We start from the raw sequence: 57453 nt of genomic DNA on the forward strand, positions 1-57453 counted from the left end.
CGCGCTTGAGGCCTTTCTGGCGCAGGGCCGAGAGCAGCGTCACGAGGATCCGCGCGCCGGATGCGCCGATCGGGTGGCCCAGGGCACAGGCGCCGCCGTGGACGTTGACCTTGTCGTGGGGAATTTCCAGCTTGTCCATGGTCACCAGGCCGACCACGGCGAAAGCTTCGTTGACTTCGAACAGATCGACGTCGCCCAGCGACCAGCCGGTCTTGCTCATCAGTTTTTTCATTGCACCAATCGGTGCCGTGGGAAACAGGCCGGGGGCGTCGGCGAACGCGGCGTGGCCGTGAATCACCGCCAGCGGTTTCAGACCGCGCTGCTGCGCCTGGCTCTGGCGCATCAACACCAGGGCGGCGGCGCCATCGGAAATCGAGCTGGCGTTGGCCGCCGTCACCGTACCACCGTCGCGGAACGCCGGCTTGAGCGTGGCGATCTTGTCGATCCGCGCCTTGGGCGGCTGCTCGTCGTGACGGATGGTGACCTGTTCCTTGCCGACCATGACCTGCACCGGCACGATCTCGGCGTCAAAGCTGCCATCCTTGATCGCCTGCTGGGCACGGGTGGTGGACGCGATGGCGAAGGCATCCTGGGCCTCACGGCTATAGCCGTTGGTCTCGGCGCAGTCTTCGGCGAAAGTGCCCATCAGGCGGCCCTTGTCGTAGGCGTCTTCGAGGCCGTCGAGGAACATATGGTCGAGCACCTTGCCATGGCCCATGCGCAAGCCGCTGCGAGCACGATCGAGCAGGTACGGCGCGTTGGACATGCTTTCCATACCGCCAGCCACCACCACTTCAGCGCTGCCGGCGACGAGCATGTCGTGGGCGAGGATCGCCGCTTCCATGCCCGAACCGCACATCTTGTTGAGCGTGGTGCAGCGGGTCGATTTATCGAGCCCGGCGCCCAGCGCCGCTTGGCGTGCCGGCGCCTGGCCCTGCCCTGCGGCGAGCACGCAACCGAACAGCACTTCTTCAACCGCCTGCGGCGAAATGCCGGCGCGCTCCACGGCGGCCTTGATGGCGGCGGAACCCAGCTGCGGCGCGCTGAGGCTTTTCAGCTCGCCCTGGAAGCCGCCCATCGGGGTGCGGACGGCGCTGACAATGACAATCGGATCGTTGGACATGACAAATCCTCCTATTTGGCGGCCATGCGCAAGGCGCCGTCGAGACGGATCACCTCGCCGTTGAGCATGCTGTTTTCAATGATATGCCGGACCAGCGCGGCGTACTCGGCGGGTTTGCCCAGGCGCGGCGGGAACGGCACGCCGGCGGCCAGGGAGTCACGTACTTGCGGCGTCATGCCGGCCATCATCGGGGTTTCGAAGATCCCTGGAGCGATGGTCATCACGCGGATACCGAAGCGTGCCAGTTCACGGGCGGCTGGCAGCGTCAGGCTGGCAATCGCGCCCTTGGACGCCGCGTAGGCGGCCTGGCCGATCTGACCGTCGAAAGCGGCTACCGAGGCGGTATTGATGATCACGCCGCGTTCGCCGTCGGCGTTGGCCTCGGTTTCGGCGATGGCCGCTGCAGCCAGGCGCAGCAGGTTGAAGCTGCCGATCAGGTTGACGTTGATCACCTGGCTGAAGCTTTCGAGTGCGTGCGGGCCGTTCTTGCCGAGGATTTTCTCGCCGCGCACGATGCCTGCGCAATTGACCAGACCGTTCAAGCCGCCGAACGCATCCACCGTGGCCTTGACTGCCGCTTCTACGGCCGCTTCGTTACTGATGTCGGCGACCACGCTCCGGCAACCGAGCTTTTGCGCCTGGCCGGCCACCGCATCGGCGTTGAGGTCGACCAGCATCACCTTGGCGCCGGCCTTGACGAGCATTTCGCCAGTGGCCGCGCCGAGGCCGGAAGCACCGCCGCTGACGAGAAAAATCTTGTTATCGATCTGCATCATGGTTTCCTTGGATTCAAGCTGAAACGTTCTGCGCCACGGCCTCTTGAGCCTTGGCGATCTCCTGGTTGCGCAAGATAAAGCGCTGCAACTTGCCGCTGGGGGTCTTCGGCAAGTCGCTGACAAATTCGATTTCACGGGGGTATGCATGGGCCGCGAGGCGCTTGCGCACATGCTGGCGCAATTCTTCGGCCAGCTCCGGCGCTGCGCGGTACTGAGCGCTGAGCACCACAAAAGCTTTCACCAGCTCGGTGCGCTCAGGGTCGGGTTTGCCAATGACCGCGGCTTCTACCACGGCCGGATGCTCGATCAGCGCGCTTTCCACGTCGAACGGGCCAACGCGATAGCCGGACGTGGTGATCACGTCGTCGCTGCGGCCGACGAAGCTGATGCTGCCGTCGGGGTTGGATTCGACGGTATCGCCACTCAGGTAATAATCGCCGACGAACGCCTTGGTCGGCCCGCCTTCGTAACCGGCGAACCAGCACATCGGCGACTGGCTGCGATCGACGGCAAGAATGCCTGGCTGCCCTACCCCCAACTCCCGTTGATTTTCATCCAGCACCACGATGCGGTGGCCCGGCGAGGCAAAACCGGCCGCGCCCAAATGCACCGGGTGGTCGAGACCGTGGTGGTTGCACAGCACCATGCCCAGCTCGGTCTGGCCGTAATGGTCATGGATCACCACGTTCAGGTTGTCGGCAAACCAGCGAATCACTTCCGGATTCAGCGGCTCGCCGGCGCTGCTGACGATGCGCAGCTTGCCCTTGATCGACCGAGCGAACTGCTCACCGCCAGCGATCAGCAAACGGTAGGCCGTTGGTGAGCCCGCCAGGTTGCTGATGGCGTATTTGTTGATCACCCGGCAGGTGCTTTCCAAGGTGAAGGGCCCATCGTAGAAGGTGATCGGATGCCCAAGCGCCAGAGGCCCGGTCACGCCGAAATAGATGCCGTAGGCCCAGCCTGGGTCGGCGACGTTCCAGAACGCGTCTTCGGGACGCAGATCCACGGCGTCACGCATGTAGCTCTGGAATGCGACGATGGCCTTGAGCTGAACCGACAGCGCCTTGGCCGGCCCGGTGGTGCCGGAGGTGAACATCAGCAGGAACGGATCTTCGCCGGTCAGCATCAGCGGTTCGCACTGGTCGGAATGGTTGGCCAGTTCGGCCCAGAAACTGTAATCGCCGCGGACGATGCCCTGGCCCTTCGCCCCGCCGACCGTAACGATGGTGGGGCCCCCGAGCACTTCGTTGAGCTTGGGCCGGTTGCTGGCGTCAGTGACCACCACGCGCGCGCCGGAACTGCCGAGGCGGTGCTCGATGGCCTTGGGTCCGAATGCGGTGAACAGGGGCTGGTAGACCGCGCCGATACGCCAGGTGGCGAGCACCACGATCAGAAGTTCGGCATTGCGCGGCAGCAGGCCGGCGACCTTGTCGCCCTTGCCGACACCTTGGGCGCGCAGGAAGTTGGCGAAACGCGCGGCGTTGTCCTGCAGGTCACGGTAAGTCCACGTCGCATCGCTGCCGTCACGCCCCTCCCAGAACAAAGCGATGCGCCCCGGCAAGGCATGCCGGTCGCAACATTCCACGCAGGCGTTGAGCGCCTCGAGCGAACCGTGCAAAGCGGCATTGGCGGTGTGCAGGTAATCGAACTGCGACGTGGCGGACGAATAATCGCGCATGACCAGAATCCCTCTGTACTTTTTATTGGTGGGGGAACCGTGAATAGCAGGGAAATACTCGCGCCGAAGGGGCTGCGGGGCAATGGTCAAAGCTTTCAAGTTGCTTGACTGGTTTGGCCATGGTTCGGGGGATGTGTTGTCAGTGAGGTCCTCTTCGCGAGCAGGCTCGCTCCCACATGGGACAGCCAATATTCCAATGTGGGAGCGAGCCTGCTCGCGAAGACGGCAGCCCAGTCAACCAGGAACTCGGATCAGTCAGCCTCGTTGAGAATCAGGCTGCGATAGTGCCCGGGATTGGACCCGGACCACTTGCGAAACGCCTTGTAGAACGAGCTGGCATCGGCAAAACCCAGCCGCGCGGCGATTTCGACGAAGCTGATGGAGGGCTCGGCCAGCCAGGCGATCGCCAGTTCCTTGCGCACACTGTCTTTCAGGCCCTGGTAAGTCTGGCCCTCATCCGCCAGGCGGCGGCGCAAGGTCGATGCGGAAACGCAGAGTTGTTGAGCCAGGGCCTCGGTTTCCGGCCACTGCTCGGCGGGCAGCTGGCGCAGATCATGGCGGATACGGCTGGCGAGGCTTTGCGGGTCGCGGTATTTCACCAGGATGTTCGCCGGGGCCTGGGCCAGGAAGCGCTTGAGCTCCTCCGGACTGCGACGGATGGGCAGGTCCAGGCAGTCGGCGGAGAAGATCATCCGCGTACGGGGCCGGTCGAAGCGCAGGTTCTGCGAGAACATCACGCGGTAGTCATCGCAGAAATCCGGCGCCGGGCAACGCAACTCGACGGACAGGATTGGAATGCGCCGCCCGGCGAGCCAGCAGGCCACGCCATGGACGATCATCCAATAGGTGAAATAGGTAAAGGCCCGGCGCGGGTCCTGGTCGTCTTCGAGCAGGACGATTTCCGCCAGGCTTTGCTGGCGAACCCACTGCGCCGGCAGGTGTTCAAGCATCAAGGAGAGGAAACCCAGCCCCGCCGTCAACCCGGTCGCCAACGTCGGCTGGGCCATGGCGCACTGGCACAGGAAGGCCAGGCTGCCGGACTTGAGCTTGCGCGGGTCCATGCCGAAGAACTCGTCATCCAGCCGCCTTGCCAGCAGGCGCCAGAGTCGCGCATAGGCATGGGCCGGCACGCGCGCCTGAGGCTCGTTGAGCCATGCGGGGTCGATACCGACCTTGCTCAGGACTTCTTCGGTAGCGGCTCCAGGGGCGCAGCTTTGCAGCAGCGCCTCGCGCACCAGCTGGATGGAGATGGTGTCTTTATCCGACATGGCGCGGCGGTTCACAGGATCCGGTAAAGCAGTCGCTCTATTCGCACCCGGCTGACCCGTTTCAGGAACTTGCTCACCGCGGCGGGATAGTCCGGCAGGGTCTCCAGGTCCAGGTAGCGTTCGATCCGCCGGGTGTGTTGATAGATCCGCTCCAGCTCAGCCTGCCGCGGCCCCAGCAACTCCCCTTTGGGATCGTCGAGCAACAGGGCGTTTTCCAGATCCAGGCGAAACGCCCGCGGGTTGAGGTTGTTGCCGGTGAGCAAGGTGTAGCGCTCGTCGACCCACATGCCTTTGAGGTGGTAGGTGTTATCGCCGTCGCGCCACAAACGCAGGTTCAACTGGCCGCTGTCGATGTAGCGCTGATGCCGCTTGGCGAAGCGGCGCAGGCTGATCTCGTACAGATAGGGCAACGCCGCAATGATCTTGAACGGCTCGCTGGGCGGGATATAAAAATCGTTGGCGGTCTTGTCGCCGACGATGATGTCGATCCGTACCCCGCGCGCCAGGGCACGGTTGATGTCCCGGGTCACGGCCAGCGGCAGGTTGAAATAGGGCGTGCAGATGGTCAGTTGCTGACGGCTGCTGGCGATCAGCTCGCTGATCGCCTTGCTCAGCGGATTATTCTTGCCGACGCCCAGCAGCGGGCTCACCGACAGGCCGTCTTTATCGAGGCTGCCGGCCGTGGTGTCATAGGTTGCATATTTGAGACGGCTGCGCAGGTCGCCGATGTCCTTGCGCAAGCTGCGAGTGCTGGGCAGGTTCGGCAGGTCAAGGCGATGCACCGCCCTGGATGCGATCAGGCCATGTTGCACCAGATGATGCATCGAATCGGCCAGCGCGCTGTTCTGCAGCAGGTGGTATCGGTCGTAGCGGTATTTGTCGAACTTGTGCAGGTAGACGTTGTTCAGGCTCGCGCCGCTGTAGAGCACACAATCATCGATCACAAAGCCTTTCAAGTGCAGCACGCCGAACAGCTCGCGAGTCTGCACCGGCACGCCGTAGATCGGCACTTCGCTGTCATGGACGCGGGTCTGCTGCTGGTACCACGCCGAGTTGCCCGGCTGCTTCTTGGCGCCGATCAGGCCGCGCTGGGCCCGTAGCCAGTCCACCACCACGGCGATGTCCAGCTCGGGGCGCGCGGCTTTGGCGGCATGCAAGGCGTCAAGGATTTCCTGGCCGGCCTCGTCCTCTTGCAAGTAGAGCGCGACGATGTAGATGCGCTGGGTCGCCTGGGCAATTTTCTCCAGCAGGCAACGGCGAAACTCGGCGGCGCCGTCGAGGATGGTCACAGCCTCGGCGGTGAGTGGAAAGCTGCGCAGCTTGGGCAGCAGGGAGCGTTTGAAAAGCGACGGCATAGGGCTCGCAAAAGGTCGAATCCGAAGAACGGATGAGCTTACACCATGACGCGCGGGTTTGGGCCTCCCCTTCGCGACGAAAAAACATTTGACCAAGGAGAACGATCGTTCTACTGTTCGATCCATGAACGAAATCACTAGCAATGAAACACGCGACATCATCCTCGATGTCGCCGAAAAGTTGATCTACAAAAGTGGCATCGCCGCCACCGGCATGGACCTTTTGGTGAAAACCGCCGGCGTCTCGAGGAAAAGCATCTATCGCTACTTCGCCAACAAGGAGGACCTGGTTGTCGCCGCCCTCAAGCGCCGCGATGAACGCTGGATGCACTGGTTCAGCAGCGAAGTGGACAAGGCGCCGACGCCGCTCGCGCGGTTGCTGAACCTGTTTCCGGTGCTCAAGGGCTGGTTCGACAGCGAAGGTTTTCGCGGTTGCGCCTTCATCAATACCAGCGGCGAAACCGGCGACCCGCAGGACCCGGTCCGCCAGGTGGCAAAGATGCATAAACAGAAGCTGCTCGACTATGTAACCCGCCTGTGCAGCGATCAAGGCATCGAGCAACCGCAAGTGCTGGCGGGGAAGCTGCTTATCCTGATCGATGGGGCCATCACCGTTGCACTGGTCATGGGCGATCACAATGCAGCCGATCAGGCACAGCACGTTCTGAAAACCCTGCTGGCTATCGAATAAGCAACACGCGTATCGCAAGACCGTCGTTGAGACAGACTGCCGTTGAGACAGGCAATAGTGCAATTCATCATTCATTTATCGGGAGATTAACCATGTCGTCCTCTGCTGAAGTTCGCCCGCCGCTGCCGCCGTTCAGCCGTGAAACAGCGATCGAGAAAGTTCGCCTGGCCGAAGACGGCTGGAACTCTCGCGATCCGCAGAAGGTATCGTTGGCCTACACCCTCGACACCCAGTGGCGTAATCGCGCCGAGTTCGTCCATAGCCGGGAAGAAGCCAAGGCCTTCCTGGCCCGCAAATGGGCCAAGGAGCTGGATTACCGGCTGATCAAGGAACTCTGGGCGTTCACCGACAACCGCATCGCCGTGCGTTATGCCTATGAATGGCACGACGACTCAGGCAACTGGTTCCGCTCCTACGGCAACGAAAACTGGGAGTTCGACGAAAACGGCTTGATGTCCAATCGCTACGCCTGCATCAACGACCTGCCGATCAAGGAAAGCGAGCGTAAATTCCATTGGCCGCTGGGTCGTCGTCCGGATGATCATCCGGGGCTGTCCGAATTGGGGCTGTAATTGTCCCTCTTGTGGGAGCGAGCCTGCTCGCGAAGGGGCCATCACAGTCGATATTTTCATCGGCTGTGAAACCGCTTTCGCGAGCAGGCTCGCTCCCACAGGGATCTTTGGCGTGTCAGTCGTGGCCGCGATCCAGCAGGAATTCCAGCAACGTTACCGCGCAGGCTTCGATACTTCCTTCCAGAATCAGCTCGTAACCGTGGGTGTTTTCAGTCGGAATGGCGATGCAGCCACCCTGGGCCGACACGCCGCTGCTCATGATTGCGCTGGCGTCACTGGCAAAATCCACCAGCAGCGCGAACTGAGGCGTCAACCCGCGACGTTTGCCGGCCTGGTACAGCTGGTCGACGATCTCGCGGTTGTAGCAACCGTTTTTATCGCCAGTGTTGATGATCGGATCGACGCTCAGTCGGGTAGCGTACTCGGAAATGATCGGGCCCACCTCAACCGCTACCGTGGCATCCCCCGGCAGATGGCTGGCGGCATAAAGCGCTCCGGCATTGGACTCTTCCTCTTGTGTGGTGAAGACGAAATAGACGTCGTTTGCCAGTTCTTCGCGGCGCTCAGCCAATAACCTTGCGGCTTGCAGTGTCGCGACCATCGGCGCGCGGTCGTCGAGGAAATGCGCCGCGATGGCATCGCCGACCCGGAACGGACGTCGCCAATGCTGGCTCAGCACTACCCGGGTACCGGGCCGCACTCCGTGCGTTTGCAGCTGCTCACCGGAGCACCGGGTGATCACATGGACATCGCCCCAATTGACGTTCCCCGACAGCACATCGGCGCCCTGATGGGTTTCACCGGTGCTGTGCATCGATCCGAACGACAGTACGCCGGGAATGAAATCCCGGTCGCCGAGAATGTCCACCGGGCACACCCCGAAATTGATCGGATTGGCGCCGCCCAGGGCCACCACGCGCAATGTGCCGTCCGGCTCGATGCGTTTGACCAGCATGGCGATTTCGTCCAGGTGCGCCATGATCCGGATGGGCTGGTTCGCCTCGCCGCTCGGGTGTGTGCCCTTGATCAGGCCGATGACATTACCGGCCGGGTCGACCCGGGTCTCGTCGCAATGCGGCCGCAGTTCCCGCAGGCAGATGTCGCGCACTTCATGCTCCTGCCCGCCGGGCCCACGGGCCATCAGCAATTCTTCCAGCAGCGGTAAGGTGGACGGATCGGGTTGCATACGATGGGTTCTCCTTTTTCCGGAAGCGGCCCAGCTATCGGAGCGAGCCGCGACGTGTTTGTCTTCTTGAGCCCGCGCGGTGCTGAAAAATTTGATCGGATTGCGGCAAAACAGACGAGCGGCCCCTATCCGGACGCGGACAAGCGGCCCCTGTGGAGGGTTGACCAGCGCGCCGCGAGGCATCACATTGCCGGGGTCGTCCCTACGCCCAAAGGCGGTTTTGTTGTGTCGCAGAACTTGTGGAGCCCATGACCGCGTCGATGCCGATCCGTCCCCCCTGCCCGCCCGGCGTCTGTGATTGCGGGCGTGATGCGTTGCTGCAAACGCCAGGCAGCGATTTGCGCATCCTTTGCCTGAATCGCCAGGAAGAAAAACGCCTGCTTGAGCGACTGGAAAACATCCAGAGCCTGGACGAGCTTGAACGCTTGCAGCAGCGGCTGTATGAGAACCTCGGCGTACGGGTGACCATCGAGCCGGGTTACAACGAAGTGCGGACCATGCGCGGCATTGCTATCGAGTTCCAGGAACAGCCAGGCCTGTGCCGCAAGATCCGCCAGTCGATTCCGGCGGCGATCCGTCGGGGGTTGGACAAACGGCCTGAAATCGCCTGGCGGCTGCTGGATGCCCACGACCTGTTTCGCGACGGCTGACATTGTTTTTTAAAATGCCAATGCATCCCCTGTGGGAGCGAGCCTGCTCGCGAAAGCGGTATCACATTCAACGAAGATGTTGAAAGTTCCGGCCTTTTCGCGAGCAGGCTCGCTCCCACAGTTGGATTGGGCGACCAGAATTTCATGGCTGCTCGCTCCCACAGGACAAACAGCAACTGCGATCAGAAATCGACAGTCGCCGACACCAGGTAAGTGCGCGGCGTCGCCAGGGTCAGCCCCGGCTCGCTGTCGTCCGAAGCCCCGGCCGAGCTCCAATAGCGCTTGTCCGCCACGTTCTCGATATTGGCGCGCAAGGTGATGTGCTTGTCATCGACCTTGAAGGCATACCGCGCACCGACGTCGAACCGCTCCCAGGAATCGATTTCCTTGGTATTGGACGGGTCCAGGTACTGCGAGCTGGAATAGATGCCGCGGCTGGTCAGGGTCAACCCCTGCACAGTCGGCACATCCCATTCGGCGCCCAGGTTGACGTTGTACTCCGGTGTCGCCGGCGCGCGGTTGCCGTCAAACGCCGGGTTGGTGGTGTCGGTCAGTTCGCTGTCGATGTACATCACGCCGCCGAGCAGGCGCAATCCCTTGACCGGTTCACCGAATACGCTGACTTCCGCGCCGGTGTTCTCGCGCTTGCCGTTCGGGCCGAAGACGTTGGTCGTGGCGTCGGTGGCATAGGCCGGTTGCTTGATCCGGAACACGGCGGCGGTAACGGCCAGCGCGCCGGCATCGTACTTGGCGCCAACCTCGACCTGGCGGCTGATGAACGGCGGGAAAATTTCATCGCTGTTGTCCGAGGACGTCGGCGCGATCTTGCCCTGGCTCAAGCCTTCCATGTAGTTGGCATAGAGGGACAGTTTGTCAGTGGCCTTGAACAGGATGCCGCCCGACGGCGAGACTTTTTCCTCGTCATAGGCGGTGGGACCCTTGACCCCATCGGACCAGTCGTCAACTTCCACCCGCTGCCAGCGGGCGCCAAGGGTCAGCAGCAGGCGGTCATCAAAGAAACCCAGGGTGTCGGACAGCGCCACGCCGCTGAAGTGGTTCTCGGTGTAGACCTTCGGGTCCGGCCGTGTGGGGGTGTTCGGCGTCGGTGTCGGCACCGGGTCATACAGGTTGCTGCGCCCGTTGGCATAACGGGCGCCGCCGTTCTCGAAATCCATGTAGAAATAACTGGCCGCCAGGTTCAGCTCATGGCTCACCGGGCCGGTTTGGAACCAGTTGCGCACCCCGGCATTGGCCGTGCGGACATTCTCGTCCCGGGTAAAGTCGCGGGGCGACACGGTGAAATCCCCGGCCGCATTAGTGACCGACACGTTGTGCCGCAGAAAGTCGTGGTTGCTTTTACGCGCCCCGACACCGCCGTAAAGCATGACCGAATCGCTGACGTCGAATTCGCCGTTCACAGCGCCGAAGGTGTCCTCGGTACGCGCCTTGCTCCAATGCTGCGCGTAATTGCGTCGCACATCGCTGGCATGCGGTACCGGCGCGGCGGCGCCGACCTGGACGCGCTCCTGCGGTGCGTCGGTGTCACGCTCGGTGTGGCCTATGTCGGTAGAAAGACGCAGGCGCTCGCCACGAAAGTCCAGGCCCAGCACGGCCATCTGGCGATCCACGCGCTGATGATCCCAGTCGGTATCGCCGGCCTGCTTGACGCCGTTGAAGCGCACGCCAAACTGGTTGTCCTCGCCAAAACGGCGGCCGACATCCACGGCAGCGCCGGGCTGGCTGTCGGAGGCATAGCTGCCGGTCAGAGACGTGATCGGCTTGTCGGTGGCCCGCTTGGGCACTACGTTGATCCCGCCGCCGACGCTGCCTCGCGGCGAGATCCCGTTGATCAGTTGGGTCGGGCCCTTGAGGATGTCGACGCGATCGGCCATCTCCATGTCGATTGTATAAGTCGGCAGCACGCCATAAAGGCCGTTGTAGGCCACGTCACTGTTGAACAGGCTCAAGCCACGAATGGTGAATTGCTCATAACGCCCGCCCGCCGGGTTGGTGGCGCGCACCGAGGGGTCGCTGGCGACCAGGTCACCTAGGGTCCGGGCTTGCAGATTCTTGACCGTCTCCCCCGTGTAGGTGGTCATGCTGAACGGCGTTTCCATGAAGTCACGGGAGCCAAGCAAGCCCTGGGATCCACGCCGTGCCACCTGCCCCCCTGCGTAGGGATCGCCTTGCGTCGCGCCGTTGGCGCCGAAAATCGAAGTCGGCGCCAGCTGCAGGCTGCTGCCTTGCGCCGTCGGAGTGAGCATGTAGGCCTGCTCTCCCACCGGTTGCAACTGCAGGCCGGAACCCTGCAGCAGCCGGGCAAAGCCCTCCTCCACACCAAACTCGCCGGCGAGCCCGGCACTGTTGCGACCGCTCACCAAGGCCGGGTCCACCGAGAGGTTGACGCCAGCCTGCCCGGCGAACCGGGTCAGCGCGGCGCCGAGGCTGCCGGCGGGAACCTGATAGCTGCGCCGGGCGCTTTCCTCGGCCTGGCTGGGCGAGATGAAAAACGCACTGGAGCTCAGGCTCAGTATGAGGCTCAGGTTCAGCAACGGGCGCCAGCCAGCGAGGGCCGGACGAAAACGTAAAGATACTGCTGCGGGCATTGGAGCAACTCTCGTTTTTTGTTCAGTTGCCTTGAATGACAAGCGAGACAAAAAAAGGGGACAGGCTTCAGGCGATATTTTTTCGCGGCGTCAAGGTGACCCAGTAGCGGGTACGCATGTGCACCTCAAGCGGCAGGCTGGCCGAGAGCAGCGCGAGGATCCGGTCGGTGTTTTCCAGACGGAAGCTGCCGGTGACGCGGAGCGCTTCCAGCCCTTCGTCCCAGCGCAACACGCCGGGGCGATAGCGGTCCAGTTCCCGAAGGAAATCCCCCAGCGGCTGGTTCTGCGCCACGAGCACGCCTTCACGCCAGCCCATCTGCCCGGCGTCGAACGTGCTGGTCGCAGCCGCGCCAGTGGCACTCAGGTCGACCTGTTGGCCTTCTTCGAGCCTCAGCGCCGGCCCTTGCGCAGGCTGCAGTTGCACCGCGCCGCTGAGTACCGAAACCCGGCAGTTGCGTTGATCCAGCCGAATACAGACTTCGCCTCGGCCGACGCTCACCGCACCGTAGGGCAGCTGGACCGCCAAGGGGACATCGACGACTTTCAGCGCGATCTCGCCGCGCAGCAGCATCAGGCGGCGCGCCTCAAGGTCAAGATCGACAGCGCTGTCGGTGTTCAACTGCAAAACGTTGCCACCGGCCAGCGTCCACCGACGGCGTTCCCCGGTGGCGGTGTGCAGGTCGGCGCGCCAGGCGTCCAGCGGCAGTTCACGTCCCAGCAACCACGCGGTCGGTACCAGCGCGGCGACACCCAACGCGCGCTTGAGTACGCTGCGACGGGCCAGTGCGGGACGATCCAGGGTGGCCAGGCCCAACGATGACGGCACCTCGGCAAACCGCTGGCGCAGGCGCTGGGCTTTCTGCCAGGCCGCTTCATGCTCGGCCTTGCTTTCGCGCCAGCGCTGCAACGCGCCATGATCGAATTCATCGACGCCTGACTCGATCAGCGCCAGCCAGCGGGCCGCCGCCCGGGCAACTTCACGGGCTTCGGCCGACGGAGCCTGGCGCATCAGAAGTCCACCAACAGGCAATGTTCGTAGGCCTGGGCCATATAACGCTTCACGGTGCGTTCGGAGACTTGCAGGCGCTCGGCGATCTCGCGATAACCGAGGCCTTCGAGCTGGCTCCACAGGAACGCCCGACGCACCATCGGCGCCAAGCCATCGAGCAACTCGTCCAGGGCCTGCAGGGTTTCCAGCAGCAGCCACCGCTGCTCTGGAGACGGCACGCATTCGGCGGGCAGGCTGGCCAACGCGTCGAGATAAGCCTGTTCCAGATGGCGGCGCGTGTAGAAATTGCTCAACAAGCGCTTGCCCACCGTCAACAGGTAGGCGCGCGGTTCATGCAGGTCGGCCAGCGACTGGGCGCTGGACAGTACGCGCAGGAACGTATCCTGGCGCAGGTCGGCGGCATCCCAGGCATTGCCCATGCGCCGTCGCAGCCAGCCTTCCAGCCAACCGCCATGGTCACGGTATAAGGCGTCGAGGGCGTGCTCCGCCGGCTTAGCTGCATCAAGCATGTGAAGTCGCCCTGGGCAAGAATGTCTTAAATGAGACTGATTCTAATTAATGTTCCCAGGTGAATCCAAGGCTTTAATTCATCGACGGTCAAAACGTCTGGCGAAGCAGGCGCCCTTGAACACCAAGGGCGCGCCGTTTATTGCCTGCGGTCAGTGGCTGGCCTGCAGGGTCTTCGGTACTTCCGGCATGGCCGACGAGTGATGGTTGATGATTTTCCACTGACCGTCGAGTCGCTCGTAAAGGAAGGTATAGCGCGCCTGCACTTCCCGCTTGGAACCGTCGGCCTGGGTCAGCGTAAAGGTATAGACTCCGCTGTCCATCGCCGCGTCAGGCCCCAGGTGACGGATTTCCCGGTAGTTGATCACCCCGACCGGCTTGGCCGCCAGGAAGTGCACGAAATAGTCCTGGATTTGCGCCGGGGTACTGCGCACCTTGTTGGAGACGGTCGGTTGCAGAATCGCATCCGGGGCGTACAGGCTGGTGACCGCGACGGCGCTGCCGGTCTTCAACGCAGCGTTCCAGCGGTCGAACAGCCCGGCGATTTCACGGTCGTTGACGTTCTGCGGCTGCTCGGCCACGGTGCTGTAGACAAACGGCGTGGTCTCCAGCGCTTGGGCAAGGGGTGCGCCCAGCAGGAGAAAAGCGGCAATGGCACAGGTTTTCATTTTCATCGTAGCGTTCCTTTGGGTTTCAATGAGCCCACTGTGCCGGCCTTCGCAAGCGTCGCCATCGGCCAACCGGTGCCGATCGCCTATGCCATTCGGCAGATAGGCCGGGTGTCGATCACAGGGTTTAATGAAACCATCACCAACCGCGCCGGTTTCCCCTTCCACGCTGGAGTTCCCCATGCAAAGCCCACCCCATGACCCTGGCAGCGCCTTGGCGATCCGCACCCAGTACCGCCAGTCGCAAAGCCGGGCGGCGCGCCTGGGCCTGTTGTTGGGCACCGGACACGAACTGACTCGCCTGCCGTTGGCGCAGATGCGCCAACGCGCGGTGGAACGTGCGTGCGCGTTCGTCGCCATGGATCACGGTCTGTTGCTGGAATGGAACGCCGAAAGCCAGTTGCAGACCGTCGCCAGCCACGGCAGCGGCGAGCGCCTCGAGCTGCTCGCCGAGCTGGCCCAACCGCCCTCGCCTGCTTCGCAGTGGATGGATCGCCCCGGCACGCCGTTGCCGCAGATCCTGCGGATCCCTCTGCGCGGGTCCGACGGCGTTGCGTTCGGCGCGCTGCTATTAGGCAACAGCGTGCCCTTGGGCGCCCCTGACAATGAAGACATCGAATCGCTGCAACTGCTGGCCACGCTGTTGGCGGCGCACCTGGAGAACAGCCGCCTGCTGCAAACGCTCCAGGCCCGCGAGCGGACCATGTCCGAGCTGGTCCATCGGTTGTTCAGCGCCCAGGAGGACGAGCGCAAGCGCGTCGCCTATGACCTGCACGATGGCCTCGCGCAGAACCTCGCTGGATTGCATCAGCGCCTCCAGGGCTTCGCCGGTCGCTGCCCGCCTTTGCCGGCGGCGCTGGCCGATGAACTACGGGGCATTCTCGAACTGGCCCAGGGCTGCGTCGGCGAAGGTCGGCAACTGATCGGCGGCCTGCGTCCGCATGTGCTCGATGATTTCGGCTTGTACAAAGCCGTCGACAAGGAGGCGGATCGTCTGCGTGACGCCGGGCTCCGGGTCGATTGGGTCGAGCACAGCATTGCGCGCCTGCCGGGTAATACCGAGATTGCGTTGTTTCGCATCGCCCAGGAAGGCATCAACAACATTCTCAAGCACGCCCAGGCCAATCAGGTTTCCCTCGGGCTGGCGGTGCGAGACGGCCAGGCTTGGCTGCGGGTCGAGGACGATGGCTGCGGCTTCGCCCTGGAACAACCCATCGAGACCAATGGCACCCGCCACCTCGGCCTGGCCGCCATGCAGGAGCGCGCGAGCCTGCTGGGTGGCCAGTTGAACTGTCGTAGTGCACCCGACCGCGGCACTCGACTGCTGGCCAGCGTGCCGTTGCCAGCCCACGGAGCACAGCCATGAGTCGTCCCTTGCGCCTGCTGTTGGCCGATGATCACGAAGTGACCCGCACCGGGTTCATTTCCATGCTCGCCGGTACCGAAGGGTTCGAAGTCGTCGGCCAGGCCTGCGACGGCCAGGAAGCGCTCGACCTGTGCGAGCGGCTACAGCCGGACATCGCCATCCTCGATATCCGCATGCCCGTGCTCAATGGCCTCGGCGCGGCGCGCATCCTGCAACAACGCCAGCCGCAGATCAAAGTGATGATCTTCACCATGGACGACAGCCCCGACCACCTCGAAGCGGCCATCGGTGCGGGCGCCGTCGGCTATCTGCTCAAGGATGCCAGCCGCGAGGAAATGCTCCAGGCCCTCAGGCGGGTCGCCCAGGGAGAAGAGGCACTGAACAGTTCGGTCAGCGCCCGTCTGTTGCGCCGCATGGCCGAACGCGGCGCCAGCGGTGCAACGCCGGTCCAGGCCCTGACCGCGCGCGAACGCCAGGTACTCGGGCTGGTGGCCGGTGGGTTCAGTAATCGCGAGATCGGCGAAAAGCTCGGCATCGCCCCCGGCACGGCCAAAGCGCATGTGGAGCGGGTCATCGGCAAGCTCGGCGCCGCCGACCGGACCCAGGCGGCGGTGCGCGGCGTTGCCCTGGGCCTGGTGGCGCAACCCAGCGGACAATGGCCATGAGGTTTCTGGCCGCCCGGAGATGGGCCGACTTGCCGTTGCGGGGCAAGGCGCTGGTGGTGATCTCGCTGCCGTTGGTGGTCCTGCTGCTGTCGCTGGTGCTGATCTACATCACCGAACGCCAGACGGCCCGTGCCGAAGAGGATGTGCGCCGGGTGCTGCTGGTCCAGGGCGACATCCAGGCCGTGCACACATTGCTGGCCGAGGCCGCGGCCAGCGTGCGCGGTTACCTGCTGACCCGGCGTGAAGATTTCCTGCCCGGCTACGAACAGGCCACCCCGAGGATCCAGGCTGCATTGCAACGCCTGGATCACAATATCCGTGACGCGAGGATGCGCGAGCACCTCAAGACCATTACCCCGCTGATTACCGAAAAGCTTGCCGGGTTGCAGGCGTTGCGCACCGGCAAGGCCGACGACACCGCGGCCATCACCGCGATCCTGATCGAAAACAAACAGGTGCTCGACGTACTGCGCGAGCAGATCAGCGCCATGCGCATCCGCGAGGATGCCCTGCTCGCCGACCGCAGCGCCGCCGCGTCGGCAACGCGCATGCGGCTGCTGTTCGCGACGTTGCTGGCGGCGGTGTGCGGGCTGTTCGGGGCGATCGTCGCGGTGCTGTTCCTGTCCAAGGGCATTGTCGCCCGGGTCCAGCAGGTGCAAGGCAACGCCCAGCGCCTGGCGCTGGGCCAGCCATTGTTGCCGCAACCGCCGGAGAAGGACGAAATCGGCCAGTTGGGCACTCGCCTGGTGGAAGCCGGGCAGTTGCTCGCCGAACGCGAGCGCGCCCTGCGCGATAACGAGGAACGCCTGCGGCTGATCATCGATGGCGTCAAGGACTACGGCATTTTTGCCCTCGACGCCAAGGGCCATGTGATCACCTGGAATGCCGGGGCCGAGCGGATCAAGGGCTATACCGAACAGGAGGTACTCGGCCGGCATTTCTCGCTTTTCTATCTGGCCGAAGAGTGTCCGGCCCACCCCGAAATGGCCCTGCGCGAGGCCACCCGCGACGGCCATTACATGGAGGAAGGCTGGCGTTGTCGCAAGGACGGCAGTCGCTTCTGGGCCAGCGTGGTCATCACCACTCAATACGACAGCACCGGCGCGCTGCGTGGTTTTTCCAAGATCACCCGCGACATCACCGACCGGCGCACCGCTGAAATCGCCCTGCGTACCGCCCGTGAGGAAGCGGAAAGCGCGAGCCGGGCCAAGAGCGAATTTCTTTCGCGCATGAGTCATGAGTTGCGCACGCCGCTGAACGCCATCCTCGGCTTCGCGCAATTGCTGGACATGGACTCGGTCGCCGGCCAGCGCCCGCAGGTCAGCCACATCCTGCGCGCCGGCCAGCATTTGCTCGCGTTGATCAACGAAGTGCTCGACATCGCCCGGATCGAAGCCGGCCGGCTGCCCCTGAACATCGAGCCAATCGCCCTGCCGACCGTGCTGCACGAAGCCTTGACGCTGGTGTCGCCGATGGCCGCGGATTCGGGAATTAATCTGGCCGCCCTGCCCGCGCTGCCCGAAGGCAGTGGCGTGCTTGCCGATCGCCAGCGCCTGGTGCAGGTGTTGCTCAACCTCCTCTCCAACGCCATCAAGTACAACCGGCCCGGCGGCGAGGTGCGCATCGAAGTGAGCGTCGAGGACCAACAGGTGGGCATTGCCGTCAGCGACACCGGGCACGGCATCGCCCCCGAACAGTTGGACCAGTTGTTCAAGCCGTTCGAACGCCTGGGCGCCGACCCGCAGGTCGAAGGCACAGGCCTGGGACTCTCCCTGAGCAAAAGCCTGCTGGAGATGATGCAGGGTAGCCTTCACGTACTTAGCGAACCGGGACAAGGCTGCTGCTTCACCTTGCGCTTGCCCGCCGCCCAGGTGTCCGGCGCCCAGCTGCCGCCATTGGCGGCGTTGGAAATCACCCGCCCGCGCACCGAGTTCGACGGCAAGGTCCTGTGCATCGAAGACAACCTGTCGAGCCTCGCCTTGATCGAAACCCTGATGCAGCGTCGCCCGGGCATCCAGCTGCTATCGAGCATGCAAGGCCAGTTGGGCCTCGACCTGGCGCGCCAGCACGCGCCGCAGTTGATTCTGCTGGACGTGACATTGCCGGACCTGGAGGGGCTGGAAGTCCTGCGTCGGTTGCGCCAGTCGGCGGCGACCGCGTCCACGCCCGTGCTGATGATCACCGCGGATGCCAGCGACCTCACTCACCGCGCCCTGCGCGAGGCCGGCGCCACGGCGATCCTGACCAAGCCCATTCATATCCAGGCCTTCCTCGGCCACCTTGAACGTTATTTACCGGAGTCCGCATGAATCGCGATCTGCGCATCCTGATTATCGACGATCAGCGCCCCAACCTTGAGTTGATGGAACAACTGCTGGCCCGTGAAGGGCTGCACAACGTGCTGAGCAGTACCGAGCCGTTGCGCACACTCGACCTGTTCAACAGTTTTGAGCCGGACCTGGTCATCCTCGACCTGCACATGCCGGCCTTCGACGGGTTTGCCGTGCTGGAGCAGCTCAACCGGCGCATCCCGGCCAATGACTACCTGCCGATCCTGGTACTGACCGCCGACGCCACCCGCGACACCCGCCTGCGGGCCCTGGCATTAGGCGCCCGGGACTTCATCAGCAAGCCCCTCGACGCCCTGGAAACCATGCTGCGGGTCTGGAATCTGCTGGAAACCCGAGCCCTGTACAAATCGCTGCGTACATTGATTCCCGCCGAGCAGATCGAATTGTTGCGCCAGCATCGAGGGACGGCTGACCAGCGCATCGAGCCGTCAGCGTAGCGTGGCGTAGCGTGGCGTGGCGTGGCGTGGCGAGGGAGCTTGCTCCCGCTGGGCTGCGTAGCGGCCCCAAAAATCTTACGGTCGCTGCGCAACCGAGCGGGAGCAAGCTCCCTCGCCACAAGAGCTTCACCTCCCGACAGTGAGCGGGGTCAGTGGCCGCGGATGTAATGCTCCAGCTGGCGGATCAGGTCCGCCTGCTCGACCAGCGCTTCCTTCACCAGGTCGCCGATGGACAGCAGGCCAATCAACTGGCCGTCGTCCAGCACCGGCAGATGGCGCAAGTGGCTCTCGGTCATGACTTCCATGCAGCGTTCGATGCTCTGCTGGCTGTCGGCGGTGATGACCGGCGCGCTCATGATGGTGCGTACCGTGGTGCCCACTGAAGAACGCCCCTTGAGCACCATTTTGCGGGCATAGTCCCGTTCGCTGAACACCCCCACCACCTCGCCGGCCTCGATCACCGGCAGCGCGCCGACGTTTTTCTCGGCCATGATCTGCAGCGCTTCGAGCACGGTCTGGTCCGGCGCGATGCTGTGGACCTGCCGGTTCTGCACACTCTTGAGCTTTACCAGTTGAGCGGCGGTTTTCATTGTTAATCCTCAATCTCAAACCAAAGTGATCGCTGTCGTGGCGAGGGAGCTTGCTCCCGCTCGGCCGGGCTGGCGCTCCAGTGCGCAGCGACCGCAAGATTTTAGGACCGCTGCGCGGTCCAGCGGGAGCAAGCTCCCTCGCCACAAAAGCACCACTAAGGCGGCCTTAGCACGGATCAGTCCGCGCCAATCTCCACCACATCCCCGTTCAACCGCACCGGCCAGACCCGCAGGCGCTGTTCGGGGTATTCCAGGCAATGGCCGTCTTCCAGGCGAAAATGCTGCTTGTACATCGGCGAGGCGATCACCAGTTCGCCCTTGATGCTGCCCAGCAGACCACGACCGATGACGTTCGCGCCGGACTTGGGGTCGCGGTTGTCGACGGCGTACAGCGGTTTGTCCGTATGCTCCGGCAGGTAGAGCAGCGCCACTTGGCGGCCGTCATGCCAGGCAACCACGCCGGAATTGGGCACCAGGTCCTCGCGGCTGCACAGGGTGCGCCATTGGACGGGTTCTTGAGCGATACGAACGACGTTTGACTGGCTCATCAGAGCACCTCCTCGGTGACGGGAATCAGGTGAAGTTCGCCGGCATGCACCGGCCGGCGCTGGCCGCGTTCGCGGACAAAGTGGACGTCCGGATCGTCGCGCTTGTCGTTGACGAAGGTCCGGAAGCGCTTGAGTTTTTCCGGATCCTTCAAGGCGTTGGCCCATTCGCACTCGTAGCGGTCGACCACCAGTTGCATCTGCGCTTCGAGCTCGGCGCCCAGGCCCAGGCTGTCGTGGATGATCACGTCCTTGAGGTAGTCCAGACCGCCTTCCAGGCTCTCGCGCCAGACCGAGGTGCGCTGCAACTTGTCCGCGGTGCGGATGTAGAACATCAGGAACCGGTCGATGTAGCGGATCAGCGTGGCGTCATTCAGGTCGGTGGCGAACAGCTCGGCGTGGCGTGGACGCATGCCGCCGTTGCCGGCCACGTAGAGGTTCCAGCCCTTCTCCGTGGCGATCACACCTACGTCCTTGCTCTGCGCCTCGGCGCATTCACGGGTGCAACCGGACACCGCGAACTTGAGCTTGTGCGGCGAGCGCAGGCCCTTGTAGCGGTCCTCGATGGTCAGGGCCATCTGCACGCTGTCCTGCACGCCGTAGCGGCACCAGGTGCTGCCGACGCAGGACTTCACCGTACGCGTCGATTTGCCGTAGGCGTGGCCGGTCTCGAAACCGGCTTCGATCAGCTCGGCCCAGATGTCCGGCAACTGGTGCAACTGCGCGCCGAACAGGTCGATGCGCTGGCCGCCGGTGATCTTGGTGTAGAGGTCGTATTTCTTCGCGACCACGCCAATGGCGATCAGTTTATCCGCAGTGATCTCTCCGCCGGCGATGCGCGGCACCACCGAGTAGGTGCCGTTTTTCTGCATGTTCGCCATGAAGGTGTCGTTGGTGTCCTGCAACGGCACCAGGTGCGCGTCCATGATCGGCTGGTTCCAGCACGACGCCAGGATCGAACCCACCGCCGGCTTGCACAGATCGCAACCGGTATGGCCGCGACCGTGTTTGGCCAGCAGCTCTTCGAAACTGATAATCCCTTCCACCCGCACCAGTGCGTAGAGCTCCTGGCGGGTATAGGCGAAGTGTTCGCACAGGCTCTTGTCGACGCTGACGCCACGGGCGATCAGCTCGTGCTCGAATACCTGCTTGACCAGGGCCGCGCAGCCGCCGCAACCGGTACCGGCCTTGGTGTCGCACTTGAGCTGGCCGAGATCGCTGCAGCCGCCATCGATGGCCGCGCAGATCGAGCCCTTGGTGACGTTGTGGCACGAGCAGATGGTCGCCGCTTCGGGCAGCGCCGCCGGGCCCAGTGTCGGAGCGCCCTCGGACGATGGCAGGATCAGGCTGGCGGCGTCCTTGGGCAAGGCGATGCCGTTCTGCATGTATTGCAGCAGGGTATCGTAATAGCTGTTGTCGCCCACCAGCACCGCGCCGATCACGCGCTTGCCATCGGCGTCCACTACCAGGCGCCGATAGCTGGCGCTGGTTTCGTCGATGAATTGGAAGCTGCGCGCGCCCGGCGTGTTGCCATGGGCGTCGCCGATGGAACCGACGTCCACGCCCAACAGTTTGAGCTTGGTGGACATGTCCGCGCCGGTGAACGCCTCGCCAGCCTCGCCGCACAGGCGCGCCGCGACATTGCGGGCCATCTGGTAGCCCGGCGCGACCAGGCCGAAGATGCTGCCATTCCAGGCGGCGCATTCGCCGATGGCATAGATGTCCGGGTCGCTGCTCTGGCAATGGTCGTCAATCACTACGCCGCCGCGCGGGCCGATCTGCAGGTCGCACTGGCGAGCCAGGGCATCCTGGGCGCGGATACCGGCGGAAAACACGATCAGGTCGGTTTCCAGGAAGTCGTCGGTGGCGAAGTTCATCCGGTAACGGTATTGCTCACCGGCGCTGATGGATTGGGTGCCCTTGGACAGGTGCACGCCGACACCGAGTTTTTCGATGCGCGCCTTGAGGGCCAGGCCGCCCTGCTCGTCCAGTTGCACCGGCATCAGCCGTGGGGCGAATTCCACCACGTGAGCTTCCAGGCCAAGGGTCTTGAGGGCATTGGCCGCTTCCAGGCCCAGCAGGCCACCACCGACGACCACGCCACGCCGGGCATTGTTCGCGGCGGCGCGGATGGCGTCGAGGTCTTCAAGGGTACGGTAGACCAGGCACGAATCACCTTCGGCGCCCTGGATCGGCGGCACGAATGGGTACGAACCGGTGGCGAGCACCAGCTTGTCGTAGCTGAGGCGCTCGGTGGCGGTGACAACCTGGCGCGCCTGGCGATCGATTTCCAGCACCGGCACGCCCAAGTGCAGCGTGACGCCGGGCGTCTGGTACAACGAGGCTTCGCCCAGGGCCAGCGACTCGGCATCGCGGCCCGAGAAATACTCGGACAAATGCACACGGTCGTAGGCACGCATCGGCTCTTCGCTGAACACATGCACGCGGTAATGATTGAGGGCACCGCGCTCGATCAGTTGCTCGACGCAGTGATGGCCGACCATGCCATTGCCGATCACGATCAGCGTTTGCAGCTTGTTCAGGGAAGCAACGTTGGAATTCATAAAAAGCACCCGACAAAAGCCCATCACGGTTTTTGAAAGCAAAAAAAAGACGCCTGAAACCTTGCGGTTCCAGGCGTCTTTGCCTGTTCTGTGCGGTATCGATCCGGCGACTGCGCCCTGACCTACCGTAATATCCCCGGCCTGCTGGCGCTCGATCTTCGTTGACCGACGGGGCTGCCCACTCGATTGTGTTCGCGGTGGGCCTGCCAAGCCTCTTGCAGCGAGCGTGCCAGACTTCATTTTTGCCCGCCTCCACCCCCTCGCATGCACCCACAATCCCCTGTGTGAGCGGGCCTGCCCGCGAAGAGACCGGTCCGGTCACCGGAAGCCGACCTGCATCAGCTCCGTCCACAGCAGCACCACTCATTGCCTTGCGATGGTGCGATCCCCCGCCACGGGCTTCATAAAAGTGCAGGTCTTGATGCCCGCCGGCAAAAATCCTGAACCATCGCCGACGCGGATTTTCACAATTAATGGAAACCGGGCCAGGCGCCAGACCCTGCCTTTGGCCATCCCAGCGAAACCATAAGCGCCCCAGGCGCAGCAATTGATCGGATGAACGCAATGGATGAGCGAAACCCACCTGTCGTTGTGATCTGCGGCGCCACTGCCGGCGTCGGCCGCGCGACCGCCCAGCGGTTTGCCGCGTCCGGCTACCGCGTCGGGCTGTTGGCCCGGGGCGAACAAGCGTTGGCGGCGACGCAAGAAGAACTCAAGCAACTGGGCGCGACGAGCCTGGCGATCAGCGTCGATGTCGCGGACGCCGATGCGGTATTCGAGGCGGCGCAACGGATGGAGCGCGAGCTGGGGCCCGTCGGCGTCTGGATCAATTGCGCAATGGTCACGGTGTTGTCGCCAATCCGCCAGTTGACCGCTGAAGAAATCCACCGGGTCACCAAGGTCACGTACCTGGGCACGGTGCACGGCACGCTCGCGGCGCTGGACCTGATGGGGCGGCGCAATCGCGGGGTGATCATCCAGGTCGGCTCGGCGCTGGCCTACCGGGCCATTCCGCTGCAGGCGGCCTATTGCGCGGCCAAGTTCGCGGTGCGTGGTTTCACCGATTCCTTGCGCTGCGAACTGCTCCACGAACACAGCGACATCAAGGTCTGCATGGTGCAACTGCCGGCGATCAACACGCCACAGTTCGATTGGGCCCGCAACAAGCTCGCCAAGCGCCCGCAACCGGTGCCGCCGATCCACGACCCGGACGTTGCCGCCCGGGCGATTTTCAGCGTGGTGAAGCGTACTCCCCGGGAGTTGTGGTTGGGCGTGGCCTCGCTCAAGGCGATCGTCGGCACTTGCCTGATGCCGGGCCTGCTCGATCGTCTGTTGGCCCGCAGCGCTTACGCCGGGCAAATGACCGACGAAGACGACGACAGCCAGCGCCCGGACAATCTGTTCGAACCGCAGGAGCCCTTGCATCGTACCCGCGGGCGGTTCAATGGCCGCTCGAAGGATTCAGCGCTGGCTTTCAGCTCGACCCAGGTGTCCGCGTTGCTGCTGGCCACCGGTGGGTTGCTGGCTGTGGTGCTGCTACTGTTTTGAGCCGGTGCGCCGGAACCAGCGGTAACCGTATCCATGCAATGTCAGGCTGGCTGCGGTCGAGGCCGGATACGCGCGGTCCGAGAGGACTTCCTCGAACCCCTGCAAATCCACTTCCCGCAACTGCACAGTGACTGTCTCGGGGCTGAGGTTCGCCAGCATCACCGAGGTCGCTTCGCACTCATGGGCGATGGCGAAGACTGCACGATGGTCGACCGTCAGCAGTTGCGCCTTGCCGTCGCCAACCTCGCGCAAGCGCCTGCGCGCCAGCAGCAGCCGGCGAGTCCGAGCCAGCAGCGAATTGGGATCGTCCTGTTGGCCCTCGACGTTCAACTGCGTGTAGGCAAACGGTCCTTCATCGATCACCGGCGCGGCGAGGCGTTGAGCGGTTGAAAAGCCGGCGTTGGCTTCATCGCTCCATTGCATGGGCGTGCGCACCGACAGGCGTTCGGGACGGGACAGGTCATCGCCCATGCCGATTTCTTCGCCGTAGCGCACGATGGGTGTTCCGGGCAGTGACAGCAGCAGCGCCTGGGCCAGCGCCTGGCGATGCACATCACCGTCGAGCATCGGCGCCAGGCGCCGGCGGATACCGCGGCCATACAGGCGCATGTTCTGGTCCGGGGCGAAGGCCTGCATCACCTCCTCACGCTCCTGCTCGGTCAAGCGTTCAAGATCGAGTTCGTCATGGTTGCGCAGCCACACCGCATAGTTGGCGCCGTCAGGCGGTGCCGGGCGGCGGCCAATGGCCCGTTGCAGAGGCTCGGCTTCGCCTCGGGCCAAGGCCAGGAACAGATGATTATTGACCCAGAAATCCAGCACCAGGCCCAGGCGTTCGCCGGTGCCGAAATAATGGCTGTAGCGCTCGGGCTCGACATCCACTTCGCCCATCAGCACGCCTTCCGGGTTGATGCGGGTCATGTGCTTGAACAGCCGTTCCAATAACCACACGCCTTGCTCTTCATCGCCGCCACCGGCCTGCTCAACCAGGTGCGAAGCGGCATCGAGACGAAAACCGGCGATCCCCAGTTCGAGCCAGTGATCCATGATCCGCTCGATCTCTTCGACCACCCGCGGGTTCGCCAGATTGAGGTCCGGCTCATGGCGATAGAACAGATGTCGAAAGTACTGCCCGGCCTGTTCGTCCCGCTGCCAGATGCTGTCTTCCACCGACGGAAAGATCGGTTGGTTGCCGTCGTCCACCGGCGTGTCGGACCACAGGTAATAATCCCGATAGACACTGTCCTTGTTGCGCCGCGCCCGCAGGAACCAGGGATGCTGGTCGCTGGTGTGCTGCACCACCAGTTCGAGGATGACCCGGATGCCACACTCCCCGGCCTGGACGATCAACTGGCGCAAGTCCTCTTCGCTGCCAAAGCGCGGGTCCAGCGCCATGAAATCGCTGACGTCGTAACCGGCGTCCTTGAACGGAGACCGGTACAAAGGCATCAGCCAGAGTGCGCCGACGCCCAGCGCTTGCAAATAATCGAGCTGACGAATGATGCCCTTCAGGTCGCCACGGCCATCGCCGTTGCTGTCGTAGAACAGCGAGGGGTCGATCTGGTAGATCAAGGTATTTCGGTGCCAGTTGGCTTTCATCGGTGACTCCTTATCGACAGAGGTTATCGACACAGGATCAGGGCCTGTTCGGCAGCCAGACGCCCGCTGAACGGCTGGCCTTCATCCGCGCCATCGCTGGCGATTTCAACTCGCCAGGGGTCGGCCAGCGGAAAGGTGTGCTCGCTGTCGGCGAAATTGATGCAGACCAGGCGTTCGTCGCCTTCGCAAGAACGACGATAAGCCAGCACCTGCGGGTGCGAGGGCAGTTCCTCCCAGCCGCCCAGGCGCAGCGCCAGGCTATTGCGCCGACACGCCAGCAGCCGTCTGTAAAGCGCCAGCACGGAATCGGCGTCGCGCTCTTGGGTCTCCACCGACAACCGGCCGGCATCCGCAGCGAAAGGCAGCCATGGCGCCTGACCCGACCAACCGTGAGGCGCCTGTTCCGTCCAGGGGATCGGCGCCCGGCTGCCGTCCCGTCCGCCGGGGTCGACGCGGGTCTGGGCGGTCACTTGCGTATCCTCCAGGCCCAGCTCCTCGCCCTGATAGATGAACGGCGTGCCGCGCAGCGTCAGCAGCATCACCGCCGCGGCCCGTGCCCGGCGCAATGAGCCGCCGTAGCGACTGCGGTGGCGGCTGTTGTCATGGTTGGACAGCACCCAAGTGGGCCAGGCCTGCAACGGGCCGAGGTCGTTTTCCACCTCGCGTACGCACATACGGAACACCACCGGGTCCCACGGCGCATCCAGCGGCGGGAAGTTGAACGACATGTGCAGTTCGTCACTGGCGCCGTAATAGGCCGCCACCTGGGCCGTGGAACGGATGTTGACCTCGCCGATCAGCACCCGCTCGCCGGGGTAGCTGTCCACCAGGCGCCGCAGCCCGCGCAGCACTTCATGGCTGTAGGGCTGATCGTTGATCTTGACCATGGTTTCACCGGCCATGCAGCGCGGGTCATCGGCAAAGCTCTGGTCCTTGCCGACGCAATGCACCACGTCGACGCGAAACCCGTCCACGCCACGCTCCAGCCAGAAGTGCAGCACTTGATGCATGGCCGCGACGACTTGCGGATTATGCCAGTTCAGATCCGGTTGCTCGGGCAGGAAGAAGTGCAGGTAGTACTGCTGGCTGGTTTCGTCCCAGGTCCAGGCGCTGCCGCCGTCAATCGAGGCTCGCCAGTTGTTCGGCTGGTCACGCCAGATGTACCAGTCGCGCTTGGGGTTGTCGCGGCTGGAGCGCGACTCGATGAACCAGGGATGCTGGTCGGAAGTGTGATTCGGGACAAAGTCGAGCAAGACCTTCAAGCCCCGTTCGTGGGCCTTGGCGATCAACGCATCGAGGTCGGCCAGGCTGCCGAACAGCGGATCGACATCGGTGTAGTCGCAGATGTCGTAGCCTGCGTCGCACATGGGCGAGCGGAACACTGGCGAGAGCCACAACGCATCGATGCCAAGGCGTTGCAGATGGTCCAGGCGTGCTGTCAAACCGGGAAGATCGCCAATACCATCGCCGTTGGCATCGGCGAAGGAGCGAGGGTAAACCTGGTAGATCACGGCGTTCTTCCACCAGGGCGAAGGGAAGGAGTTGGGCATGTCGCCTCCTCTGATCGCAGTGTGTGGTGGGCAAGACCGCAGCCCCGCCTGCTGTCCTTTCATCAAGGGACATCAGTTAAGAACCGGAAAAGGGGCTTGTGGTTCGTTTTTTCTTGATCGGGAATGAGTTAGCGGAAGAGATGTTGGATGTGCCGCCGTCATCGTCGGATCGCCGCCCGGAGCAAGCTCGCTCCCACAGGGGACAGGGTTCACAAAGGTCCACTGTGGGAGCGAGCCCGCTCGCGAAAGCGTCAGCCTGACCAACTCAGAACCCGTGGCGAGGGAGCTTGCTCCCGCTCGGCTGCGCAGCAGTCGCAAACCGGCGGATACAGTCTGCCTGAGGTTGCTGGGGCCCGCTTCGCAGGCCAGCGGGAGCAAGCTCCCTCGCCACGCTAACCTGCTCCGGCGCGACAAATATCAAGTCAGACCGATGTCCCTGCCTCAGGATCGGGCCGCCCATGTGGGAGCGAGCCTGCTCGCGAATCGCCCGATCAGTTGGAGGCGATGCCAGCGGCCCGATTGACCATCGCCACGATACTGACGAACAGCTCCTGCTTGGCCTCGTCCGCGCTGATCTCACCGTTGGCCGCCGCATCGGACAACGCTTCCGCCGCCCCGAGCATCGCGCGCAGGCTCGCTTGGGACAGGCCCCGGCTATCGGCGAACGGCTCTAGCACCGCCCGGCATTTATCCAGGAACAGCCTTTCATATTCCCTTTTGATGCTCTCCAGTTCAGGTGAACTGGAGAGCGCCGCACTGACGCCCGGGATCTCACGCCCCTGAAGCAGGACGCATTCGACGAACGCTTCGGCAATCACCCGCGAACGGCTCTGCAACGTGGGTTCGCTGGCGTCGAGTGCAGCGTCCATGAGCGCCGTCTGGCGCGCATCGAAATCCTGGTAGAGCGCCGACAGCAGCCCTGACCGGGTAATGAAATGGTCGTAGACGATGGGTTTGGTGACGCCTGCCTGGTCGGCCAGCCGGGCCAGGGTCAACGCTTCGCTGCCCTCCTCCCGAACCAGGCGCCAGGCGACATCCAGCAATTGCCGTTGCCGATCGGCGCGGGAAAGTCGGCGACGAGGCGCGGCAATGGGCGGTGCATTTTCATCTGTGCTTGACATGTTAACTTTACCAACCGTAACTTACTAATCGTAACTTAACCCAGCATACTCGCTTGACCTCGGGTAATGCCAGAAGGAGATTCGCCATGCACGCCCTTATCGTGGTTGCTCATCATGACCCCCGCTCCCTGACCCATGCGCTTGCCCAGGCCATTGGCAATGGAATTCTCCAGGCCAATCCCAGCGATACGTTCGAAATCGCCGACCTGGCCGCTGAAGGCTTCGATCCACGCTTCGGCTTCGCCGACCATGCCGTCCACCGCCGTGAGGCCTTGCCGCCTGCCGACGTGCTGGCCGAGCAGGCCAGGATCGAACGGGCCGACGCCCTGGTGCTGGTCTACCCGATCTATTGGTGGTCGATGCCGGCGTTGCTCAAGGGCTGGATTGATCGGGTGTTCTCCAATGGCTGGGCATTCGACTTCAAGCTCGACGAGTTCTTTGTGCAGAAACTGCAGCATTTGCGGGTCCATCTGGTCGCCCTCGGTGGAGCTGACGCCGACAGTTTTCAACGCCACGGCTACGACCAGGCGATGGTCACGCAGATTGACCACGGCATCTTCGGCTACTGCGGTGCCCGCGTGGTGAGCTCCGAACGCTTGCTGGATTCGGAAACCCTTGATCCGAACGTACATCTGCAAACGGCCCGAGCCCTCGGCCAGCGGGTGTTCTCGGCTGTCGAGCAGACCTCGCCCGTAGAAGCCAACGCCGCGTGTGCATGATCAGAGTGCTCGACGGTCGGCGGCAGACAGGGGCACATCGCGCTGATAGATATCCGGGATATACACCGCCCGCCCCTGGCTGTCCGCTTGCACTGTCCAGTATCCAAGCAGGATCGGCATCGGCTTGGCCAGCCTGAATTCATGAGTCAACTCGCTTGCCAGCAAGGTGTCGGTGCGCGTGCGTTCGGCCGGGGTCACCAGCAGATCGCGCAGATGCATGACTTGCTCGATGCGTACGCAGCCTGAGCTGAACGCCCGCGGGCCTTTGCTGAAAAGTGCCTGGCTGGGCGTGTCGTGCAGGTATACCGAAAACGGGTTGGGGAAGCGCACGACCAGTTTACCCAAGGGGTTTTTCGAGCCGGCGTCCTGGCGCAGCATCAAATTGCCAGGGTGATCCCAGTCGATATTTTCCACCGCCAGGGGCAAGCCATCGCGATCGATCACCTTGAGGTTGTGCCGGGTGAGAAACTCCGGGTCGCGGCGGATCTCGGGCAGTTTGTCCTCGCGCATGATCGTCGGCGGAATAGTCCACGTCGGGTTCAGCGTCAGTCGGGTGATACGCGACTTGATCAACGGTGTCTGGCGTTCGGCGCGGCCAACCTGGGTCCGGGTCTGCCATACCGGGGCGCCAGCCTGGTAGACCGTCAGCTGCGCCGCCGCCACGTTCACCAGCACGCTGTCGGGCTCCAGATCCTGAGCCAACCAGCGCATCCGCTCCAGGTTGATCCGCAATTGCTCGCGGCGCATGGCCGGGCTGACGTTCAGCTCGGTAACCGTCCACGGCCCCACTACCCCATCGGCTTGCAGTGAATGGTGGAGCTGGAAGCTTTTCATCGCCTCCACCAGGCTCGGGCTGTAGTGTTCATCGGCTTCCAGCGGAGGCACGCTCAGGTAGCCTTCGTTGAACAGGCGCCGGGCCAGTGCGGGCACGCGGGCGTCACGTTTGTCGGGTTGCAGCAATGGGCCGGCCGGCACTGACTGCCAGTCAGCCAGCGGTTGTTGCCGTTGCCGGGCGTAGAGTTCGCGCAGGTTGCGATATAGGTCCAAGGGCGGCCGCGCCTGTTCGAACGCCTCGGCGGGGTCGCGCAAGCCGGCGACGGCGAAGTGCAGCACCATGGCCTGACGGTCCGGCAACTGCGGATTGGCCTTCCAGATCGGCTCCAGGCGGTTCTGCGGCAGGTAGCCGAAACGCAGCTCATGCAACGCTTGCAGGTAGCGTTGGCTGATGGCGATGTCGGTACAGGCCGCATTGGCATAGGCGCCTTCGCCGGGCAGGCGGTAGCGGTTCGGGTCCAGGCCATCGTCGGCCAGTTGTTGCAATTGGACTTGCAAGGCCTGCAACCGCTCATCGTCCGCCCAGATGGCCTGGCCTGCGTTTTGCTGGTACAAGGCCTGCAAGCTCAGCACCGTCGAAAAATCGACGCCCGCGGCCAGTTCCGGGCAGTTGACCGACAGTCGTGCCAAGGTCGATTGCGCGTGCGCGGGGTCGCCCCCCTCGGCTGTCGCGACCAATGGCGCAACGAGCAATAAAAGGCTCAGGTAACATGCGGGCTTTTTGAACAACTGCTTTACTCCAATCCATGGCTGTCTCGTTGACGGTGAATTTTTTGCGACAGGTACGACCCGCCATCATGCAGACAAACAAAACCGGACGGGATGCCGCAAACGAACGCCAGCGTCAGCTTTTTTCGCCCGTATCGCGCTCAGTCGCCCGCCTGCTGCGCCGACTCTGCCTGGTCATGGCCGGCCTGGGCGTCATATCCGGCCCGGCACTGGCGCAAAAGCCCGGTTCCCAGCCGCTTTACAACAGCCTCGCCCACGCGGCGCCGGAACTCAATCCCCTAGCGCTTAAAAGTGCCTTGGGCGCGATGCAATGTGCTGTCGCCAACGGCGCTCGCCCGGCCCGTCACCTGGCGGTGATCGACTATTCGCAGCCCTCCACGGCACGGCGCCTGTGGATCTTCGACCTGCGCCAGAAGAAGCTGGTGTTGCGCGACCTGGTGGCACACGGGCAGAAATCCGGGGAAAATTTCGCCACGCAATTTTCCAATCGCCTGGGCAGCTACCAATCCAGCCTGGGACTGTTCCGCACTCAGGAAAGCTATCAGGGCGCCCATGGTTATTCGCTGCGCATGGACGGCCTGGAGCCCGGCTTCAATGATCAGGCTCGCGACCGCGCGATCGTGATTCACGCCGCCGACTATGTGAATCCGTTGTGGAGCGTGCGCCAGGGCCGCATCGGCCGCAGCCAGGGCTGCCCGGCCGTGCGCCCGCAAGTAGCGCGCCAGGTGATCGACAAGCTCAAGGGCGGGCAATTCATGTTTTCCTGGTACCCGGATCCGGCGTGGCTCAAGCGTTCGGCCTATCTCAATTGCCAGGCGCAGCAGGTGGCAAGCATTCTGTCGACCCGCGGCGGCTAGTACAGGGGCCGCTGCGCGACCGAGTGGGAGCAAGCTCCCCCGCCACGGGTGTCGTGCAAATCTCCTGGCCAGCGATTGCGTCGGGTGGGTTCGTGGTTAAAATGCCGGCCTTTCGAATTGCTGGCGTTTTTTCTGATGAACCCTGAAGCCCTCCAAACCTTGCAGAGCCATTTATCGACGGCGCTGGAGTCGGTGCCTGACGAAACCCGTCGGCTGTTCCACGGGCGCGGACGCTGCTGGGCGGGGCTGGAACAGATTACCGTGGATTGGCTGCAAGGCGTGGTCCTGGTCTCGCTGTTCAAGGAACCCGAGCCGGCGCAACTGGACGATCTGCTCGCGATGTTACGCGACCTTGTCGCCTCACCCGTCTGGCAGCGCAGCGCCGCCCATACGCTGGCCCTGCAGCATCGATACCTGCCCGATAGCCTTACCCAGTGGCTGGAGGGCGCGCCGATCGATGAGTGGACCCTGACCGAAGGCGGCCTGCGCTACCGGATCGACCTGGGCAAGAAGCAGAACAACGGCCTGTTCCTCGACATGCGCTACGGGCGCGACTGGGTCCGCGCCCATGCCCGTGGCAAGCGCGTGCTGAATCTGTTCGCCTACACCTGCGGTTTTTCGGTGGCGGCGATCGCCGGCGGCGCGCAACACGTGGTCAACCTGGACATGTCCCGCGCGGCTTTAAGCCGTGGTCGCGACAACCACCGGTTGAACGGCCACGACCTGGGCCAGGTGAGTTTCCTTGGCCACGACCTGTTCAAGTCGTGGGGCAAGGTGATCAACAGCGGCCCCTACGATCTGGTCATCATCGACCCGCCAACGTTCCAGAAAGGCAGCTTCCTTTTGGCCAAGGATTACCAGCGTGTGCTGCGCCGCCTGCCGGAGCTGCTGACCGCCCACGGCGCGGTACTGGCCTGTAGCAACGACCCGGCGACCGGTCCGGATTTCCTCATTGGCGGCGTCATGCGTGAAGCACCGGGCCTGCGATTCGAACAGCGATTGGCAAATCCGCCGGAATTTCCGGATGCCGACCCGGCCTGCGGCCTCAAGGCCTTGGTGTTCACACGCGACGATCCGGCCAGCTCACAGGTATAGCCGCAACTACACCACCAACGTCAACCACGCCGACACCAGTAGCAACACCGCCATGACGCGATTGAAGCGCCCCATCGCCACGGCGGAACGGCAGAACTTCGCCGCGCCACGCCCCAGGTAGGCCCAGGCGGTCATGCAGGGAATGGAGATGGCAAAGAACGCCAGGGACAGCCAGAGCACCCGCACCGTACGGTCTGCCTCGGCGCCGGCGAATACGCTGACCACCGCCAGGGCCATCATCCAGGTCTTCGGGTTCACCAGTTGCAACCCGGCGGCGCCCGCCAGGCCGAGCCGTGGGCCTTCGACCGGGCGGTCTGGATCGATGGCCTCGGCCGGCGCGCTGAAAATCTGCCAGGCCATCCAGCTCAGCCAGGCGATGCCGGCCCAGGACAGTGCCGTTTGGATCGCCGCATGTCGCGCCAGCAGGTCGCCCAGCCCGGTGCCCACCAACAACACCAGCAACGCGGCAGCCGCGCAGGCGCCGAGGATGAGTGGCCAGGTGGTCGCCAGGCCGAAGCGCGAGCTATGGCTCAGCACCAGGATATTGGTCGGACCCGGGGTGATGGAGGCGACAAACGCAAACAAGGCAAACGGCAACAACTGATCCATGGCGCAACTTCTCGATGAATGATCGTGGACTTGATCATCCCGTTGCAGCCGGGCTCAGTCTGGAACAATTGAGCAGCGCTTGCGGTAGTCCACCGGGCTCATTCGATAGGCGCGCTGAAACCAGCGGCCGAGGTGACTCTGATCGGCGAAGCCGAGCATGGCGGCCACCGCCACGGCGCTCTCGCCACGGGCCAGCAGACGCCGCGCCCGGGCCAGGCGCAGCTGGATCAGATACGCGTGGGGCGCCAGGCCGAAGGCCGCCTTGAACGCACGACTCAGGCGAAAACGATCCACGCCGGTGACGCGCGCCAGGTCGTCCAGGCTGATGTCCTCGCTCAGGTGGCCGTGCAAATAATCCCGGGCCTGCTGGGCGACCAGCGGCAGACGCGGGTCGGGATTGATCCGTGTTCGCCAATGCAGGTGTTGAGTGAGGTTCGACAGCAGCGTGTCGAGGGCGGTCTGGCGGACGATCAGGATGTCCTGTTCGTGCAGGCTCTGGAAAGCCGCAGCGGTAGCCCTTGCCAGCCGCGCGTCATCGTTCAGCGTGACGGCAAAGCCCAGTTGCGCGTTGTCTGGCGCATCCTCGAACAACGAGCGCAGTTCGCGCTCCAGCCATTGCGGCTCCAGGTACAAGGTGCGATAGGTAAACCCGTTTTCGTGCGGCGCGTTACCGTCATGCAGCTCCCCCGGTTCAAGCAGGAACACCTTGCCCGGCGTGCTGTTATGTTGCTGCTGACGGCAATGGAACTGCTGCACGCCCTGCTCCGTCACGCCCACCAGATAGGCATCGTGCCAGTGCGGATCGTAGGCGTGCCCCTCGAAATGCGCGCGCACGGTCTCGATGCCGGACGTGGCGTCCTGCTTGAGATCGATCCAGTTGCGCGCTGTCATGGGCTAATCCGTTTAGTGAACGTGCTCTGTCAGATTATCGGCTGATGTCATGAGTGTCTGGAAGATTTGTGCAGCTTGGGTGGGAGCGGGCTTGCTCGCGAAGACGGTGTATCAGTCCATATATGAGCTGGCTGACATACCGCTTTCGCGAGCAAGCCCGCTCCCACAAAAGCTCCACAGGCTCCCACAGGCCCTCAGGCATCCGGCGTGATCACCGGCAACACCGTCTCCACCGCCAATCGCGCCAGCTCCGCATCTTCCTCGGCCTTGACCCCGGACACGCCGATGGCGCCGATGCACTGACCATCGTGACGGATCGCCACGCCGCCCTCGAGCATGCCTTGCAAGTGCGGCGCGCTGAGGAAGGCGATGCGGCCACCATTGATCATGTCTTCAAAAACCTTGCTGTCCCGCCGGCCCATGGCGGCGGTGCGGGCCTTTTCGGTGGCGATGTAGGCCGACAATGGCGAGGCCCCGTCCAGGCGCAACAGCCCCAAGGGATGCCCGCCATCGTCGACCACACAGACCGATACGGCCCATTGACGCTGGTGGGCCAGCTCTTTGGCTGCTACCAGCAACTGGGCAACGTCCTGTTCGGTGAGTACCGCTTTGGTTTTCATGAATCACTCCATGCTGTGCAGCGTGAGGCCCGTCAGCCGAAGCTGCGGGCGATGGACACGGCGATGGTCATTCGCCATAGATATCAAAATCGAAGTACTTCTGGCGAATCCGCTCGTAGGTGCCGTTGGCGCGAAGGGTCGCCAGCGCCTGGTTGAAACGGCCCGCCAGCGGATCATTCTTGCGCACGGCGATCCCAATACCCGTGCCGAAGTATTGTTCTTCGACGAAGTTTGGGCCAACAAATTCGAAATCCTTGCCTTCAGGACGCTTGAGCAGGCTTTCGTCGATAGCCACCGAACTGGCCATCGTCGCGTCCAGGCGTCCGCCCAGCAGGTCGAGGAAGACTTCGTTTTGCGAGCCATAACGGATCACCTCGGCCCCGGCCGGGGCAAATTTGTCGGTGACGTAACGATCGAAGTTGGTCGCCCGTTGCACGCCGATCCGCTTGCCTTTGAGCTGCGCGGGAATATCCTGGATGCCACTGCCCTTGCGAAACACCAGCCGCGCCGGAATCCGATAATAACGGTCGGTGAAGTCCACCGACTTCATCCGCTCCGGGGTGATCGACATGGAAGAAATCACCGCGTCGACTTTTTTCACCTTGAGCGCCGGGATCAAGCCGTCGAACTCCTGCTCCTGCCAGACGCAACGAACCTTCATCTCGGCGCAAAGCGCCTGGCCGATGTCATAGTCGAAGCCGACGATGGCATTGTCCGGTGTTTTCGAGGCGAAGGGTGGGTATGCCGCCTCGATGCCGATGCGCAGCGAGGTCTCGGCGGCGTGCAGATTGGCGCCGAATGCCAGCAGCGAGACAAAGCCCAGCTTGAGTGCAATGCGTTTAACGTTCATTGATTAGCTCCGGATGCGATGTTATTGATTTCGGACGCTCCACGGGAAGTCGTCCGTTATGGCAGCAGCAATCTGAACAAGCGCGGGCGACCACTCTGGCGGTGGTCTTGCCCGATAGCGGCACAGCGGTGTCCGGCGGTCCTACACCGCCGCGGTCACGATCAGCTCCAGCAGGATCTGCGGGTCATCGAACGCCACCTGTGCGGTGGCTCGCGCCGGGGTATGCGCGGCGTCGACCCAGTCGCTCCAGATTGCGTTCATCGCAGCGAAATCGCGGCTCATGTCTTTCATCCAGATCTGCACGCTAAGCAAGCGGCGCTTGTCGCTGCCCGACGTGGCGAGCAATTCGTCGATCCGCTGCAGCACCTGGCGGGTCTGGCCCTGGATGTTCTGGTTGCAATCGGCGGCGACAATGCCGCTGAGCCAGGCCACGCCGTTGTGCACGACGCTGCGGCTCAGGCGCGGGTTGCTTTCGATACGTTGAATGGTCATGACGGTTCCTCGACGCAGTGACGTTCGCCGGCCAGTTGGGCCAGCGTGATGGATTTGAGGGGGGGACGGATGCGGTAGTAACCGACTTCAGCGGGCGAAACGCGGCGCTGGGCGGCGATGACCTGGGTGACGCTCAAGCCGCATTGGCGCCCTTGGCACGGGCCCATGCCGCAACGGCTGAAGGCTTTGGTCTGGTTGGGACCCAGGCAGCCGAGGTCGACGTAACGGCGGATAGCGCCAGCCGTGACTTCTTCGCAGCGACACACGATGACGTCGTCGGGTGGGACGCAACTTTCTGCCGGGGGGCGATACAACGCGTCGATCAAGGGCCGCGCAGCACGAGCACGACGCAGGCCTTTCTCAACGCCGCGTGCTCCACGGGAAACACCGGCAATCGCCATCGCAGCGAGTCGCCCTTCCAGGCGCGCCACCTGCGCGCCGCCAATGGCACCGCCGTCACCGGCGATGAAAATGCCCGGCGCGCTGGTTTGGCCGAAGCCATCGCGCCGTGGAATCCAGCACAACTGCGCCTCGCTCCAGTCATGCTCCAGGCGCAACGACCAACTGATCTGCGTGTGCGGCACCACGCCCTGGTGCAATAAAATCAATCCGGCGGGCACGCGCAAGTGCTGCCCTCCACTGTCGAAGCTCAGTGCACTGGCGCAGTCCTCACCCTCGACACGCAGGTTGCCGGCACCGCGAAAGTGGCGGATGCCGCCACGCTTCAACTCGGCCAGCAGCCCCACGCCCTTGAACAAGTCGCGCCAGCCGCGCAACGCACCGGGAATCAGTCGCCAGGCCCGCAGCAGCTCGCGACGGTGGCTGGTATCGACCAGCGCCTCGACGGCAATGCCGGCGCGCAGATACTGCGCCGCCAGCAGGTACAACAGCGGACCGCAACCCGCCAGGACCACCGGCCCAGCCGGTACCAGCGTCGCGCTCTTGAGCAGGATCTGCCCCGCACCGGCCGTCATGACCCCAGGCAAGGTCCAGCCGGGAATCGGCATCGGCCGTTCGAAGGCGCCCGTGGCGATCAGCAGATGGCGCCCGCGCAAAACCTCTGCGCAGCCGTCGATCAGGTAGTGCACCTCACGCTGGGGGGTGACTTGCCAGATCGCCGCGTTGGGCAGGTAACGAGCCCCGCATTGGAGAAAATCCGCTGCCAGCTGCGCACCGGCGCTGTAGTCTTCGCCGAGCACCGCGCCGCTGCGGGCATCGGCTTGAAGCACCTGGCGATAAATCTGCCCGCCAGGACTGGCCTGCTCATCCAGCACCACGACCGACAATCCATGGTCCCTGGCCTCGATGGCGGCGCTCATGCCGGCCGGTCCGGCACCGATGATGATCAAGTCGACCGCGGGGTTACTCATCGGTCCGCTCCTCGTTCGGCGCCAGGCTGACGGCGCCGCGTTGGCGTTGCACACGCATGCCCGGGCGCACCGCCACCAGGCACGACTGGACGTTGGCCTGGCCGTCCACTTGCACCAGGCATTCGAAGCACACGCCCATCAGGCAGTACGGCGCAGCGGGCCTGCCGCTGACAGCGCTTTCACGGGTATGCCGGACTCCGCTGGCGAGCAGCGCCGCCGCAAGGCAAACATCACCCGGCACGCTCAAGGGCTTGCCATCGAACTCGATCAGTACCTGGTTCTGCGAGACGGCCAAAGGCCGGAACAGGCTTTCAGCCGACATGACGCACCTCGGTTGGCGAATTGAAGCGCTGCAGGCCGAATGGCTTGACGGCTGGGTCATCGAACTCGCCGGCAATCCACGGGGCCAGGCGCAGGGCGTGAACGGCGGCCAAGGTCACGCCGCTGTGGCAACTGACGACCGCCAGGCCCGGGCAGCCCTGGGGCATTTCGTAAATCGGAAACCCGTCGGCGCTCATCACCCGCAACGCGCCCCAGGCCCGTACCAGGCGTACGTCACCCAGCAGTGGGAAACACTGCACGGCGCGTCGGGCGATCGCGGCCATGACCTGGCTGCCGGTGCTGTCGTCGAAGCCGGCCGACTCATGGGAGTCGCCCAGTTGCACGGTGCCCTCGTCGGTCTGGCGCACATACGTCGTGGGGTAATGGAGAAACGGCTTGAGTCGTTCGGTCACCAGGATCTGCCCGCGATTGGGTTGCACGGGCACGTCCAATCCGACCCTTTCGCCCAATGCTCGATTGCCCAGGCCCGCGGCCAGGACAACCTGCGCGGCAGACCAGCGCTGATCGGCGGCGCGCAGTTGCAAACCCGTGGCGTGCGGTTCGATGGCCTCGACGCGGTGACCATTGATCAACGTCACGCCACGCGCTTTGCAGGCCGCATGCAGCGAACGCAACAGCTTGAGCGGATTGACGTGACCATCCATGGGCGAGAAACAGCCGCCCACCACGTCGGGGCCGATACCCGGCAGACGGCCGCGCAGTTGTGCTCTGTCCAGCAGCTCATAGGGATAATCACCGTCGAGGGCCTCGCGCAGCCAGGCCAGGCGCGCGGCCTCCTCGGTCATTTCCGCATCGCTCAGGCACAACTGGAAACCGCCCTGCTGGCGCAGATGGATATCGATACCCGTATCGGCTTGCAGCGCTTCGGCGAAGCGCGGCCACAGCGCCACCGAATCACGGGTCCATTGTGCATACGGGCTCATTCCATAGCCCTTGCCCTGGACCCAGAGCAAACCGAAGTTGCCACGGGCGGCGCGAATCGCGTCGTCGCCCTCGTCGAGCACGCTCACCTTGCGCCCGAGCAGGGCCAGGCCATAGGCAATGGACATACCCACCAGGCCGCCACCTACGATGATCACATCAGTTTTTTGCATGACTGCTATATCGCTGTTCCAAAGGCCTTGAAGTACGGCGAAGCGCCGATTCATAGCCGGGCGAATTCATGCGATCGATCCTAGGACGCTGCCACGCTCATTAAAAATGCTTTATTTTTGATAGCTCATGTCTTTTTGTTATGGGTGAGCATCCTTATGAACCTCCGCCAGCTGGAAGCGTTTCGCGCGGTGATCCTCGGCCAGACGGTGACCCGCGCCGCTGAAATGCTGCACATCTCGCAACCCGCCGCGACCCGGCTGATTGCCAGCCTGGAAGAAGACATCGGCTTCAGCCTGTTCGACCGTATCAAGGGCCGGCTGCAACCGACCGCCGAGGCCATGACGCTGTATCAGGAGGTGCAGCGCTCGCTGCTGGGAGTGGAGCGGATCGCGCGCACGGCCCAGGACATCCGCAACCTCAAGCGCGGTTCACTGCACATTGCCTGCGCGCCGGCCATGGGCTTGTCGTTCCTGCCGCGGGCGATTGCCGCGTTCATGGCCGAGCATGAGCAGGTGCAGATCTCGCTGGTGGTGCATTCCTCGCGGGAAGTCGTCGACCTGGTGGTAGGCCAGCGCTGTGACCTGGGCCTGATCGTCCTGCCCAATACCTACCCGAGTCCCCGTGCCGAAAAGTTGCTGGCTACGCGCATGCTCTGCGCCCTGCCCGCCGGCCATCGGCTACAGGACCGCGCGTCCATCAAGCCGGAAGACCTGCAGGGCGAACGGTTCATTTCCTATCCGCAATCCATCGGCTCCCGGCAACACATCGACGCGATTTTCGCCGCTCACGGCGTCGAGCGTGAGCTGCGCCTGGAAACCCAATTGTCCCAACCGATGTGCACTTTTGTTGAGCAAGGCCTGGGCGTCGCCCTGGTAGACGCCATCAGTGCCGTTGAATACCGCGGCAACGGCATCGTCTTCCGTGCCTTCGAACCGGCAATTGAAATGGACTTCAGCATGCTGCTGCCAATCCATGGACCGCTGTCGAAACTGCAGGCGCGCTTCCTCGAACACATGCAGCGATTCATCGAGGCGCAAGTGCCGGAGGCCTATCGGTTTTAAAGCGAGCAATGGATCCATTGAGAAACACCGATCATCTGCACAACCACCAAAACCGTTGACAAGCAAATTAGTTAAGAGAGTTAATGGATCCACTGATAATAACAAAACCAGCCTGGAGATCCCTCTCATGTACCCCAAGAACGCCTGGTACGTTGCCTGCACCCCGGACGAGATTGCCGACAAGCCGCTGGGTCGGCAGATCTGTGGCGAGAAAATGGTTTTCTACCGCGGGCAAGCCGGCAAAGTCGCCGCCGTCGAGGACTTCTGTCCCCATCGAGGCGCACCGCTCTCGCTCGGTTATGTCGAGAATGGCAACCTGGTGTGTGGCTACCATGGGCTGGTCATGGGCGACGACGGCAAGACTGTCGAGATGCCCGGGCAACGGGTTCGGGGATTTCCTTGCAACAAGACCTTTGCCGTGCAGGAGCGCTACGGGTTTATCTGGGTCTGGCCGGGTGAACAGGTATTGGCCGACCCTTCGCTGATTCACCCTCTGGAATGGGCGGAAAACCAGGAATGGGCGTATGGCGGCGGCCTCTTCCATATCCATTGCGACTATCGCCTGATGATCGACAACCTGATGGATTTGACCCACGAAACCTACGTGCATGCCTCGAGCATCGGCCAGAAGGAAATCGACGAGGCACCGCCAGTGACCACGGTCGAAGGCGACGAGGTAGTCACTGCCCGCCACATGGAAAACATCATGGCTCCGCCCTTCTGGCGCATGGCGCTGCGCGGCAACAACCTGGCCGACGACGTGCCGGTGGATCGCTGGCAGATCTGCCGATTCACCCCGCCCAGCCACGTAATGATCGAAGTCGGCGTGGCCCATGCCGGCCACGGTGGCTATCACGCCGCGCCGCAATACAAGGCGTCGAGCATCGTCGTCGATTTCATCACGCCGGAAACCGAGACTTCCATCTGGTACTTCTGGGGCATGGCCCGCCACTTCCAGCCTCAGGACGACGCGCTGACCGCGAGTATTCGCGAGGGCCAGGGCAAGATCTTCAGCGAAGACCTGGAGATGCTCGAACGCCAGCAGCGCAACCTGCTGGACCATCCGCAACGCAATCTGCTCAAGCTCAACATCGATGCCGGCGGCGTGCAGTCGCGTCGGGTACTGGAGCGCTGGATCGCCCGCGAGCGTGAGCAACAGGCCGCCCTGATCGCCAGTACCCGGCAGCCGCAACACGCGGAGCAACGGCCATGATCGAAGTCCAGGTCGCGGCACGCACTAATGAAACCCCGGACATCTGCAGCTACGAGCTGACCAGCATCGACGGTCAGCCATTGCCGGCGTTTACCGCCGGCGCCCATATCGACGTGCATTTGCCCGATGGGCTGGTTCGCCAGTACTCGCTGTGCAACCACCCGGAGGAACGGCATCGCTACCTCATCGGCGTGCTCAGGGATCCCTCGTCACGAGGTGGCTCACGCAGCCTGCATGAACAGATCCAGCCGGGCGCACGGCTGCTGATCAGCGAACCGCGCAACCTGTTTGCCCTGGCACCTGCGGCCCGGGGCAGCCTGCTGTTTGCCGGCGGCATCGGCATCACGCCGATCCTGTGCATGGCCGAGCACTTGGCCCAGAGCGGCGCTGCGTTCGCATTGCACTACTGTGCCCGGTCCCGGGACCGCGCCGCTTTTGTCCAACGCCTGGAGCAGTCCCCTTACGCCGACCGGGTATTCCTGCATTTCGATGAAGAACCCGTCACGGCACTGGATGCCGTTCGGGTACTGGCTTCGCCCAGCGCCGACCTGCACCTGTATGTCTGTGGTCCTGGCGGGTTCATGCAGCACATTCTCGACACCGCCAAGGCCCAGGGCTGGCAGGAACCCAATCTGCACCGGGAATACTTCGCCGCGGCACCGATCGACACCACGGCCGATGGCCGCTTCTCGGTGAAGCTTGCCAGCAGCGGCCAGGTTTTCGAGGTGCCGGCGGACCGCAGCGTGGTCCAGGTGTTGGAAAGCCATGGCATCGAGGTTCCGATTTCCTGCGAGCAAGGCGTCTGCGGCACCTGCCTGACCCGCGTGCTGGAAGGCGTGCCGGACCATCGGGACATGTTCCTGACCGAAGCCGAGCAAGCCTGCAACGACCAGTTCACGCCGTGCTGTTCGAGGTCGAGGACGCCGTTGTTGGTGCTGGATCTCTGAGTACCAATCCTATGCGGGGGTCTCTAAAACACCCTAATACCCTGTGGGAGCGAGCTTGCTCGCGATAGCGGTGTGTCAGGCAATATTAATGATGCTGAACGACCGCTATCGCGAGCAAGCTCGCTCCCACAGTAGAGGTTCATTCAGTTTTAAGAATTACCTTCATCCGCTCATCCGCCAGCGTCGAGCCAAACACCTCGGCGTAGCGCAGGGTCGCGTTGGCGTGCTCGCGCATGATCGCCTCGGCCCGGGCGCCCTGGCGATTGACCAGCGCATCGAACACCGAATGATGCTGCATGTGGGCATAGTTGAAGCGGCGGTATTCGCCGGCCATGTTCTGGCGGTCGACCGCCAGGGCCGTGACCGAGGCGAACGGCAGGTGATCGTTGCGCGCCAGGGCGTCGGCGATGGCCGGGTTGTGGCTGCCCTCGACGATTACCTGGTGAAAACGCATGTTAAGGTCGTGATAGACCTCCAGGTCCTCTTCGGTCACATAACCTTTGGCGAACAGTTCGTCGCCATCGACCAGGCACTGCTCAAGCGCCCGGCGAGCCTCCTCGGACAAACCACGTTCGGCGGTTTGCCGGGCGGCCAGGCCCTCCAGCACCCCACGCACTTCCACCGCCCCGGCAATCTCCTCGGCGCTGACCGAGCGCACCTGGAAACCCCGCCCGCCAAAACGCACCAGCAGCCCTTCCTGCTCCAAGGTGCGAAACGCCATGCGCACCGGCATCCGCGAGACGCCGAACAATTGCGCCGTGGGAATTTCCATCAAGCGCTCGCCCGCCGCCAGTTCGCCTGAAGCGATCATTCGACGCAACGCAACCAGCACCGTTTGGCCGGGCTTACTCATTCAGGTGATATCCAGAGAAGAGAGAGCCGCCATAGTAATTGCAATCAAATGTGGGAGCGAGCCTGCTCGCGAAAGCGGTGGTTCAGCAATATCCAATTCTCGCTGATACACCGCATTCGCGAGCAGGCTCGCTCCCACAGGGTTTGGTGTTAATTGCCGGCGCGCAGGACCGTTGGGTCTTCTCCCCGATACAGCGCCTCGACCTTCGCCGCGCGCCATTGCAACACGGCGCGCTGGTTGATCGAGCCCTTGTCAGTGATTTCGCCACGGTCGATGGAAGCGGGTTCGTCGAGCAGTGCGATCCACTCCACACGACTGGCGTTGCCGTTGGCTTCGCGGTTCAGGCGCTGCAACCAGTCGGCAAACCACTGGCGCACCGGCGGGCTGGCCAGGACCTCGGCGTCGCTGGCGTCCTGCGCCAGGCCCGAGAGGCGCCGGCAGTCATGCAGGCGCGGGAATACCAGCGCACCCAGGTGCGGGCGGTCCGGCGCCGTCACCACCAGGTCCTGGACGTACGGCGTGCCCTCCAGCACCGCGCGGTTGCGCAACGGCCCGACGCTGACGAATACGCCGGAGGACAATTTGAAGTCTTCGGCGATGCGTCCGTCGAACATCAGCCCCAGCTGCGGGTTGGCGGGATCGGCCAGCTTGATGGCGTCACCCGAGCAATAGAAACCGGCCTCGTCGAACACCTCGGCGGTCTGCTGCGGCGAACGCCAGTAGCCGGGCATGATGTGCGGCCCGCGAAAGCGCCCTTCGAACTTGCCGTCCACCGGCACCATCCGCACTTCGCAACCTGGCGCCGGCAAGCCGATGTAGCCGGCCATGGACAGCGGCCCGGTGGTGAAGGTGCAGGACGGCGACGCTTCGGTCATGCCCAGGCCGGCCATCATGCGGATGCGCTCGCCGCAATGCTGCTCGGCCACCTTGTCGAGGCGATCCCAGGTGCTTTGCGAAAGCCCCGCCGCGGCGAAGAAGAACAGGCTGATGCGCTTGAAGAAACGCTCGCGCAACTCGGCGTCCTGTTCCAGCGCGCTGACCAATTCTTCCCAGCCCTTGGGCACGGTCAGGTAAGCGGTTGGGGAAATTTCCTTGAGATTGCGCAAGGTTTCAGCGAAGCCCTGGACGGTGGGCTTGCCATCGTCCAGATAGAAGGTGCCCCCGTTGTACAGCACGATGCCGACGTTATGGCTACCACCAAACGTATGGTTCCAGGGCAGCCAATCCACCAGCACCGGTGGTCCCTCGCCAAACACCGGGAAGGTCTGCAAGAGCATCTGCTGGTTGGCGCAAAGCATGCGTTGGGTGGTGATCACCGCCTTCGGCAGCTTGGTGGAGCCGGAGGTGAACAGGAACTTGGCGATGCTGTCCGGGCCGGTGGCGGTGAAAGCCCGCTCGGCCTCGCTGCCGCCCGGCTGCGCCAGCAGGCTGGCGAAGCTTGTCCTGGCGCGGCCGGGTATTTCTCCGCGCACGCTGACCAGGGGGATATCCATAGGCAATACCGCATTGATCGCGCGCTCGAACGGCGCGGCCTCGCTGACAAATACCAGCCCCGGCTGCAACAGGTCGCAGACGTGCCGCAGCTTGGCGAAATCCTGGGACAGCAACGAATAGGCCGGCGACACCGGGCAATAGGGAATCCCGGCGTACATCGCGCCCAAGGCCATTTGCAAGTGCTCGATGTCGTTACCCGAGAGCAGCGCCAGGGGTTTTTCGGCCGACAGGCCATAACGAAGCAGGCCTTGGGCAATGGCCCGCACGCTGTCGAGCATTTCGGCGTAGCTGACGTGACGCCAATCGCCTTGGTTTTCGCGAGCGGCAATGAACGTCTGGTCCGGTCGCACCCGGGCCCAGTGCACCAGGCGATCGAGCAGGCGCGACGGCAACGGCGCCAAGGGCTCCAGGGAGCGCATGTGCAGGATGCCCTGCTCTTCCTTCACTTCAACGGCTGGATGCCCGATCGACACCTGGCGATAGCGCGCAGGTTCGGGCCGGGAGGATGATCTGAACTCGGAACTCACGGTGCATCTCCTCCATCAAGGCACACTCGGGTCGCTTGACGCGAGCGGAGCGTGGCAGCGTCTGGCTGCGGCCTTGTGATTGTCATGTCTGGCCTGCATCGGGCGATGGCTCGGGCGGCCCATCGCCGGCGATGCGACGGGTTTTCAGATCGGGTAATGCCGTGGGCCGTTCTGCATCGTCACCCAGCGCAACTGGGTGAAATGCTCGATGGCGGCCTTGCCGCCAAAGCTGCCGTAGCCGCTGGACTTGACCCCGCCGAAGGGCATTTGCGCCTCGTCGTGCACGGTCGGGCCATTGATGTGGCAGATGCCGGATTCGATTCGTTGGGCCAGCGCCAGGGCGCGGCTGGTATCGCGGCTGAAGATCGCCGCCGACAGGCCGAACTCGGAATCGTTGGCCAGGCGCAGCAACGCTTCGTCACCGTCGCCACGCAGCAACACCGCTGCCGGTCCGAAGGACTCTTCGCGGTACAGGCGCATGTCCGGGGTAACGCCGTCGAGCAAGGTCGGCTGAAGGATGCTGCCGTCCAGTTGGCCGCCGGCGACTAATCTGGCGCCTTTGGCCAGGGCGTCGTCGATCAGGCCTTTGATGCGCAGTCCGGCGCTGGTGTCCACCAGCGAGCCCAGCACCGAATCACCCGCGGCAGGATCGCCGGCGCGCAGGGTCGCAATCTTCGCAGTCAGTCGGGCGACAAAGGCATCGGCCACGCTCGCGTCTACGATCAGGCGCTCGGTGGACATGCAGATCTGGCCCTGGTTGAAGTAGGCCCCAAACGCCGCCGCCTGCACCGCTGCGTCAAGATCGGCGTCAGCGAGCACCAGCAGCGGTGCCTTGCCGCCCAGCTCCAGCAATGCCGGCTTGAGATGACGCGCCGACAGTTCGCCGACGATGCGGCCGACGTGGGTCGAGCCCGTGAAGTTGACCCGCCGTACCGCCGGGTTGGCGATCAGGCGCTCGACAATGGCCGGCGCATCCGCCGGCGCATTGCAGATGACATTGACCACACCATCGCCCAGGCCGGCGTCCTGCAGCACCTGGCCGATCAGGCGGTGCACGGCCGGGCTGATCTCCGAGGCCTTGAGCACCACAGTGTTGCCGCACGCCAGGGGCATGGCGATTGCGCGGGTGGCGAGAATGACCGGGGCGTTCCACGGCGCGATGCCCAACACCACGCCACAGGGCTGACGCAAGGCCATGGCGAAACTACCGGGCACGTCCGAAGGGATGACTTCGCCATTGATTTGCGTGGTCATGGAGGCGGCTTCGCGCAGCATGTTCGCCGCCAGATGCACATTGAAGCCGTACCAGTTGGCCATGGCGCCGGTTTCGCCAGCGGCGGCAATGAATTCGCCGCTGCGCGCCTGCAACTGCTCGGCCGCGCGCAACAGGCGGGTGCGACGTTCATTGGGCGCCAGCGCGGCCCAGGCCGGGAAGGCAGCGTGTGCGGCGGCCACGGCGGCGTCGGCATCTTCCAGCGTGGCGGCGGCCACGCGGGACACCACTTCACCGGTCACCGGGTTGCAGCGCTCGAAGGTCCGGCCATCGCGGGCCGGGCACGACTGGCCGCCAATCAACAGGGGCACGTCCAGCATGGTGATTCCTCTTTATTGTCTTTATCGGGAACACGTTCACAGTAGCGCCGAGGGCCTTGGACGAACAACCTGCGGGCCCACGATGGCGCCCGCCGCGCTGTCGCCTCAGCGTTTGTAGGTTTGCAGGCCCGGCTTGATGCTCTTGTCGTCCAGGAACTGCTTCATGCCCTGCTCGCGGCCGCCCTCGGTGTCGAGCAGGCGCGACTGGTCCAGCTTGGCGTAGAGGTAGTCCTCGTTCTGCTCCCAGGTCAGCTCGCGGCAACGCTTGAAACCATGCTTGGCCGCGCGCAGCACCACCGGGTTTTTCTCCAGCAGGTTGCGCGCCAGCTCCACGGTGACTTCACGCAGTTGCGCGAGAGGTACGCTTTCATTGACCAGGCCCATCTCGGCGGCTTTTTTCCCGCCGAAGGTCTTGCCGGTCATGATGTAGTACAGGGATTGGCGATGGCCCACGGTATCGGCCATGGCTTTGCTCACGAGGTTGCCGGGCGGGATGCCCCAGTTGATTTCCGAAAGGCCGAAGGTGGCTTCGTCGGCGCAGATCGCCAGGTCGCACGCCACCAGCGGGCTGAAGCCGCCGCCGAAGCACCAGCCGTTGACCATGGCAATGGTCGGCTTGGCGTACATGCGCAGCAGTTTCCATTGCCATTGCGAGGCTTCGCGACGGATTTTTTCCTGGAGGATTTCCGGCCCGGCATCCACTTCGCGGAAATATTCCTTGAGGTCCATGCCGGCGGTCCAGGCCTCCCCCGCACCGGTCAGCACCAGCACGCCAGCGGCGGGATCCTGTTCCAGGGTCTCCAGCACATCGATCATCTCGCGGTTGAGGGTCGGGCTCATGGCGTTGCGTTTTTCCGGGCGATTGAAGGTTACCCAGGCGATGCCTTCCTCGATGTCGACCTTGACCGTTGTCCAGCGACCTTCGTAGTTGCTCATGGCGCGTGCTCTCTTGTTCTTGGCTGAAGATGGAGAAAAACTAACCTTGAATATTAGTTATGTCAATTAACTATTAATCGATTTATCTGTATTTTCCTGGCGGCCCGGATGCAACGCCGGAGAACAAAAAATACCAGCCACCGTAGCCACCGAGCGGCAACCCCGGCAAACTGGATAGCCTTGTTAATCACTGACCTTGAGGATGCACCTTTCGATGGCCAAGTCTTCCAAGCTTGCCGAAGCCGCCGCCGCGCCCCTGGCCGACGGTACCGACACGCAGGCGCCGCTGGATTCCGCGCTGGATGACCTGATCGGTTACGCCTTGCGTCGCGCGCAGTTGAAACTGTTCCAGAACCTGATCAGCCGTCTTGCTGTCCACGACCTGCGACCGGCCCAGTTCTCGGCCCTGGCGATCATCGACCAGAACCCCGGCCTGATGCAGGCCGATCTGGCCAAGGCGCTGGCCATCGAGCCACCGCAAGTGGTGCCCTTGTTGAACAAACTGGAAAGCCGCGCCCTGGCCGTACGGGTGCGCTGCAAGCCGGACAAGCGCTCCTATGGGATTTTCCTGAGCAAGACCGGCGAAACCCTGCTAAAGGAGCTCAAGCAGATCGCCGCCCAGAGCGACCTGGACTCCACCGCCGCCCTCAATGGTGCCGAGCGCGAGGAACTGCTGCGGTTGCTGAAGAAGGTTTATCAGTAAGGAACCTTGCTCCTCCCTGTGGCGAGGGAGCTTGCTCCCGCTGGGTTGCGCAGCGACCCCAACACAGTAGACGCGGTTTGCCTGAAGCGTCGCGGCCAATAGCTTGGGGCTGCTGCGCAGCCCAGCGGGAGCAAGCTCCCTCGCCACGAAAGCTCGTCAATGACGGCTTCACTGGCTTCACCAGATCGGCACGCTGTACGTCACCAGGAACCGGGTCTGGTTTTCATCGCGAAACGCCGCCGTTCCCGGGAAGTCGTTTCGGTAGATCGACTTGCGCGCCAGCAGGCCGATGTTTTTCAGCGGGCCGCTCTGGATCACATAACCCAACTCCATCTGGAATTCACGCTCCTTGCGATCCTCGGCATTGAGGGCCGCCAGCTCGATATGGTCGCCACGCACGTAACGCAACCGGGTCCGCAAGCCAGGCACGCCAACGGCGGCGAAGTCATAATCGTGGATCGCTTGCCAGGTGCGCTCCTTGGCATTGAGAAAGTCCGAACTCATGGTCATTTCGCTCAAACCCATCAGCTCGGTGCCCGACACGTACGGTGTTGCCGTATCGCCGCTCGAATGCATGTAGCCCAGGCTGACGCGATGCCCGCCCAGGCGATAACCGACCAGCGCCGAGACGTTGCGGTTATCCACCTTGCCAGCCTTGGCGGCGCCCTCCTCGCTGCTGAAAAAACTCCGTAGATCGGTGGTCAGCACTCCATCACCCAATGGCAGGTTGTGCAGCAAGGCGAAGGTATTCTGCTGGTACAGATCGGCAACTTCGGCGTGGTAGATGCGCAGGCCGAGATCCTTGTTGACCTGATAGTCGCCTCCCACGTACGCCATGTGAGACGAGGTCGCCGCGCCGTTGAAACGACGATTGGGCGAGGCGATGCTCATCGGCTGGTAATCGGTGGAATCGCGCCGGGCGATGCGATCGATGTAACCGGTGTTCAGCGTCAATCCGTCGACGTCCTTGGAGCTCAGGGTTGTCCCGCGAAAGGTCTGCGGCAATAGCCGCGACGGACTGGCGAAGGCAAACGGCAGGAAAATCGGGACATCGCCGGTCTTTACCGTGGTTTGCCCGAAACGCAACTTGCCGGTCACGCCCAGCCGCGAGTATTCATCCGCCGCGCGCTTGTCGCTGCTCGACACCGGCAACAGTTCAGTGCCGCTGCGGTCCGGCGAGGAGTCGAGCTTGATGCCCAGCAGCCCCCGTACATCCAGGCCAAATCCGAGCGTACCCGGGGTAAAGCCCGACTCGACGTTCATGAACACGCCTTGGGCCCACTCCCGGGCCGCAGTCTTGGCGCCGTCGTCCTTGTAATCGCGATCCATGTAGTAATTTCGCAGGGTCAACGTGCCGTGGCTGTCGTCGATGAAACCTTCGGCCAGCGCCACGCTGCAAAGAAGACTCAGCCCGGTTCCGGCCAACCAGTGAACGAGCGGTGAAACAGGGATCGCCGCCTGGGCGTCCCGGATGATATCTGGCATGTTCGATGTCCGCTTTTTGTTGTTGTTTTCTATCGAGGCAGCCCCGAGTGGAGGGCTGTGCGGACAGAGAATGGAAACGGCCCGGTACTTCGTCAATCGGCAATGTCCGATAATCGAACGTTAATATAATTAACCAATATGACGACTGTTTCTCCTGTAGGTGTCAACCTGCTGAATTTCCAAGAGAAACCAAAGATTTCGCGGGTTTGCTCCTCGCGATTCATTTTTTAGTTAGCTTTGTTAATCTTAATCCCGCGCTACGGGGTCCCTCCGAGCCGCAGTCCCGACAAAAACAATAAGAGGATTCGCCATGAACCATCCGCCGCGTCGTGCGACGTTGACCATTGCCCTGTGTTTCATCGTCGCGCTGATCGAAGGCTTTGATCTTCAATCGGCCGGCACCGCCGCTGCCGGCTTGCGACAGACCTTCGCCCTGGACCCGAAGATGATGGGCTGGGTCTTCAGCGCGGGGATAATCGGCCTGCTGCCAGGTGCGTTTTTCGGCGGCTGGATTGCCGATCGCATCGGCCGCAAGAAAATCCTGATTGCCGCTGTCCTGCTGTTCGGCGTGTTTTCCCTCGGCACCGCGTTTGTCGAGCAATTCTCCAGCCTGCTGCTGGTGCGCTTCATGACCGGCCTGGGACTGGGCGCCGCCCTGCCCAACCTCATCGCCCTGTGCGCTGAAGCCGTCGGCGAACAACGCCGTGGTACCGCCATCAGTGTCATGTACGCCGGGGTTCCGCTGGGTGGCGCGCTGGCGGCAGTGGTCGCCATGACCTTTGGCGAGCACTGGCAGATGACGTTCTTCATCGGTGGCCTGGCGCCCTTGCTGGTGGTGCCGTTGATGCTGCTGTGGCTGCCGGAGTCCAGCGCATTCAAGCAGATACGACACGTCGCGGGCGAGGTCCGTGGTTCGACCGGTCAGGCGCTGTTCGGCGAAGGCCGGGGGCTGACAACGTTGGGCCTCTGGTTGAGTTATTTCTTCACCCTGACGGTGATGTACATGCTGCTCAACTGGCTGCCTTCTTTGCTGGTGGAACAAGGTTTCAGTAAACCCCAGGCCGGCCTGGTGCAGATGCTGTTCAACATCGGCGGGGCCCTGGGATCGTTGATCGGTGGTTTGTTGCTGGATCGTTTCAACGCCGTCAAGGTAGTGCTGTTTGTCTATGCCGGCCTGCTGAGCGCCCTGGCCGGGGTCGGTTTGTCGGTGGGCATCATGCCGATGGGCATCGCCGGGTTTGCCGCCGGGCTGTTTGTCATGGCGGCGCAACTGGTGCTTTATGCCTCGGCGCCGCCCTCCTACCCTACGGCGGTGCGCGCCACGGGTGTCGGTGCAGCCGTTGCCATCGGGCGCCTGGGCTCGGTGGCCGGGCCTTTGGCCGCCGGCCAGATCCTCGCGGCTGGCGGCGGGACCACTGCGGTACTGCTGGCGACTTCCCCTGGATTGGTGGTGGCGACGTTGGCCATCCTCAGCGTGATCCGCCGTTCGGCCGGGCCACGGCTGGGCACGGCAGAGCCGGTGGCGCAGAAATCCTGACGGGGCTATTGCAAGCTCTGTGGGAGCGGGCTTGCCCGCGAAGGGGCAGCAGATCCAATAGATTTCTCGACTGTGGAACCGCCTTCGCGAGCAAGCCCGCTCCCACATGGAAAGGCTGAAGTCAGCAAGCCGCTTCAGCCCCTCACCCAGCGCTCCCGCCGGCTCAGTTCAGGCTTCTTTTCAAACACCTTCCGCGGCAACAGCCACCATGCCAGGGCCGGCAGCAGGATCAGGGCGCCAAGCATGTTCACCAGGAACATGAAGGCCAGCAAAATCCCCATGTCGGCCTGGAACTTGATCGGCGAAAAAGTCCAGGTCGACACCGCCACCGCCAATGTCATACCCGTCAGCAATACCACTTTGCCGGTGAACAACAGCGCCTGATAGTACGCCTGGGCGAGGGTGTCGCCGGCACGCATGCGCGCCAGGATCACGCTGAGCACATAGAGCGCGTAATCGACGCCGATGCCCACGCCCAGGGCGATGACCGGCAGCGTCGCGACTTTCACGCCCATGCCCAGCCCCACCATCAGCGCCTCGCACAGAATCGAGGTGAGCATCAGCGGCAGCATCGCGCAGAGGGTGGCACGCCAGCTGCGGAACGTCAGCAGGCATAACAGGCTGACCGCGCCGTAGACCCAGAAGAGCATCTCGCGCATCGATTTCTTCACGACGATATTGGTCGCCGCTTCAATCCCCGCACTGCCGGCCGCCAGCATGAACTTGACCTCTGGCAGCTGATGTCCGGCGATGAACTGCTCGCTGGCCTCCACCACGCGGTTCAAGGTGTCAGCCTTGTGATCGGCCAGGTAGACGTACAGCGACAGCATCGAGCAGCCCTGGTTGAACAGCTCTCGCGGCGCGCGGGTTTGCACGGCGCCCAGCGCGCCGTCGTTGGGGATCAGTTCATACCATTTGAAATTGCCCTCGTTATACCCGGCCGTGGCGATCTTGCTCAGCGCCGCCATCGAGGTGGTCGATTCCACGCCGGGCAATTGCTCCAGTTGCCAGGCCAGCGCGTCGACCGCGGACAGGCTGGCGTAACGGGTGCACTGATCCTCCGGGGTCTTGATCATGACCACGAAGATGTCCGAGCTGGCCGCATAGTTTTGCGTCATGAACAGCGCATCGCGGTTGTAACGCGAGTCGGCACGCAGTTCCGGAGCGCCGGGGTCCAGGTCGCCGATCTTCAGGTGCAGGCTCACGGCAAAACCAGACGCGGCCAACAGCAAGCCAGCGAGCATGGCGCCAATGGCCCAGCGCCGCTGGGTGAACAGATCGAGCACGCGCCACAGCGGATGTTTGATCTGCGCTTGCTGTTCGGTGGTTTCCGCACTCAGGCTGCGTTGCGCCGCTGCCGGGCTGACGCCGATGTAGCTGAGCAGGATCGGCAAGAGGATCAGGTTGGTGAAGATCAGCACCGCCACCCCGAGGCTGGCGGTGACCGCCAGGTCCTGGATCACCCGGATGTTGATCAGCAGCAACACCGCAAAGCCCACCGCATCACAGAGCAGAGCGGTGATGCCGGCGGCGAACAGCCGGCGGAAGGTATAACGCGCGGCAACCACCCGGTGGGTGCCCCGGCCGATGTCCTGCATGATGCCGTTCATCTTCTGCGCGCCGTGGCTCATGCCGATGGCGAACACCAGGAACGGCACCAGTGCCGAGTATGGGTCCAGCTCGTAACCGAGCAGTGCCAGCAGCCCCAGTTGCCAAAGCACGGCGGCCAGCGAACAGGTCACTACCACCAGGGTGCTGCGCGCACAACGGGTGTAGCCGAACAGCACCATCACCGTCACCAGTACCGCCACCACGAAAAACAGCAGAACCTGGGTCATTCCCTCGATCAGGTCGCCGACGATCTTGGTAAAGCCGGTGATATGGATCCGCAGCTCGTCGGTCTGGTACTTGTCTCGCAACGCCTCCAGTTGCCGGGAAAACTCACCATAGTCCAGCGCCTTGCCCGTCTGCGGGTTGATCTCCAGCAACGGCACGAAGATCACACTGGACTTGTAGTTGCCGGCGATCAACTGGCCGACTTCACCGGAACGGCCGACGTTGGTGCGCACCTGTTCGATGCTGCTGGCCGAGCCATCGTAATCGTCAGGGATCACCGTGCCGCCATCGAGCCCCTCCTCCGTCACGGCGGTCCAGCGCGTGGTCGGGGTCCATAACGATTTCATATAGGGGCGGTCGACGCCCGGTAGCAGATAGAGCTCATCATTGAGCCTGGCCAGAGTATCGAGATAGTCCTTGGTGAAAATACTGCCCTGCCTGACCTCCACGGCGATGCGCAGCGAATTGCCCAGGCCACTCAACTCACTGCGATTGTCCAGGAAGTTGGCGACATAGGGATGCCCGGTGGGAATGGTCTTCTCGTAACTGGCATTGATACCGATGCGCGTGGCTTGCCAGCCCAGCACCAGGGTCACCAGCAGGCACAGCAGGATTACCAGCGGTCGATGGTTGAAAATCGCCCGCTCGGCGAAATTGCCCGACGCCCGATCGAAGTCTTCCTGGCGGCCAATCACGGTTTGGATTCTGTCGTCTTTCAAGTTTGACTCCTGTTGCACGAGCCGTGGCCCGATAGCGCTACACCGTGAAGTTTCAAGGTTTACTGGAGCCTCGCGGATCCTGGTCGGCGGCCACGCCGCTCAAACCGACGCTGGCGAGGCTGCCATCGACCGCCTGTTGCACGGCGGCAACCGTGCCACCGCTGCGGCTTTGACGCTTGTCAAAGCTGCGGCCCTGGTCATGGCTGAATAAAAACTCACCGCCCTGGCTGGCCAACAACAGGCTGCCGTCGCGCAGCTCAAGCGCCGCCGCCAGCGTCGACTCGATAGCGGTCTCAAGGCGTCGCCAACTGTTGCCTCGATCGTCTGACCACCAGGCATTGCCACGCAGACCGTAGGCAATCAAGGCCCCGTCGCGGGTGCCAAGCAGGCCGAAAAAACTGCCTTCATACGGTGACTTCAAGGCGTGGAACGACTGTCCGCCATCGCTCGAACGCAACAGCAGGCCGCGCTCTCCCACCAGCAGCAGGTCCTTGCCCACGCCGCGGACGCCATACAGGTTCAAGCCCTGCGGGTTGTCGACATGACGCATCCACGGTTGCCAGCTACGCCCGCCGTCGTCGGTACGGTAGATCTGGTTGTAGGCCCCCACGACGTAGCCGTGCTGGCGATCAATGAAATACAGATCAAGGAACGGTTTATCCGGCCCGTCGGCGAGCATATGCCGAGCCTGCGTCAACTGGCTGGCACCGCCGGGCTCATCGGCATCGCGCTCTGCAACCTGCATCGCGAGGGCGATCGCACGCTCACCGTCGAGTTGCTTTTCCCAGGTTTCGCCGCCGTCCCGGCTGTGCAGTACCACGCCCAGATGACCGACCGCCCAGCCCTGTTCGGCATCGACAAATTGCACCGCCGTCAGGCTGACGCTGACCGGCACCTTGGCCTGGCGCCAATTCATTCCGGCATCGTCGGAAAGCAGCACGATCCCGCGCTCACCGACCGCCACCAGGCGCTCACCGGCCCGGGCCAGCCCGAGCAATACCGCGCGCGGCGCCTTGGCCGTTGGCAGCGCCGGTTGCTGCAGTACGGCCAATGTCGTGGCCTGCGCGACCCAAGGCACGCTCGCCCACAGGCAGCCCACCAGGGCACAAACCGCCCATAGCGGACCGCGGTTCGCGAAGATTTTTTCAACGTTCATATCGTCATCCCGCCTGGAAAATCGTCAGTGGCCGCGCCGAACTCCCTCGTCACGGCCACCACTGGTTCAACGCATGTTTTCGTTGGCCATGGCATCCGGCGTGAAATAGGACGCTGAAGGCTTCGCGACCTTCTGGTATTGGACTGTCAGGTCGTTGCTCGACGAATTGAGGAAGTAGGCCCCGGTGTCGAGGTTGTAGCTGCCCCACATGACCTGTGCGGTCAGGGCCGGCAGGTCCGGTGCCAGCAGCGTCAGCGAATACATCTGCCGGCCGAGCTTGCCCTGGGCGTCATAACCGTCGGCCATCAGGATCTGCCAGGAGTCTTCGTCGACGTAGTAAGTGCGGCGCGGCACGACATGGCGCTTGCCAGACTTGAGCGTGGCCTCGACGACCCAGACCCGATGTTTCTCCCAGCGCACCAGGTCAGGATTGAGGAAGCCGACCTTGACCAACTCGTCGCTCTTGGCCAGCGCGGCGCGGTTATTGTTGTAGGGGACGATCAGTTCTTTTTTGCCCACCAGCTTGAGGTCATAACGATCGGTGGGCCCGAACAGCATGAACGCCTCGTCGAACAGGCCGACGCCGGAGGTGACGAAGTCCGGTGTGTCGTAGGCAATGTTCGGTGCACGACGAACCCGGCGTTGGCCGACCAGGTACTGCCAGGCCGCACGATTGGCCGGGTCCAGGTCCCAATGGGTCATCAGGCCCTCGCCGGCCTTGGACGACGGCAATTCGGTGAACAGCTTGCCCAGCAGGTACTTGCCCGAATAGTTTTCCAGGCTGCCTCCTTCGACGTAGTAGGGAAACTGATAGGTGTACTGGGCCCGGGTCGCCTGGACTTTCTTGCCACCGGCCGTCATCAGCCAGGTATCGAACGGCGAGCTGATGGTGTCGCCGCCCTGCCAGGACAACCGATAGTTCCACAGCACCTGCGCACCGTTTTCAGGGATCGGGAACGGAATGCCGCCATAGGCGTTGGAGACTTTTTCGCTGTCCACGTCCAGTGCGGCGCGCGTGGCATTCTTGCTGGTGTTGTCGTACACCCATTGCGGCGCGGCGGCCGAGCGATGAGTCGGGTACACATCCAGGCGATAGTCCGGATATTTCTTCAGCAGCAACTGGGTGCCCTCGGCCAATTGGCCGGCGTACTGCGTCATGTTCGAAGCCTTGATCGAGTACAGCGGTTTCTCGCCGGCGAATGGATCGGGGCGCTTGTCACCCGCTTTGTAGCCGGGCGCGACCTGGGTATAACCGCCCTGCCAGGCCGGGATGCTGCCATCGGCGTTGCCGGCGCGCTCACCACCAAAGGGGGTCAGATCGGTTTTCAAGCGCGCGGCCTGCTCAGGCGATACCGCCGCCTGCGCCGCCAGGCTCATGCCGGCCAAGGCAAGGGCGAGGACGCAGGTGTTCAGGAATGCTGTGTTCTGCATGGCGAATCCACCTTGTTAGAATGAGGTTTTCACATAGAGCGAGACGAAGTCGCGGTCGGCCAACGACTGGCCGTAATTGAAATTGCCGTCCTCGCGTAGCCCGGCCTTGGGTGCGCCGAAGAAGTTCACGTAATTGAGGCCGACATCCCAGCGCTGCAGGTAGGTGGCTTTGAGGCCGACGCTCCAGTCGCCGGAATGGGTATTGCCGAAGCCGGATTTGTTCACCGCCGATGAACGTCCATCAAGCACAATCCCCATGCCGACCGGCACGGTGAGGTCGATCCCGTCGACGATCTGGAAGTACGCCGGTTCCATCAACACCCGTAGCGCCGTAGCATCGCGAGTGGTATTGGAATCCAGCGCGGCAGCGTTGTCGGTCACGCTCAGGGTGCGGTTCCAGGCCAGCTCGGCCAGGGCCGAGCCGCCATCCCAGAAAGCGGTGGGCGACAACAGGTAGATCGCCGACAGATTGACGTGCGCGGTCTTGCCTCGGGCGAACAGCGCATCGTCGCCACCATCGGCCTGCATGCCGGGGGTCACTACTTGCAGGTTGCTCACCAGCGGCGCGTTCCAGCGCACCGACGATTCACCGGCAAAGTTGAACGGACCGTAAGCGGTAGAAAAGCTGACGCCGGCGGTCTTGATGTCTTCGGCGTAGACCTGGCGATAGGAGCCGAGGATCGGCAGTCCGCTGGCCGCAGCCGCCGGACCGTCCAGGTAGGCATACAAGCCGATCGGCGCTTTGTCGTGATACTGGGCCGCGTAGAAACCCAGCTCCAGCTCTGTGCCGGCCGGCTTGAAGCGGATCTGCATACCGCCCTGCCCCGAATTGCGCGGTTTCAGGTCGCCGCCATTCACCGTGTCGTTGCCGAATACCTCACGCAGCGGACCGCTGCCGTAACCGATGGCGTCGGCATCGCTCAGGTAGCTGCCGGCGCCGGGCAGGTTGGAACGTTCCCACTCGAACTGATAGTAGGCGCCCACCGACAGCTGCGGGTTGATCTGCAACTGCCCGGAAATCTGATTGACCGGCCGCA

50 protein-coding genes (2 of these 50 cut by a window edge) are annotated in these 57453 nt (G+C 63.3%); 16 read left to right on the forward strand and 34 right to left on the reverse strand.

The window, feature by feature from the left end; genetic code table 11:
• From M1E16_RS14090 to pssA, 5 genes are all read right to left on the reverse strand, one after another.
• On the reverse strand, window positions 1-1123 hold the 5' portion of the coding sequence (locus M1E16_RS14090; RefSeq protein WP_458127594.1) for an acetyl-CoA C-acyltransferase. It extends 65 nt beyond the left edge of the window; 1123 of the gene's 1188 nt are visible here — the first part of the coding sequence; it begins with the start codon at window positions 1121-1123; its stop codon lies off the left edge, out of view.
• An 11-nt stretch (window positions 1124-1134) separates the two neighbouring features.
• Complete coding sequence (locus tag M1E16_RS14095; RefSeq protein WP_458127595.1) at window positions 1135-1896, reverse strand: SDR family NAD(P)-dependent oxidoreductase; 762 nt, start codon at window positions 1894-1896, stop codon at window positions 1135-1137.
• Between the two features lie 16 nt (window positions 1897-1912).
• On the reverse strand, window positions 1913-3577 hold the full coding sequence (locus M1E16_RS14100; RefSeq protein ID WP_458127596.1) for an AMP-binding protein: 1665 nt from the start codon (window positions 3575-3577) through the stop codon (window positions 1913-1915).
• A 251-nt stretch (window positions 3578-3828) separates the two neighbouring features.
• Window positions 3829-4845: an AraC family transcriptional regulator gene (locus tag M1E16_RS14105; RefSeq protein ID WP_458127597.1), complete on the reverse strand. Its 1017-nt coding sequence runs from the start codon at window positions 4843-4845 to the stop codon at window positions 3829-3831.
• Between the two features lie 11 nt (window positions 4846-4856).
• A complete protein-coding gene (gene pssA / locus M1E16_RS14110; protein ID WP_434698211.1) occupies window positions 4857-6200 on the reverse strand; it encodes a CDP-diacylglycerol--serine O-phosphatidyltransferase in 1344 nt (447 codons plus the stop codon).
• A gap of 124 nt (window positions 6201-6324) precedes the next feature.
• On the opposite strand from pssA, the gene M1E16_RS14115 reads away from it, so the two are divergent.
• Together M1E16_RS14115 and M1E16_RS14120 are read left to right on the forward strand one after the other, a co-directional pair.
• On the forward strand, window positions 6325-6891 hold the full coding sequence (locus M1E16_RS14115) for a TetR/AcrR family transcriptional regulator (protein WP_434630971.1): 567 nt from the start codon (window positions 6325-6327) through the stop codon (window positions 6889-6891).
• Window positions 6892-6983: 92 nt separating this feature from the next.
• Window positions 6984-7463 carry a nuclear transport factor 2 family protein gene (locus M1E16_RS14120; RefSeq protein ID WP_458127598.1) on the forward strand — a complete coding sequence of 160 codons (480 nt, stop codon included), beginning with the start codon at window positions 6984-6986 and terminating at the stop codon, window positions 7461-7463.
• A gap of 115 nt (window positions 7464-7578) precedes the next feature.
• Here the strand turns inward: M1E16_RS14120 and M1E16_RS14125 are convergent, their stop codons facing one another.
• On the reverse strand, window positions 7579-8649 hold the full coding sequence (locus M1E16_RS14125; RefSeq protein ID WP_434657816.1) for a M42 family metallopeptidase: 1071 nt from the start codon (window positions 8647-8649) through the stop codon (window positions 7579-7581).
• Between the two features lie 248 nt (window positions 8650-8897).
• Here M1E16_RS14125 and M1E16_RS14130 point away from each other — a divergent pair, with 248 nt between their 5' ends.
• Window positions 8898-9299, forward strand: a complete 402-nt coding sequence (locus tag M1E16_RS14130) for a hypothetical protein (protein WP_434630962.1) — start codon at window positions 8898-8900, stop codon at window positions 9297-9299.
• Window positions 9300-9481: 182 nt separating this feature from the next.
• On the opposite strand, the gene M1E16_RS14135 is transcribed toward M1E16_RS14130, so the two are convergent.
• The 4 genes from M1E16_RS14135 to M1E16_RS14150 all read right to left on the reverse strand — a co-directional run bounded on the left by M1E16_RS14135 (window position 9482) and on the right by M1E16_RS14150 (window position 14095).
• Window positions 9482-11905, reverse strand: a complete 2424-nt coding sequence (locus M1E16_RS14135) for a TonB-dependent siderophore receptor (RefSeq protein ID WP_458127599.1) — start codon at window positions 11903-11905, stop codon at window positions 9482-9484.
• Between the two features lie 67 nt (window positions 11906-11972).
• A complete protein-coding gene (locus M1E16_RS14140; protein WP_458127600.1) occupies window positions 11973-12914 on the reverse strand; it encodes a FecR domain-containing protein in 942 nt (313 codons plus the stop codon).
• Window positions 12914-13423: a sigma-70 family RNA polymerase sigma factor gene (locus M1E16_RS14145; RefSeq protein WP_458127601.1), complete on the reverse strand. Its 510-nt coding sequence runs from the start codon at window positions 13421-13423 to the stop codon at window positions 12914-12916. The genes M1E16_RS14140 and M1E16_RS14145 overlap by 1 nt, the downstream gene beginning before the upstream one ends.
• A 150-nt stretch (window positions 13424-13573) precedes the next feature.
• On the reverse strand, window positions 13574-14095 hold the full coding sequence (locus M1E16_RS14150; protein WP_305500949.1) for an SgcJ/EcaC family oxidoreductase: 522 nt from the start codon (window positions 14093-14095) through the stop codon (window positions 13574-13576).
• Between the two features lie 175 nt (window positions 14096-14270).
• Between M1E16_RS14150 and M1E16_RS14155 the strand changes: the two genes are divergently transcribed.
• From M1E16_RS14155 to M1E16_RS14170, 4 genes are read left to right on the forward strand one after another with little or no spacing between them, the layout of a single operon-like run.
• Complete coding sequence (locus M1E16_RS14155) at window positions 14271-15455, forward strand: sensor histidine kinase (protein WP_458127602.1); 1185 nt, start codon at window positions 14271-14273, stop codon at window positions 15453-15455.
• Window positions 15452-16120, forward strand: a complete 669-nt coding sequence (locus tag M1E16_RS14160) for a response regulator (RefSeq protein WP_458127603.1) — start codon at window positions 15452-15454, stop codon at window positions 16118-16120. Before M1E16_RS14155 ends, M1E16_RS14160 begins: the two co-directional genes overlap by 4 nt.
• Window positions 16117-18429: an ATP-binding protein gene (locus M1E16_RS14165; protein WP_458127604.1), complete on the forward strand. Its 2313-nt coding sequence runs from the start codon at window positions 16117-16119 to the stop codon at window positions 18427-18429. Before M1E16_RS14160 ends, M1E16_RS14165 begins: the two co-directional genes overlap by 4 nt.
• Window positions 18426-18908 carry a response regulator gene (locus tag M1E16_RS14170; RefSeq protein WP_305500942.1) on the forward strand — a complete coding sequence of 161 codons (483 nt, stop codon included), beginning with the start codon at window positions 18426-18428 and terminating at the stop codon, window positions 18906-18908. Before M1E16_RS14165 ends, M1E16_RS14170 begins: the two co-directional genes overlap by 4 nt.
• A 149-nt stretch (window positions 18909-19057) precedes the next feature.
• Here M1E16_RS14170 and M1E16_RS14175 read toward each other — a convergent pair whose 3' ends face one another.
• The 3 genes from M1E16_RS14175 to nirB all read right to left on the reverse strand — a co-directional run bounded on the left by M1E16_RS14175 (window position 19058) and on the right by nirB (window position 22607).
• A complete protein-coding gene (locus M1E16_RS14175; protein ID WP_434630940.1) occupies window positions 19058-19498 on the reverse strand; it encodes a CBS domain-containing protein in 441 nt (146 codons plus the stop codon).
• Between the two features lie 176 nt (window positions 19499-19674).
• The gene (gene nirD / locus M1E16_RS14180) at window positions 19675-20046 is read right to left on the reverse strand and encodes a nitrite reductase small subunit NirD (protein WP_434600836.1); all 372 of its coding nucleotides are present in this window, start codon (window positions 20044-20046) and stop codon (window positions 19675-19677) included.
• Window positions 20046-22607 (reverse strand): nitrite reductase large subunit NirB, encoded by a 2562-nt coding sequence (nirB, locus tag M1E16_RS14185; protein ID WP_458127605.1) that lies wholly within the window; start codon window positions 22605-22607, stop codon window positions 20046-20048. The genes nirD and nirB overlap by 1 nt, the downstream gene beginning before the upstream one ends.
• Before the next feature lie 564 nt (window positions 22608-23171).
• Between nirB and M1E16_RS14190 the strand changes: the two genes are divergently transcribed.
• The gene (locus tag M1E16_RS14190; protein WP_434630934.1) at window positions 23172-24155 is read left to right on the forward strand and encodes an SDR family oxidoreductase; all 984 of its coding nucleotides are present in this window, start codon (window positions 23172-23174) and stop codon (window positions 24153-24155) included.
• On the opposite strand, the gene M1E16_RS14195 is transcribed toward M1E16_RS14190, so the two are convergent.
• The 3 genes from M1E16_RS14195 to M1E16_RS14205 all read right to left on the reverse strand — a co-directional run bounded on the left by M1E16_RS14195 (window position 24144) and on the right by M1E16_RS14205 (window position 28422).
• Window positions 24144-25751 (reverse strand): alpha-amylase family protein, encoded by a 1608-nt coding sequence (locus tag M1E16_RS14195; protein WP_458127606.1) that lies wholly within the window; start codon window positions 25749-25751, stop codon window positions 24144-24146. The genes M1E16_RS14190 and M1E16_RS14195 overlap by 12 nt on opposite strands.
• Window positions 25752-25774: 23 nt before the next feature.
• Window positions 25775-27301: an alpha-amylase family glycosyl hydrolase gene (locus tag M1E16_RS14200; RefSeq protein WP_458127607.1), complete on the reverse strand. Its 1527-nt coding sequence runs from the start codon at window positions 27299-27301 to the stop codon at window positions 25775-25777.
• 491 nt (window positions 27302-27792) lie between these two features.
• Window positions 27793-28422, reverse strand: a complete 630-nt coding sequence (locus M1E16_RS14205) for a TetR/AcrR family transcriptional regulator (protein ID WP_458127608.1) — start codon at window positions 28420-28422, stop codon at window positions 27793-27795.
• Window positions 28423-28508: 86 nt separating this feature from the next.
• Between M1E16_RS14205 and M1E16_RS14210 the strand changes: the two genes are divergently transcribed.
• Complete coding sequence (locus M1E16_RS14210) at window positions 28509-29141, forward strand: NAD(P)H-dependent oxidoreductase (protein WP_458127609.1); 633 nt, start codon at window positions 28509-28511, stop codon at window positions 29139-29141.
• Here the strand turns inward: M1E16_RS14210 and M1E16_RS14215 are convergent, their stop codons facing one another.
• Window positions 29142-30704: a L,D-transpeptidase family protein gene (locus M1E16_RS14215; protein ID WP_458127610.1), complete on the reverse strand. Its 1563-nt coding sequence runs from the start codon at window positions 30702-30704 to the stop codon at window positions 29142-29144.
• A gap of 176 nt (window positions 30705-30880) precedes the next feature.
• Between M1E16_RS14215 and M1E16_RS14220 the strand changes: the two genes are divergently transcribed.
• Both M1E16_RS14220 and M1E16_RS14225 read left to right on the forward strand, forming a co-directional pair.
• Window positions 30881-31561: a murein L,D-transpeptidase catalytic domain family protein gene (locus M1E16_RS14220; RefSeq protein WP_434658164.1), complete on the forward strand. Its 681-nt coding sequence runs from the start codon at window positions 30881-30883 to the stop codon at window positions 31559-31561.
• Between the two features lie 135 nt (window positions 31562-31696).
• Complete coding sequence (locus M1E16_RS14225) at window positions 31697-32656, forward strand: class I SAM-dependent methyltransferase (protein WP_458127611.1); 960 nt, start codon at window positions 31697-31699, stop codon at window positions 32654-32656.
• A 6-nt stretch (window positions 32657-32662) separates the two neighbouring features.
• On the opposite strand, the gene M1E16_RS14230 is transcribed toward M1E16_RS14225, so the two are convergent.
• The 8 genes from M1E16_RS14230 to M1E16_RS14265 form a co-directional block, all read right to left on the reverse strand.
• Window positions 32663-33265: a LysE family translocator gene (locus M1E16_RS14230; protein ID WP_458127612.1), complete on the reverse strand. Its 603-nt coding sequence runs from the start codon at window positions 33263-33265 to the stop codon at window positions 32663-32665.
• A gap of 54 nt (window positions 33266-33319) precedes the next feature.
• Window positions 33320-34156, reverse strand: coding sequence for an AraC family transcriptional regulator (locus M1E16_RS14235; protein WP_434698227.1), 837 nt, complete (start codon window positions 34154-34156; stop codon window positions 33320-33322).
• Between the two features lie 194 nt (window positions 34157-34350).
• Entirely contained in the window at window positions 34351-34776 is a 426-nt protein-coding gene (locus M1E16_RS14240; RefSeq protein ID WP_434600846.1) for a GlcG/HbpS family heme-binding protein, read from the reverse strand.
• A gap of 67 nt (window positions 34777-34843) precedes the next feature.
• Window positions 34844-35626, reverse strand: a complete 783-nt coding sequence (locus M1E16_RS14245) for an ABC transporter substrate-binding protein (protein WP_434630907.1) — start codon at window positions 35624-35626, stop codon at window positions 34844-34846.
• 141 nt (window positions 35627-35767) lie between these two features.
• Window positions 35768-36118 (reverse strand): RidA family protein, encoded by a 351-nt coding sequence (locus M1E16_RS14250; RefSeq protein ID WP_458127613.1) that lies wholly within the window; start codon window positions 36116-36118, stop codon window positions 35768-35770.
• Window positions 36115-37488, reverse strand: coding sequence for an FAD-dependent oxidoreductase (locus tag M1E16_RS14255; RefSeq protein ID WP_458127614.1), 1374 nt, complete (start codon window positions 37486-37488; stop codon window positions 36115-36117). Before M1E16_RS14255 ends, M1E16_RS14250 begins: the two co-directional genes overlap by 4 nt.
• A complete protein-coding gene (locus M1E16_RS14260; RefSeq protein WP_458127615.1) occupies window positions 37481-37810 on the reverse strand; it encodes a (2Fe-2S)-binding protein in 330 nt (109 codons plus the stop codon). The genes M1E16_RS14255 and M1E16_RS14260 overlap by 8 nt, the downstream gene beginning before the upstream one ends.
• Window positions 37800-38924, reverse strand: a complete 1125-nt coding sequence (locus M1E16_RS14265) for an NAD(P)/FAD-dependent oxidoreductase (protein ID WP_434657758.1) — start codon at window positions 38922-38924, stop codon at window positions 37800-37802. Before M1E16_RS14265 ends, M1E16_RS14260 begins: the two co-directional genes overlap by 11 nt.
• A 156-nt stretch (window positions 38925-39080) precedes the next feature.
• Between M1E16_RS14265 and M1E16_RS14270 the strand changes: the two genes are divergently transcribed.
• The 3 genes from M1E16_RS14270 to M1E16_RS14280 all read left to right on the forward strand — a co-directional run bounded on the left by M1E16_RS14270 (window position 39081) and on the right by M1E16_RS14280 (window position 42146).
• Window positions 39081-39986, forward strand: a complete 906-nt coding sequence (locus tag M1E16_RS14270) for a LysR substrate-binding domain-containing protein (protein WP_458127616.1) — start codon at window positions 39081-39083, stop codon at window positions 39984-39986.
• Window positions 39987-40113: 127 nt separating this feature from the next.
• Window positions 40114-41199: an aromatic ring-hydroxylating dioxygenase subunit alpha gene (locus M1E16_RS14275; RefSeq protein ID WP_458127617.1), complete on the forward strand. Its 1086-nt coding sequence runs from the start codon at window positions 40114-40116 to the stop codon at window positions 41197-41199.
• Window positions 41196-42146 (forward strand): PDR/VanB family oxidoreductase, encoded by a 951-nt coding sequence (locus tag M1E16_RS14280; RefSeq protein WP_458127618.1) that lies wholly within the window; start codon window positions 41196-41198, stop codon window positions 42144-42146. Before M1E16_RS14275 ends, M1E16_RS14280 begins: the two co-directional genes overlap by 4 nt.
• Window positions 42147-42285: 139 nt before the next feature.
• Here M1E16_RS14280 and M1E16_RS14285 read toward each other — a convergent pair whose 3' ends face one another.
• The 4 genes from M1E16_RS14285 to M1E16_RS14300 form a co-directional block, all read right to left on the reverse strand.
• Entirely contained in the window at window positions 42286-42999 is a 714-nt protein-coding gene (locus tag M1E16_RS14285; RefSeq protein ID WP_434568324.1) for a GntR family transcriptional regulator, read from the reverse strand.
• 149 nt (window positions 43000-43148) lie between these two features.
• Entirely contained in the window at window positions 43149-45020 is a 1872-nt protein-coding gene (locus tag M1E16_RS14290) for a feruloyl-CoA synthase (protein ID WP_458127619.1), read from the reverse strand.
• Window positions 45021-45164: 144 nt separating this feature from the next.
• Entirely contained in the window at window positions 45165-46613 is a 1449-nt protein-coding gene (locus tag M1E16_RS14295; RefSeq protein ID WP_458127620.1) for an aldehyde dehydrogenase, read from the reverse strand.
• A 105-nt stretch (window positions 46614-46718) separates the two neighbouring features.
• Window positions 46719-47549, reverse strand: a complete 831-nt coding sequence (locus M1E16_RS14300) for a p-hydroxycinnamoyl CoA hydratase/lyase (RefSeq protein WP_458127621.1) — start codon at window positions 47547-47549, stop codon at window positions 46719-46721.
• 214 nt (window positions 47550-47763) lie between these two features.
• On the opposite strand from M1E16_RS14300, the gene M1E16_RS14305 reads away from it, so the two are divergent.
• Entirely contained in the window at window positions 47764-48252 is a 489-nt protein-coding gene (locus M1E16_RS14305; protein WP_434574059.1) for a MarR family winged helix-turn-helix transcriptional regulator, read from the forward strand.
• Between the two features lie 177 nt (window positions 48253-48429).
• On the opposite strand, the gene M1E16_RS14310 is transcribed toward M1E16_RS14305, so the two are convergent.
• Window positions 48430-49737 (reverse strand): OprD family porin, encoded by a 1308-nt coding sequence (locus M1E16_RS14310; RefSeq protein WP_458127622.1) that lies wholly within the window; start codon window positions 49735-49737, stop codon window positions 48430-48432.
• Window positions 49738-50047: 310 nt separating this feature from the next.
• On the opposite strand from M1E16_RS14310, the gene mhpT reads away from it, so the two are divergent.
• A complete protein-coding gene (gene mhpT / locus M1E16_RS14315; RefSeq protein WP_434574056.1) occupies window positions 50048-51274 on the forward strand; it encodes a 3-(3-hydroxy-phenyl)propionate transporter MhpT in 1227 nt (408 codons plus the stop codon).
• Between the two features lie 134 nt (window positions 51275-51408).
• Here mhpT and M1E16_RS14320 read toward each other — a convergent pair whose 3' ends face one another.
• From M1E16_RS14320 to M1E16_RS14335, 4 genes are all read right to left on the reverse strand, one after another.
• Complete coding sequence (locus M1E16_RS14320; protein WP_458127623.1) at window positions 51409-53829, reverse strand: efflux RND transporter permease subunit; 2421 nt, start codon at window positions 53827-53829, stop codon at window positions 51409-51411.
• 52 nt (window positions 53830-53881) lie between these two features.
• Window positions 53882-54985 (reverse strand): WD40/YVTN/BNR-like repeat-containing protein, encoded by a 1104-nt coding sequence (locus M1E16_RS14325; protein ID WP_458127624.1) that lies wholly within the window; start codon window positions 54983-54985, stop codon window positions 53882-53884.
• A 66-nt stretch (window positions 54986-55051) separates the two neighbouring features.
• The gene (locus tag M1E16_RS14330) at window positions 55052-56416 is read right to left on the reverse strand and encodes a DUF1329 domain-containing protein (RefSeq protein WP_458127625.1); all 1365 of its coding nucleotides are present in this window, start codon (window positions 56414-56416) and stop codon (window positions 55052-55054) included.
• Window positions 56417-56431: 15 nt separating this feature from the next.
• A protein-coding gene (locus tag M1E16_RS14335) for a DUF1302 domain-containing protein (protein ID WP_458127626.1) crosses the window boundary here: on the reverse strand, window positions 56432-57453 show its 3' portion. The gene runs 628 nt beyond the window's last position; 1022 of the gene's 1650 nt are visible here — the last part of the coding sequence; its start codon lies off the right edge, out of view; it ends in the stop codon at window positions 56432-56434.

It is taken from the genome of Pseudomonas sp. Z2-11 (genome assembly GCF_054161305.1).

Coding starts and splice junctions, on each gene's coding strand:
- M1E16_RS14275 (WP_458127617.1), top strand. CDS start 40,114: ATGTACCCCAAGAACGCCTGGTACGTTGCCTGCACCCCGGACGAGATT.
- nirD (WP_434600836.1), bottom strand. CDS start 20,046: ATGAGCCAGTCAAACGTCGTTCGTATCGCTCAAGAACCCGTCCAATGG.
- M1E16_RS14230 (WP_458127612.1), bottom strand. CDS start 33,265: ATGGATCAGTTGTTGCCGTTTGCCTTGTTTGCGTTTGTCGCCTCCATC.
- M1E16_RS14325 (WP_458127624.1), bottom strand. CDS start 54,985: ATGAACGTTGAAAAAATCTTCGCGAACCGCGGTCCGCTATGGGCGGTT.
- M1E16_RS14305 (WP_434574059.1), top strand. CDS start 47,764: ATGGCCAAGTCTTCCAAGCTTGCCGAAGCCGCCGCCGCGCCCCTGGCC.
- M1E16_RS14225 (WP_458127611.1), top strand. CDS start 31,697: ATGAACCCTGAAGCCCTCCAAACCTTGCAGAGCCATTTATCGACGGCG.
- M1E16_RS14270 (WP_458127616.1), top strand. CDS start 39,081: ATGAACCTCCGCCAGCTGGAAGCGTTTCGCGCGGTGATCCTCGGCCAG.
- M1E16_RS14310 (WP_458127622.1), bottom strand. CDS start 49,737: ATGCCAGATATCATCCGGGACGCCCAGGCGGCGATCCCTGTTTCACCG.
- M1E16_RS14140 (WP_458127600.1), bottom strand. CDS start 12,914: ATGCGCCAGGCTCCGTCGGCCGAAGCCCGTGAAGTTGCCCGGGCGGCG.
- M1E16_RS14120 (WP_458127598.1), top strand. CDS start 6,984: ATGTCGTCCTCTGCTGAAGTTCGCCCGCCGCTGCCGCCGTTCAGCCGT.
- M1E16_RS14245 (WP_434630907.1), bottom strand. CDS start 35,626: ATGAACGTTAAACGCATTGCACTCAAGCTGGGCTTTGTCTCGCTGCTG.
- M1E16_RS14280 (WP_458127618.1), top strand. CDS start 41,196: ATGATCGAAGTCCAGGTCGCGGCACGCACTAATGAAACCCCGGACATC.
- M1E16_RS14265 (WP_434657758.1), bottom strand. CDS start 38,924: ATGCAAAAAACTGATGTGATCATCGTAGGTGGCGGCCTGGTGGGTATG.
- M1E16_RS14095 (WP_458127595.1), bottom strand. CDS start 1,896: ATGCAGATCGATAACAAGATTTTTCTCGTCAGCGGCGGTGCTTCCGGC.
- M1E16_RS14150 (WP_305500949.1), bottom strand. CDS start 14,095: ATGAAAATGAAAACCTGTGCCATTGCCGCTTTTCTCCTGCTGGGCGCA.
- M1E16_RS14285 (WP_434568324.1), bottom strand. CDS start 42,999: ATGAGTAAGCCCGGCCAAACGGTGCTGGTTGCGTTGCGTCGAATGATC.
- M1E16_RS14205 (WP_458127608.1), bottom strand. CDS start 28,422: ATGTCAAGCACAGATGAAAATGCACCGCCCATTGCCGCGCCTCGTCGC.
- M1E16_RS14195 (WP_458127606.1), bottom strand. CDS start 25,751: ATGAAAGCCAACTGGCACCGAAATACCTTGATCTACCAGATCGACCCC.
- M1E16_RS14235 (WP_434698227.1), bottom strand. CDS start 34,156: ATGACAGCGCGCAACTGGATCGATCTCAAGCAGGACGCCACGTCCGGC.
- M1E16_RS14190 (WP_434630934.1), top strand. CDS start 23,172: ATGGATGAGCGAAACCCACCTGTCGTTGTGATCTGCGGCGCCACTGCC.
- M1E16_RS14220 (WP_434658164.1), top strand. CDS start 30,881: ATGGCCGGCCTGGGCGTCATATCCGGCCCGGCACTGGCGCAAAAGCCC.
- M1E16_RS14105 (WP_458127597.1), bottom strand. CDS start 4,845: ATGTCGGATAAAGACACCATCTCCATCCAGCTGGTGCGCGAGGCGCTG.
- M1E16_RS14260 (WP_458127615.1), bottom strand. CDS start 37,810: ATGTCGGCTGAAAGCCTGTTCCGGCCTTTGGCCGTCTCGCAGAACCAG.
- M1E16_RS14170 (WP_305500942.1), top strand. CDS start 18,426: ATGAATCGCGATCTGCGCATCCTGATTATCGACGATCAGCGCCCCAAC.
- M1E16_RS14330 (WP_458127625.1), bottom strand. CDS start 56,416: ATGCAGAACACAGCATTCCTGAACACCTGCGTCCTCGCCCTTGCCTTG.
- M1E16_RS14200 (WP_458127607.1), bottom strand. CDS start 27,301: ATGCCCAACTCCTTCCCTTCGCCCTGGTGGAAGAACGCCGTGATCTAC.
- M1E16_RS14250 (WP_458127613.1), bottom strand. CDS start 36,118: ATGACCATTCAACGTATCGAAAGCAACCCGCGCCTGAGCCGCAGCGTC.
- M1E16_RS14240 (WP_434600846.1), bottom strand. CDS start 34,776: ATGAAAACCAAAGCGGTACTCACCGAACAGGACGTTGCCCAGTTGCTG.
- nirB (WP_458127605.1), bottom strand. CDS start 22,607: ATGAATTCCAACGTTGCTTCCCTGAACAAGCTGCAAACGCTGATCGTG.
- M1E16_RS14160 (WP_458127603.1), top strand. CDS start 15,452: ATGAGTCGTCCCTTGCGCCTGCTGTTGGCCGATGATCACGAAGTGACC.
- M1E16_RS14255 (WP_458127614.1), bottom strand. CDS start 37,488: ATGAGTAACCCCGCGGTCGACTTGATCATCATCGGTGCCGGACCGGCC.
- M1E16_RS14155 (WP_458127602.1), top strand. CDS start 14,271: ATGCAAAGCCCACCCCATGACCCTGGCAGCGCCTTGGCGATCCGCACC.
- M1E16_RS14300 (WP_458127621.1), bottom strand. CDS start 47,549: ATGAGCAACTACGAAGGTCGCTGGACAACGGTCAAGGTCGACATCGAG.
- M1E16_RS14145 (WP_458127601.1), bottom strand. CDS start 13,423: ATGCTTGATGCAGCTAAGCCGGCGGAGCACGCCCTCGACGCCTTATAC.
- mhpT (WP_434574056.1), top strand. CDS start 50,048: ATGAACCATCCGCCGCGTCGTGCGACGTTGACCATTGCCCTGTGTTTC.
- M1E16_RS14165 (WP_458127604.1), top strand. CDS start 16,117: ATGAGGTTTCTGGCCGCCCGGAGATGGGCCGACTTGCCGTTGCGGGGC.
- M1E16_RS14175 (WP_434630940.1), bottom strand. CDS start 19,498: ATGAAAACCGCCGCTCAACTGGTAAAGCTCAAGAGTGTGCAGAACCGG.
- M1E16_RS14210 (WP_458127609.1), top strand. CDS start 28,509: ATGCACGCCCTTATCGTGGTTGCTCATCATGACCCCCGCTCCCTGACC.
- M1E16_RS14135 (WP_458127599.1), bottom strand. CDS start 11,905: ATGCCCGCAGCAGTATCTTTACGTTTTCGTCCGGCCCTCGCTGGCTGG.
- M1E16_RS14130 (WP_434630962.1), top strand. CDS start 8,898: ATGACCGCGTCGATGCCGATCCGTCCCCCCTGCCCGCCCGGCGTCTGT.
- M1E16_RS14295 (WP_458127620.1), bottom strand. CDS start 46,613: ATGCTGGACGTGCCCCTGTTGATTGGCGGCCAGTCGTGCCCGGCCCGC.
- M1E16_RS14115 (WP_434630971.1), top strand. CDS start 6,325: ATGAACGAAATCACTAGCAATGAAACACGCGACATCATCCTCGATGTC.
- M1E16_RS14125 (WP_434657816.1), bottom strand. CDS start 8,649: ATGCAACCCGATCCGTCCACCTTACCGCTGCTGGAAGAATTGCTGATG.
- M1E16_RS14100 (WP_458127596.1), bottom strand. CDS start 3,577: ATGCGCGATTATTCGTCCGCCACGTCGCAGTTCGATTACCTGCACACC.
- pssA (WP_434698211.1), bottom strand. CDS start 6,200: ATGCCGTCGCTTTTCAAACGCTCCCTGCTGCCCAAGCTGCGCAGCTTT.